This is a genomic window from Streptomyces sp. NPDC020845, from assembly GCF_044334165.1.
GTDB lineage: Bacteria > Actinomycetota > Actinomycetes > Streptomycetales > Streptomycetaceae > Streptomyces.
In genome coordinates this window covers 1-57,671 of sequence record NZ_JBIRSJ010000035.1, presented here as the reverse complement: position 1 = coordinate 57,671, position 57,671 = coordinate 1, and the positions used below count along the sequence as shown (strand labels likewise).

The following is a 57,671-nucleotide window of genomic DNA, read 5'->3' as shown; positions in this document are numbered from 1 at the left end:
GCCATGGGTCCCACGCTACTCGTAGCACGCCTCACGGTGCTCCCTCGGGGCAGCGACCGGGACGGCGGTCATGGGACCCGGCACTGCCTGCTCGGGGGTTCAGACAGTGCCGGATCCGTTTGTTCAGCCTAGATGAACTTCACGAAACGCCGCAATACGGACACCGCTCGCGCATGGCCCGTCCGGGGAGTGTCCAGGGAGTGTCCGAGGACCGCCATGCGCCGCGGTGCGGGCGGCGCTACGGGGCGACGCGCCCGTTGGCGTTGAAGGCGGCGTGGGTGAGCGGCATCAGCTCGGCCCAGATCGCCTCCATCTTCTCGCCGACCATCTCGATCTCCCGCTGCGGGAAGGACGGCACGGCGGCCTGCTCGTGCTGGGTGCGCAGACCGAGGAAGTGCATCAGCGACCGCGCGTTGCACGTCGCGTACATGGAGGAGAACAGGCCGACGGGCAGGACGGAGCGGGCCACCTCCCGGGCGACGCCTGCGGCCAGCATCTCCTGGTACGCCTCGTACGCATGGCGGTAGGCGTCTTCCATCACGCGGCCGGTCAGCTCGTGCTGCGCCGCTGTGCCCTCCACGAACTCGTACTTGCCCGGGCGACCCTGCTGGATCAGCTTGCGGGACTCTCCGGGGACGTAGAAGACCGGCTGGAGCTCGCGGTAGCGGCCGGACTCCTCGTTGTACGACCAGCCCACGCGGTGCCGCATGAACTCCCGGAAGACGAAGATCGGGGCGTTGATGAAGAAGGTCATCGAGTTGTGCTCGAAGGGGCTGCCGTGCCGGTCCCGCATCAGGAAGTTGATCAGCCCTTTGGAGCGCTCGGGGTCCTTGGTGAGCTCCTCGAGGGACTGCTCGCCGGCGGTGGACACCCGGGCGGCCCACAGCACATCGGAGTCGGCCGCGCTGTGCTTGACCAGCTCGACGGTCACATCGCTGCGGAAGCCGGCCTTCTCGCTCTCGGCGGGGATATCGGTCACCAGCGGGTCCTTCCATGGTTCATCGCTCAGGGCGCGCCCAGCTTACGGGGCGGCTCCGACATCCCCTCCGACCGGTCGTAACGCTGAAAATGCCGAAGGAAGTCGTTGAAAAAGGGCACCTCGTCACTCGTTCACGCGTCCTACCTACTGAAGTACCCACGTTCGAGGTTCCAAGGAGAGCCCCCGTATGTCCCGCCGGCGCGAGCCCGTCCCCTTTGCCTTCATCGCCGAAGCCGACCGGTTCCGCAGTAATGTCACCCCGCCGCCCCGGCCCCGGGCCACCCCGTCGCAGATAGCGGGCCGCACACTCATCACCCTGACGATCATCGCCGGATTCGTGGGCTCGCTGATGTTCGGGTTGCCCGCGCTCGAGAGCGGGCCGCGGACCACTCACCAGGTGCAGCAGTCGGAGGCGTCGGACGGCCGCTGAGCCCCTGGGATAGCCTCAGCCAGCACAGGCCCATCCGGACGTGTGTGTGAGTGAGGACCTTCCGTGCCCCTGCCCTTCCTGACAGCGGACCGCGCCCTTGACGAAGACGGACCGGCGGCCGGAGACGCCTCCTTGCCGTACGAGGACCCGAGCCGCCGGCGCCGCCCCTACCGGCCGGGGCCCTGGAGGATCGGCGGAGGCGCGCTTCTGCTGCTGCTCGCCTCGTATGTGCTCTTCTCCGCGATGATCATCGCTCTCGCAGGATCTGTGCCCGCCGCCGGCATCTGTGTCGGGGGCGCCGCGGTGGTGATCCTGTGCGCCGTCCGGCTGGTGCGTGCGGGGGTGTGGATCGACGAGAAGGGGCTGCGGCTGACGGGCCTGTTCTCCGCCACGACGGTGCGCTGGTCTCAGGTCGCGGCGATACGCACCGCCCAGCAGCCGGTGCGGTGGCTGGGGCTGCCGCGCAGTGTCCAGGGGCAGGCGGTGCTCATCGAGCTGACGGAGGGCGGGGCCCCGCGGGTGGCCTTCACCGACCACAGCGCCGACTTCCTCGGCCGCCCCGAGGCCTTCGTCATGGCGGCCGACGCGATCGAGGGCCGGGCGGCCCGATACCGCTGAGGCCGCCCCGAGCCGCCTGACGATCCCGCCGCCGTCTGACGATCCCGGCTTGATCCCGGGCTCCCTGAGCCCGGGATCAGTCTTGGGCCCGAGATCAGCTCTGGGCCCGTACCGGCCGGCCGTCGTGCAGGGCGATGGCGCGCTGCATCGCCTTGCGGGCGCGCACCGTGTCACGCGCGTCGTGGTAGGCGACGGCCAGCCGGAACCAGGAGCGCCAGTCGTCCGGCGACTCCTCCGTCTCGGCCCGCCGCTTGGCGAAGACCGCGTCCGCGGAGTCCCGGTCGATCCGCCCGCCGGGCGTCCGCACCAGTTCGTCGACCGGGAGGCCGCCCTCGGCCTCCAGCTCGCGGGCCAGCCGGTTCGCGCTGCTCGCGAATACGGTCGTCTTCCACAGGAACCACGCGCCGATGAACGGCAGCACCAGTACGGCCACGCCGAAGGCGACCGTCAGCGGCGTGCCCTGCTCGATGAGCAGCACGCCCCGGCTGCCGACCAGGACGAAGTACACGACCAGGACGGCCGCGAGGACGAAATACGTGATCTTTGCGCGCACCGCTGTGCCTCAGTCCAGATCGAGGAAGTGTTCCAGGCCGAGGGTCAGGCCGGGAGCGGACACCACACGCCGCACACCCAGCAGCACGCCGGGCATGAAGCTGCTGTGGTGGGTCGAGTCGTGCCGGATGGTCAGGGTCTCGCCCTCCCCGCCCAGCAGGACCTCCTGGTGGGCGAGGAGCCCGCGCAGCCGCACCGAGTGCACCCGCACCCCGTCCACATCGGCGCCGCGCGCCCCCTCCAACGCCGTACTCGTTGCGTCGGGCTGCGGTGCGCACCCCGCCTGCTCCCGGGCCGCCGCGATCAGCTGCGCGGTGCGGGCCGCGGTGCCCGAGGGGGCGTCCACCTTGTTCGGGTGGTGCAGCTCGATGACCTCGACCGACTCGAAGAAGCGGGCCGCCTGTCGGGCGAACTGCATGGTCAGCACGGCGCCGATGGAGAAGTTCGGCGCGATGAGCACACCGGTGCCCGGCGCGGCCTCGAGCCATCCCCGCAACTGCGCCAGGCGCTCGTCCGTCCAGCCGGTGGTGCCCACCACGCCGTGGATGCCGTGGCGGACGCAGAATTCGAGGTTGCCCATCACCGAGTCGGGGTCGGTCAGCTCGACCACGACCTCGGCGCCCGCCTCGACCATGGTCTCCAGCTTGTCGCCCCGGCCGAGCGCGGCGACCAGCTCCATGTCCTCGGCGGCTTCGACGGCCCGTACGGCCTCGGAACCGATCCTGCCCTTGGCACCGAGAACGGCCACGCGGAGCTTGCTCATCGTTCGAATCCCTTGTGTCGTCCGCCGGTGTACGGCGGTCTTGCGCGGTCTTGCCAGGCGCTAGGCGACGGCCTCGTGCAGGCGCGACGCCTGCTTGTCCTTCAGCGGGCCGATGACGGACAGCGAAGGACGCTGTCCCAGTACATCGCGGGCCACCTCGCGCACCTCGTCCGGGGTGACGGCCGCCATCCGCGCGAGCATGTCGTCCACCGACATCTGGTCGCCCCAGCACAGCTCACTCTTGCCGATGCGGTTCATCAGCGCTCCCGTGTCCTCCAGGCCCAGCACCGTGGAGCCCCGCAGCTGGCCCACCGCGCGCCGCAGCTCCTCATCGGTCAGCCCGTGCTGCGCGACATGGTCGAGCTCGTCACGGCAGATCTTGAGGACGTCCGCCGCCTGGCTCGGGCGGCAGCCCGCATAGACGCCGAACAGGCCGCAGTCGGCGAAGCCCGAGGTGTACGAGTAGACGCTGTAGGCGAGCCCGCGCTTCTCCCGCACCTCCTGGAACAGCCGGGAGCTCATACCGCCGCCGAGCGCCGTGTTGAGCACGCCGAGCGCCCAGCGCCGGTCGTCGGTGCGCGCGATGCCCGGCATGCCGAGGACGACATGCGCCTGCTCGGTCTTGCGGCCCTGCACCTCGACTCGCCCGGCCGCCCGGATGGTGCGGGTGCCGTCGCGCGGGGCGACGGGGACCGCGTCCGTACGGGACAGGGCGCCCGCCTTGTCGAACGCCTTGCGCACCTGCCGGACGACCGCGGCGTGGTCCACATTGCCCGCGGCGGCGACCACCAGATGGGTGGGGTCGTAGTGCTTCTTGTAGAAGCGGGCGATCTGGTCGCGGCCGAGGCCGTTGACCGTGTCGACGGTGCCGAGGACGGGGCGGCCGAGGGGGGTGTCACCGAGCATGGTGTGCGCGAACAGGTCGTGCACACAGTCGCCCGGGTCGTCCTCGGTCATCGCGATCTCTTCCAGGACGACGCCGCGCTCGGCCTCCACGTCCGCGGCGTCGATCAGCGAGCCGGTCAGCATGTCGCAGACGACGTCGATGGCCAGCGGCAGATCGGCGTCGAGCACCCGCGCGTAGTAGCACGTGTACTCCTTCGCCGTGAAGGCGTTCATCTCGCCGCCGACCGCGTCGATGGCGGAGGAGATGTCGAGCGCGCTGCGCCGCTGGGTGCCCTTGAAGAGCAGATGCTCCAGGTAGTGGGTGGCGCCGTTCAGCACGGGCGTCTCGTCCCGGGAGCCGACGTGCGCCCAGATCCCGAAGGTGGCCGAACGCACGGACGGCAGGGTCTCGGTGACGATGCGCAGCCCCCCGGGCAGGGTGGTCCTGCGGACCGTCCCGATGCCGTTCTCACCCTTGAGAAGCGTTTGGGTACGGGCGACGGCCCGCCCCTCCGAGGAGGGGCGGGCCGTCGCCGCATGGGCGCGGGACGTCACTTGGCGTCCGCGGCGGAGCCGCTGTCGGCGGCGTCCTTCGCTTCGTCCTTCGACGCGTCCGAGCCCTCTTCGTCCTCGATGACGGGGATCAGCGAGAGCTTGCCGCGCTGGTCGATCTCGGCGATCTCGACCTGGACCTTGGCGCCGACCTTCAGCACGTCCTCGACGTTCTCCACGCGCTTGCCGCCGGCGAGCTTGCGGATCTGCGAGATGTGCAGCAGGCCGTCCTTGCCCGGGAGCAGGGAGACGAAGGCACCGAAGGTGGTGGTCTTCACGACCGTGCCCAGGTAGCGCTCGCCGACCTCGGGCATCGTCGGGTTGGCGATGCCGTTGATGGTGGCGCGGGCGGCCTCGGCGGCCGGACCGTCGGCGGCACCGATGTAGATGGTGCCGTCGTCCTCGATGGTGATGTCGGCGCCGGTGTCCTCCTGGATCTGGTTGATCATCTTGCCCTTGGGGCCGATGACCTCACCGATCTTGTCCACCGGGATCTTGACGGTGATGATCCGCGGCGCGTTCGGCGACATCTCGTCCGGGACGTCGATGGCCTCGTTCATCACGTCGAGGATGTGCAGCCGGGCGTCGCGGGCCTGCTTGAGGGCCGCGGCCAGCACGGACGCCGGGATGCCGTCCAGCTTGGTGTCCAGCTGCAGGGCGGTCACGAACGTCTTGGTGCCGGCGACCTTGAAGTCCATGTCGCCGAAGGCGTCCTCCGCACCGAGGATGTCGGTGAGGGTGACGTAGTGGGTCTCGCCGTCGATCTCCTGGGAGATCAGGCCCATGGCGATACCGGCGACCGGGGCCTTCAGCGGCACACCGGCGTTCAGCAGCGACATGGTCGAGGCGCAGACCGACCCCATCGAGGTCGAGCCGTTGGAACCGAGCGCCTCGGAGACCTGGCGAATGGCGTACGGGAACTCCTCGCGGGACGGCAGCACCGGGAGCAGCGCCCGCTCGGCCAGCGCGCCGTGGCCGATCTCGCGGCGCTTCGGGGAGCCGACGCGGCCGGTCTCGCCGGTGGAGTACGGCGGGAAGTTGTAGTTGTGCATGTAGCGCTTGCGGGTCTCGGGCGACAGCGTGTCCAGCTGCTGCTCCATGCGGAGCATGTTCAGCGTGGTGACGCCCAGGATCTGGGTCTCGCCGCGCTCGAACAGCGCCGAGCCGTGGACCCGCGGGATCGCCTCGACCTCGGCGGCCAGCGTACGGATGTCCGTGACGCCGCGGCCGTCGATGCGCTTCTTCTCCTTGATCACGCGCTCGCGGACCAGGGTCTTGGTCAGCGACCGGTACGCGGCGGAGATCTCCTTCTCGCGCCCCTCGAACTGCGGCAGCAGCTTCTCGGCGGCCAGGCCCTTGACGCGGTCCAGCTCGGTCTCGCGCTCCTGCTTGCCCGCGATGGTCAGCGCCTGGGCGAGCTCGTCGCGGACGGCGGCGGTGAGCGCCTCCAGGACGTCGTCCTGGTAGTCGAGGAAGATCGGGAACTCGCCGGTGGGCTTGGCGGCCTTGGCGGCGAGGTCCGACTGGGCCTTGCAGAGCACCTTGATGAAGGGCTTCGCGGCCTCGAGGCCCGCTGCCACGACCTCCTCGGTCGGCGCCTCGGCGCCGTCCTTGACCAGCTGGATGGTCTTCTCGGTGGCCTCGGCCTCGACCATCATGATCGCGACGTCGCCGTCCTCCAGGACGCGGCCGGCCACGACCATGTCGAAGACGGCGTCCTCGAGCTCGGAGTGGGTCGGGAAGGCCACCCACTGGCCCTTGATCAGGGCGACCCGGGTGCCGCCGATCGGCCCGGAGAAGGGCAGGCCGGCCAGCTGCGTGGAGCAGGAGGCGGCGTTGATCGCGACCACGTCGTAGAGGTGGTCGGGGTTGAGCGCCATGATCGTCTCGACGATCTGGATCTCGTTGCGCAGGCCCTTCTTGAAGGACGGGCGCAGCGGGCGGTCGATCAGGCGGCAGGTGAGGATCGCGTCCTCGGACGGGCGGCCCTCACGACGGAAGAACGAACCGGGGATGCGCCCGGCGGCGTACATCCGCTCCTCGACGTCGACCGTCAGCGGGAAGAAGTCCAGCTGGTCCTTGGGGTTCTTGGATGCGGTGGTGGCCGACAGCACCATGGTGTCGTCGTCCAGGTAGGCCACGGCGGAGCCGGCGGCCTGACGGGCCAGGCGGCCCGTCTCGAAACGGATGGTGCGGGTGCCGAAGGCGCCATTGTCGATGACGGCCTCGGCGTAGTGGGTCTCGTTCTCCACCAGGAAAATCTCCTCTTCTGCGTCCCTCGTCCGTGTGACGGAGGAACGGTGGTGGAGCAGCGCCCCTGGCCTTGGTCCGGCGGCCGGGCCGGTCTTCGATCGAAGCCACCGGAATTGCCAGTTCCGGGAGCCACTACCGAGGACCGGCTCCTGTGGCGCCGGTGCCGCGGGGAATGAGGCGCTCCTCCTCGTTCGTTATGGCGTTGTTGGGACCAGACTACAAAGCTTCGCCCGTCCTCACGACGGCTGTGGATATCGACGAGGACGGTGCGTGCGCTGCGCGGGCGTCGGCAGGTCCCGGGGTACGGCGCCCCGCGCGGGTGTTACGGCTCGTACGGCAGCCGATCCTCGGCAAGTACGGCAAGCCGATCCGCGGCACGTACGGCAAAGGGAGCGGCCCCCTGTTCCGGGAACCGCTCCCTACCACGGCGTCTTACTTGGCGCCCGCCGCACCGCGGCGGATGCCCAGGCGCTCGACCAGCGCACGGAAGCGCGTGATGTCCTTCTTCGCCAGGTACTGCAGCAGACGGCGGCGCTGGCCGACCAGGAGCAGCAGACCACGGCGGGAGTGGTGGTCGTGCTTGTGGGTCTTGAGGTGCTCGGTCAGGTCGGAGATGCGGCGCGACAGCAGCGCGACCTGGACCTCGGGGGAACCGGTGTCGCCCTCCTTGGTGGCGAAGTCGGCCATGATCTGCTTCTTCGTAGCGGCGTCGAGCGACACGCGGTACTCCTTCAGGGTTCTTCTGTTCAGCCGCCGAGTGCCCCTGGTCTTGGTCTCAGGGGAGCTTCCGTGACTCGGGAGGCGGGGTCCGCTGGGCGCTGTCTCCAGAGTGCTCTTACGAGAGCTCCGGGGGCGCGTACACAAACGGCCGTCACACAGCGTACCAGCCGACGGCCATCCGTTTACCCGTCGGCCTCATCTGAAGGATTCACCCACGGCCCCGCTCCTGCCCCACCCCTGCTTCAGCTGGTCAGGCCCCTGCTTTAGCTGGTCAGGCCCCTGCCTTAGCTGGTCAGGCTGCGCGCGGAGGAGTAGACGTCCAGCACGGCCAGTGCGAGAGGCACCAGGGACAGCAGCAGGGCGCTCTCGGCCAGGTCGGAGAAGCGGCCCCAGAACGGGGAGAGCCCCTTCTTGGGAATGATCAGCGCGATACCGGTGATCAGCGCGGCCCCCGCCACGACGGAGGCGGCGAGCCAGATCGTACGGACGTCCAGCGGCCCGCTGTCATGCCGCACCAGCAGCTTGAACATGGCGTCGGCCGGCGGGTTCAGGGACAGCCCGAGCACGAGCAGCCCCAGGCCGATCAGGCCCGCGGCGAGGACGGAGGCGACCTGCGCGGTGTAGCGGAAGAGGCGGGCGCGCAGCAGCATCGCGAGGCCGGAGACGAGGGCCAGGACCTGGCCCCAGACGTTGTCGGAGAAGCCGAGCACGGCCGAGGCGCCGACGACGACGGCGGAGCAGCCGCCGACCAGGCCGAGCAGCATCTCGTGGCCGCGGCGGGCCTGGGCGGCGATCCGTTCGGCGTCCACGGGCTCGGGGGCGGGCCCGGACACCGGGTCGAGGTCGTCGTCCTCGGCCGCCGAGCGCGGCGCGGCGTATCCGATGGGTAGCCGGGCGACGCGCGCCGACAGGCCCGGCAGGAACGCGACGGCGCCGATCGCGACGGCGGCGCACACCGCGGCGGTCTCGGTGGGGCTGACCTCGGTGAGGATCGCGCAGAAGGTGGCGAGGGTGCCCACGGTCGAGGCGAAGACCGCGGCGACGAACGGCGCGTCACCGGTCGGCATGGCGACCACCAGGGCGACCGAGACGACGAGGACGGCGACACACCCGAGCAGGAACTGCAGCCGGCCGATGCCCTCGCCCTTGTCCAGGGCGAGCAGCCCCGAGCCCGCGATCATGGCGTGCGGCAGAGCGGCCAGACCGAGCGCGATCGCGGAGGCGCGGTCCTCATAGACCCGCGCCCGTACCCCCGCGAGGGCCGTGAGCAGCACCGCGACGGCGGCGGCGATGATGCCCGGCAGGCCGTGCATATCGTGTTTGAGGGGATCGGCGAACCAAAGCACGAATCCCATGAGGACCAGCAATAGGGAGCCGCCGAACAGCCCGAAGGCACGCAGGAACCGATCGCTCCACAGCGTGCTGTCGCGGGTGACGGCGGAGGCGATCGCGTCGGAGACGTCGTCGTAGACGGCGGGCGGCAGCGACTCCGCGAAGGGGCGCAGCGACAGCAGTTCGCCGTCGAGCACCTGCTGGGCGCCCAGCGACAGCGCGCCGTCCAGGACCGTGCCGTCGCGGCGCACCAGGTGGTAGCCGGTGGGGGCGCCCACGGGCTGGGTCTGGCCGGTCAGGCGGAGGATCTCGGGGTAGACGTCGGCGACGGCGATGTCCTCCGGAAGAGCCACATCGATCCGACTGTCAGGTGCGACCACGGTCACCCTGCAGAAGCCGGTCGTGGCGGACGTACTCACCTTAAAGGCCCCCTGTTCGCTGTGGCGCGGCACCGGTACCACCGCGTGCGGCGGCCACCCTACCGGGGCCTGGCAGCTCGTACGTCGGTAGGATCGCCGTCTCGCAGAGGGAGTCCGTCGCCACGGGGGTGCCGGAGAGGAACTGTTCATCTGCGTTGAGGGGTTGAGAGATCCGGTGAGCCAGGTCGTCGTCAAGCGCCAACCGCGGGCTCTCCCGCCCGAGGTGCCGAGCGAGGAACTCCGCCTCGAATCGCCCCCTGAGCTGCCGCGCGGCCAGCAAGAGGGCGTCCTGATGCAGCTGCTGCCCACCCTGGGCATGGCTTCGTCGATGGTCTACTTCTTCATGCCCGGCGCCGCGCCGATGATGAAGATCATGGGCGTGATGATGATGTTCTCCACGCTCGGTATGACCGTGGCGATGTTCATCAGGCACCGGCAGGGCTCGCAGGGGCAGCTGGCGGACATGCGCCGCGACTACCTCAAGTACCTCGCGCAGACCCGCCGTACGGTACGGCGCACCGCGCGGGCACAGCGCGACGCCCAGTTCTATCTGCACCCCTCCCCCGATCAGCTGTGGTCGGTCGTGGCCGAGGGCAGCCGGGTGTGGGAACGCCGCGCGAGCGACAACGACTTCGGACAGATCCGGATCGGGCTCGGCTCGCAGCAGTTGTCCACCCCGCTGGTCGCCCCCGACACGGCCGCGGTCGACGATCTGGAGCCGCTGACGGCGGGCGCCATGCAGAAGTTCCTGGCGACCCAGGGGTCGCTGGAACACATGCCGATGGCGGTGTCGCTGCGCGCCTTCTACCACGTGACGGTGTCCGGCGAGCCGGACTCGGTACGGGGCACGGCGCGGGCCCTCGTCGGCGAGCTGGCCACCTTCCACTCGCCCGAGGACCTCGTCATCGCGGTCGTCGCGCCGCGCAGCTCGGCGGCCTACTGGGACTGGACGAAGTGGCTGCCCCATCTGCAGCTGCCGGGCGCGCTCGACGGGGCGGGCTCGCGGCGGCTGTTCAGCGACTCCCTCGCGGAGATCGAGGAACTGCTCAAGGGGCGCCTGGAAGGACGGTCCCGGTTCAGCAAGGACGCCCAGCCGCTGCTCGACCAGCCGCATCTGGTGATCGTGCTGGACGGCGGAATGGTGCCGCCGGAGTCGGCGTTCGCGGCGCAGGAGGGCCTGCAGGGCGTCACGGTCATCGAGGTGGTGGCGGGCGACCTCGACGAGCTGCGCGGCGGGCTCTCGGTGATCGTACGGCCAGGCAAGCTGGAGCTGCTGTCGCAGGTCGCGGCGTACGACGGGGCCCCGGACTCGCTGTCCCTCGAGGCCGCGGACGCGCTCGCGCGGCAGCTGGCGCCGCTGCGCATGGGCGGGGGCGACGACGACGAACCGCTGCTGGCCAACCTCGACTTCACCGATCTGCTGGGGCTCGGCGACGCGGGCTCGGTGGACGTCTCCCGGACCTGGCGGCCGCGGTCGCTGGCCGAGCGGCTGCGGGTGCCGATCGGGGTCGGCGAGGACGGCTCGCCGGTCATGCTGGACCTCAAGGAGGCGGCGCAGGACGGTATGGGCCCGCATGGCCTGTGCGTCGGCGCCACCGGCTCCGGCAAGTCCGAGCTGCTGCGCACCCTGGTGCTGGGGCTCGCGGTCACCCACTCGTCCGAGACGCTGAACTTCGTTCTCGCGGACTTCAAGGGTGGTGCGACCTTCGCGGGCATGTCGCAGCTGCCGCATGTGGCGGCGGTCATCACCAACCTCGCCGACGACCTGACGCTCGTCGACCGTATGCGCGACTCGATCACCGGTGAGCTGCAGCGCCGCCAGGAGCTGCTGCGCGCGGCCGGCAACTACGCCAACATCCACGACTACGAGAAGGCGCGAGCGGCCGGCGCCCCGCTGGAGCCCGTGGCCTCACTCGTCCTGGTGATCGACGAGTTCAGCGAGCTGCTGACGGCCAAGCCCGACTTCATCGACATGTTCATCCAGATCGGCCGTATCGGCCGCTCCCTGGGCGTACATCTGCTGCTGGCCTCGCAGCGGCTGGAGGAGGGCCGGCTGCGCGGCCTGGAGACCTACCTGTCGTACCGCATCGGTCTGCGGACCTTCTCCGCCGCCGAGTCCCGTACGGCGCTGGGCGTGCCCGACGCGTACCACCTGCCGTCCGTCCCCGGCTCCGGCTATCTGAAGTTCGGCACGGACGAGATGACGCGCTTCAAGGCCGCGTACGTCTCCGGCGTGTACCGCACCGGGGCGGCGCCCGCCGACTTCGACGGCACCTCGCTGCCCATCGAGCGCCGGCCGGTCATCTTCACGGCCACCCCGGTCCCGGTCACCTACACCACCCCGGACCCGGCGGCGCTCACCACCCCGTCCCGCCAGGAGGACGACGCGCTGGCCGATACGGTCCTCGACGTCATCGTCCGCCGCCTGGAGGGCCAGGGCGCCCCCGCCCACCAGGTCTGGCTCCCGCCGCTGGACGAAGCCCCCTCGCTGGACCAGCTGCTGCCCGCGCTGTCCCCGGTCGAGGGCCGCGGCCTGACCGCGCCCGAATACCCGCGCCTGGGCAACCTCGTCGTTCCGCTCGGCCTCATCGACAAGCCCTTCGAGCAGCGGCGCGACGTGCTCTACCGAGACTTCTCCGGCGCCGCGGGCCACATGCTGGTCGTCGGCGGCCCGCAGTCCGGCAAGTCCACCCTGATGCGCACCCTGATCTCGGCCTTCGCGCTCACCCACACCCCGGCCGAGGTGCAGTTCTACGGTCTGGACTTCGGTGGCGGCGGTATGAGCGCCGTGGCCGACCTGCCGCATGTGGGCGGCGTCGCCTCCCGACTGGACCCGGAGCGGGTACGGCGCACCATCGCCGAGGTGGCCGGCATCCTGGCCCGGCGCGAGGAGTACTTCCGCGCCAAGAACATCGACTCGATCGGCACCTACCGCCGCCAGCGGTCCCGCGGCGAGCATGCGGAACAGGGCTGGGGCGACGTCTTCCTCATCATCGACGGCTGGGCCAACTTCCGGCAGGAGTACGACATGCTGGAAGGGGTCGTGGCCGATATCGCGGGCCGCGGCCTCGGCTACGGCATCCACATCGTGGTGACCGCTTCCCGCAACATGGAAGTCCGCGCTTCCTTGAAGGACCAGCTCCTCAACCGCCTCGAGATGCGCCTCGGCGACACGATGGACTCCGAATTCGACCGCAAGGTCGCAGCGAACGTCCCCGTGGGCGTCCCCGGCCGCGGCCAGCTCCCCGAGAAGCTGCACTTCATGGGCGCCCAGCCGCGTATCGACTCGGGCAGCGACCCCGAGGAGATCACAGACGCCGCCGGCGAGCTGGTCCGCGCGGTGACCACCAACTGGAACGGCCCGCACGCCCCCCGCGTACGCCTCCTCCCCCGCCGGCTCCGCGCCGAGGACCTGCCCAAGGGCTTCGAGTACCCCCAGCACGGCATCGCGATCGGCATCGACGAGACCAACCTCGAACCGGTCTTCGTCGACTTCGAATCCGACCCCTTCTTCCTCATCTTCGGCGAGAGCGAATCCGGCAAGACGGCCCTGCTCCGGCTCATCGCCAAGCAGATCACCGAGCGGTACGGCCCGGACGAGGCGAAGATCGTGGTCGGCGACTACCGCCGCTCCCTGCTCGACGTCATCCCCGACACCCACCTCCTGGAGTACGCCCCGATCGCCTCGGCCCTCCAGGTCCACACCACGGCCCTCAACGGCCTCATGGAACGCCGCGCCCCCAAGCCGGACATCACCCCTCAGCAGCTGCGCGACCGCAGCTGGTGGAGCGGACCGCAGTTCTTCATCATCATCGACGACTACGAACTCGTCTCCACCAGCAGCGGCAACCCGATGGCCGTCCTCACCGACAACCTGCCCTTCGCACGCGACGTCGGCATGCGCTTCATCATCGCCCGCAACTCCGCGGGCGCCTCGCGCTCGATGTTCGAGTCCTTCATGCAGCGCATCAAGGAACTCGGCGCCCAGGGCGTCATGCTCTCCGGCGACCCCACCGAAGGCGACCTCCTCGGCGGCGTCCGCCCCCGCCCCATGCCCCCGGGCCGCGGCTTCTTCGTCTCCCGCAAGCGGGGGACGCCGCTTGTGCAGCTGGGGTGGCTGCCGGACCAGTAAGCCCGCACCCTGGATCGCCCACAGACCTCTGCCTCAGGCCGCGCGGCCCGGGGCAGAGGTCTTTTTGCACGGCGACACGCCCCGTCAACTACCCGTACGTACGGTCAACTCCCCTAAGCTAAGCGTGACTTATGATTTTGACTTTCGAACACGCACACCAGGGGAGAGAAGCGTGTCGTTCGAAGAAGAGTGGAACGGGCTCCGGGCCGAGGCGACGACGCGCATGCGTCTCAACGAAGCCGGCAAGGGCTCGTCCGGGGGTGGCGGCGGTTCCGGCGACCTGATCGTGCACCAAGACGATCTGGGACGGGTCGGCCACGAGGCCTTCTTACTCCACGACCGCCTCAAGAAGGCGGGAGACATGACCCGGGGAGCGAAGGACGACGGCTCGACGGCCAGGGCCGCCAGCGCGCTTACCACCCACCACTTCACCTTGGGCGGCGCTGTCACCACCATGGCCACGACGTGGAACGACCAGCTCAAGACTCTGTTACAGGCCTGCGCCCATATCTCCAACCACCTCGACTACTCGAAGAAGTCGCAGGCCCATACGGACGCGAAGATCGCCACCGACATGGCACGCCGGGACGGGACCGCCATGCCGGTCTCCGAGATTTCTAAGTACTACAAGTAGGGACGGGACGGGGACCGCATATGGCACACCTGACTTTCGACGACCTGTATCACGTCTCCTTAGCGAGCCTCGGCTCGGCAGCCGACGACTGGAAGGAGATGGTGGACCAACTCGAGACCCTGGCCACGGACGCCAGGGACGGCATGGTGAAACAATCCGAAGCCGCCCGCTGGGCCGGCGTCAACGCCGATGTCACCAGGCCCTTCGTACGCAAGACCGGCAAAGAGTTCGGCGACGCCCATGCCGAGGCCAAAGCCATCTGGGCCATGCTCCGCGACGCCCATAAGGAGCTCGCGGCACTCCAGTCGGCACTGAAGCAGGCCGTGGACGTCGACGCCAAGCACAAGTTCATTCAGGTCACCGGCCTATCGGACGGCACGGTGTCGTGCGTCTACCTACACCGGCGCGACACCAATGACGTGCAGACGCAGGCGCAACTCGACTACAAGGACCGCCTGGAGAGCCGGATCAACAAACTCATCGCTCAGGCCGATGACATCGACAAGTCCACGGCACACGCGCTGAAGACGATTCATGGTGGCAACAGTCACGACTTCGGCCACGCAAAATACGACTCCCTGGATGACGCCCAGTCCGCGCGAGCAGTTCAGCTTGCCAGGAAGAGCCTCGCGAAGTACCGGGACGGTGGTGAGCTCAGCATCACGGAACTCGCCGAACTCAAGCGGATTTTCGCGCAAAACTCCAAGGACCGCGAGTTCGCTGTAGATTTCTACAAGGCTCTGGGCCCGAAAAATGCCCTGCGCTTTCAGGCCCAGATCGCGCTCGACGCTTCGGCAGAGGGCGACAAAACGCAGTTCAAGCTCGCCCACAGCATTCAGACAAGCATGGGCGAGGCACTGGCCACGGCGACCCGGCCGCCCACTGGGAAGGACGACCCCAATACCGCCTTCCGCGAGGACAGGGACTACCTCGGGAAGGCTTGGCAGACCGAACTCAAGCGGGTAGGCCGCGAGCGACTTCCACTCTCCATGAATGACGCCAGAATTGAACCACGCGGCTATCAAGTGCTCTCGACCCTGCTGCGCCACGGAAGCTACGACAAAGAGTTCCTCACCTCCGTCGCAGAGGACATGGTCACCTTCGAGCGTAAGCACCCGAGATCGTGGGGATGGGCGGACAACGCATACACGGGTGATGGGATGGATAAGTTCGGCCTCAATCTCGACAAGGAGGGCGGCCCCGGCTGGGACCCCATGACCGGCCTCCTGGAAGGTCTCGCGCACAACCCTGACGCGTCTACGGAATTCTTCAGCGGATCCACCGGCGAGGGCGAGCACGACGGCCTCAAGAAGCTCAGCAATCTTGACTACTTTCTGGGCGACAAGCATGGAGAGAATGCGCGTCAGTGGCTCCCCGACGCCACGGGCGGCACGGGCTCCCCGGATGCTGAGGACAAGATCTTCGGCAAGGAGGCACTCGGCCACGCGCTTGAGTCCGCCACGTCCGGAAACCCGTACGGCAGCGACGCTCCTTCAAAACACCACACGCAGGCCGAGGCAGATGTCTTCCACTCGATCGTGAAAAAGGTGGCCGCAAACCCAGAGCTCTTCAAGGGTGACGGCGAATTCGCTCCGATCGTCGGCAGCCTTGGAAATATGTCGGCTGAATACATGCACGATATTCAGAGAGTTTACGCGGGGGGAGATGATAGTGGCTTCATCAGGCACACAGGAGCTGAGCCAGATTTCAGGAAAGAAAGGGGCAAGCTGGATCTATTCCTGGAAACAACTGCAGAGGATCCTAAGGCATACTCAACCATCACACATGCCCAGCAGGCCGTGACGACTGAAATGTTCCGCGAAGTAGTAGCACAGAGCGGAGACAGCAAGGACCTCAAGGGCGTTGCCGCGATTGCCGCTGAGGCGGGAGCGCGACTCGAGGGCGTCACCGCCGAAGGTCGAGCCAATGCGATAGCAGCAGCCGACAACAGCCTAGAGAAGATCGATGAATACAACGAGTCACTGGAAAAAGGAGACGCATGGCTCGGTCGATTCGTGGACCTAGGGATGAGCACCCTGGATAACATCCCCGTGGCCGGCGAAGTCGCAGGATGGGTAATCGAAGACTTTCGGGAGGCCATCCTGAACCATAAGGTAGAGAGTTCAGACGATGCAGTCGAGCAAATCGAAAGGCACCGGAAGGAATTTCTGGACAACGAGCACGACCGCATAGGCCAGGCATCGAAAAAGGCGTTCCTCCTTGCCGCGAAAGACGCAGGCCTTAGCATGAAAAGCGACAACATAAAGAATGCCGCCGACAGTGTTTACAACGGGGCATACGACGCGAATTCGGGCGAGAATTCCTGAAGGAAGCAGGCGCTTTACAGATGCGGCTCAAATCATGGAACTCAAGTCGAGGCAGAAGCATTACAGCCACCCTGATCTTGTTGACCGCCGGAACCGGGGCATGGTGGGCTATCTACTCAGACAGCGACGCCACTAGTTTCCCTGAAACGCTCTGCAATCACCGCATATCTGGAGATAGGGCAGAGCCTCTACTGCCCCACAAGGGGGCGAAGCCACAGGAGGACACCTACAACTTCGATTCATGGACATCTCTGGGGCACTGCATCATCAAGAGCGGCGGGGATACGGTTTACGTAACATATGAGGATGCCCTAGGAGAGAAACCCGCCCAGAACAAGGATATCCCGGTCTCCCTCGGTGACGCCTACGGATATTTGTCACCCAGAGGCGGCATTGAAATGTATTTATCCTGTAGGTCGATCCCTAGATCGGTTTCAAATAAAATTTTGATAGGCGCAACCGCCTCCGTTGTGGAGGACAAGCTGGAGGCAGGAAGTAAGCTCGACGAGTCGACCAGCGGCCTGTCTGCCTTCACCGCGTTTACCGCTCAGGTGCTCCGTGACCTGACCCAGAATTGGTTCAAGTGCCCCGGTGCCGACAAACTTCCGGACGGCCCCGTAACCATCCACTGGGACAAGCCAGTCGTTCGCTAACCTCGATCTTGAGAGCGGACAGCGCAAGATCCCTGTAGGCGGACAGATCAGCTCCCTCTCTGCGGACAGCTGATCTCCCTGTCCGTGGACCCATTCGTGTCGGTTCCGAACAAACGATCCCTCCGGCGGTTGGCTCAGTGCTGCCTGGCATCTGACCCGACCGACCGGAGGGACGTTGAAGAAGTCTGACAGGGAAATCATTGAAATCTTCGAGGCCCTGGACGCCACCGAATGTGCTCATTCGGCGGCTGCACTGGCGGGGGTCGATCCCAAGACCGTGCGGAGGTATGCACGGATGAGGGACACCGGTCGCCCGGTCACCGGCACTGTCCGGCGGCCGAAGATGATCGACCCGTTCATGCCGAAGAACCCGGTTGCACCCGCTGCCGGTTGAACCTCACACACTCGCGCTGGGCGAGTCGCGGCAGGTGCTGCGGGACCAGACCGTCCGCTTCGGCTCGGTGCGGTATTCCACCCCGCCCGGCCTGGTCGGACGGGAAGCGTTCGTCCGCGTCGACAGCGACGAGCTCGTCATCGTCGTTGACCTCGCCCGCCTGGTCCGCCGCCCGGAGTGGCTGCAGGGACCCGCGGGGCTGACCGAGGTGGCCCATCATCAACTGGCCCTGCCCGGACGTCCGGTGATCGACCCGGCTCACTATCCCGACCATCCGCAGGAGATGGACGGATCGCCCAGGCCGCCGCGGCCGAAGTCGGCCGACGACGCGGAGGCCGCGTTCCTGGCCCTGCGGCCGGGGACGAAGTCGTGGCTGATCGAGGCCGCCGCCGCAGGGACGACGCGGATGCGGGTGAAGATGGCCGCCGCCGTCGAGCTGGCCGCTCTGATCGGCGTCGCCGAGGTCGACATCTCCCTCGGCCTGGCGGGGATCCACTGCTCCGGGTCAGATGGTGCTGTCGCCGGGACGTGGAAAGTGTCGGTCAGCCGGGATCCGGAGTTGAGCGAGCCGATCGAGGGCGGCCGCGATGTCGCGAGTCCAAGGTCAGCGACCGACAAGGCGGAGGATCCAGCGGCGGCCCATGGTGACGAGTTGTCCGGCCACGGTGAACAGGCGGAGCCGCAGACAACGGGGCTCCCAGAGCCAGACTTTGCGGGTCAGGACCAGCGCCACCTGATCACCAGCCCTGCGAACCGCTCGGCCTGCCCGTGCGCACATCAGCGTAGGCCCTCGCTTTAGGCAGCGGGCATGCCCCAGGACTCGACATCCTGTGCCTGATCGGGTCGGGTGCGCGGGCGGGCCTATACCCCTGCACCCGTGGATGGTCGAGGTGTGTGCGGTCCTTGACAGGCAAAAATATTTGACCTGCAAGGTAGCCTGAGAGCCTATAGGCATGGGCACGCGCATAGTGTCGTGTGGAATGGAGGGGGAGTTTTCTTTGAGTGATTCAGCGGACAACGGCGAGCTTCATGAGCCTTCAGGTATATATCTGCCACTTCTTCCCGGGGAAGAAGGGTTTACGGCCCCACCGCCACTGAAGGCCCGGTCGCCCAATCAGCCGAAATATCTATGACCCTGATGCTCCGCCGCCCAAGCGCTCGCTTATGCCCGGAACGTATGGACCGGTCCCGCAGAACCTCAGGATCGCGGACAAGGTACTGGAAGGGGCCGCGGATAAGGCGGATGAGGTGCATGACGCCTTCTCTGTCCCGGCCGCCTCATTGGAGGGGCTGACGAAATCGGCCGTCACGACCCTTGAGGGATTCCAGACATCCAATGCGTTGACGAGATCGCACGAGAAGTGGGAGGAGCAAGCGGGATTGGTGGCCGGTTGGCTCACCAATATCGCTCAGAGCCTGCGAATGGCGGCCCGCGCGTACGACGGTACCGATCACGGTGTAAAAGACGCCCTCGGGCTGTCTGTGCAGCAGAATGCGGCACCTGCGTCATCGGATGTGGAGTACCCGCCCTCGTACTTGCCGTACCTGACGCACGATGGGGATGACTGATGCCTGCCCTTTACCGGAAGTTGATGTCTGCCGACTTCTCCACGTTGGACGCCCTTGCCACGCAATGGGGAGAGGTGCACAGGAAGCTGGAGAAGCTCCCGGGGCGAGTACGCGATGAAGTGCTCAAACCTCTTAAGGACAAGGGATACTGGGAGGGGGCCGCGGCTCCCTATGCATGGACGCAGATCGACGACATTCAGCGTCAGGTCGCGGCCGCCGTCAAGGTGGCAAGTGCCGTCAAGAAGGCCCTGATGGACGGGGCCGGGGAACTCAGGGCGGCGCGGAGGGAGATGAAGGACGCGGTCAGCAGGGCAGAGAAAAAGGGATTACAGGTCAGCTCTGATGGTCTCGTATCCCTGAAAGGTGGTCGCGGTGAGTCGGCGGATTCGGCCGGTGTCGCCACCCAGAAAGATGTGGATGGAGCCCAGGATGAAATAATAGAAATTCTTCGCAGGGTATACATCGTCGACGAGAATCTGTCGATCACCCTCATGCAAGATATTGGGGTCGATCAGTGGTTCAATGCCAAACCACAGCTGACCGACATCAACCACACGTCTTCGCTCAGCATTGCTCAGTGCAATGCTCTGAACTTGGCTTTGGATGGCAAGGACGCCCATCCTGAGCGAAATAACACCACCCCGTACGAGCTCGGCTTCGATTGGCTCGGCAATGCCGGGCCGGATCATCAGGAATTCACACTCGGGGACAAATTTACCGAGCTCATACAGCGCAGCAAGAGTACGGAAGATATTCGAAGGCAGACGATGGATGGGTGGAGGGCCGGCGAGGGAGCAGGGAAGGCGGATTACTCCATCTCGGAGGACGGCAAGGTTGGTGCGGCAAGAAAGTTGCTTAGTGAGGATCTGCCAGCCATCCTCACTAATGATGAGAACGGGCTGGGGCAGGCGTATATCGGTTCCTATAACGTTCGATACCAGATCAACGGCGTCGATCCCGATGGGTCGGTCGTTGTGAAATACACGCTGGACAACGAAACGAGCGTTTCATCGTTCCTGCATTACATCGGCTACTACGATTGGCTGGAATCTCTCGACCCAGGGTCAGGGCCCACAGGCACCATCACCCAGACTGTCACGTGGACCGAACGGATTCATCCCGATGCCTACTGAGACGGGAGGCAGGATCGTTCGTCGCATGATGCGGTGGATGTACGGCTCGATGACGCGCGGCGTCATTTTCTCGTGCATCTTCATGCTGGTGCTGGCGGTGAGCTATCTGCGTCTGATGCATGCGATCAACGGGGAGCCTTCGCACGGCTGCCCGCGGGCAGCCTCCGACCTGCGCAAGTCAGCACTGCTCGGGCAGTACGCGGGAACGGGCGGGATGGAGATCGACCTTGCATACAACCGTCCCAGCGCCCCCGAGGGGCAGGCTGCCTTCCGGGTGAGGAACTGGCGGTACAGCGACTACGAGCATGGGGACGAGAGCTCGGGAACTTTCGACGGCTCCGGATCCTGGGAGTACGAGCCCCGCAGCGGGGTCAAGGGCATGCAAATCAGATTGGACTTCGACGAAGGACCGCAGCCGGGCAAGCCAGCCCCGATCAGCTTCCTGGTCGTGGGCGGCGACAGCGGGCGCCCTGCGCTGTTCGACGATGTGGACCCAGACGTGTGTCCAGACATCGTGATGAAAAAGAGCGACTGAAGGCGCTCGCGAGACGGCTCGCCCAGACTCGTCCACAGCCAACGAGACCTTCAGTGCCAGGCCAACCTCGAAGAGCACCGAGGCCGTACAGCGGGCGGCGTTATCGCTCGTGTCATGCAGCACATCCTTGCGCTGACCGCCTCGATCTTGCACAACAACCACACCGGCCAGCCCGTCCTCCGCTCACTGACCGCCTACGACGACCACTACTGAGCTTCAAAGCGTGGTGCCAGCAGGGGCTGACGGCCGGTGCCAGGAACCGTGGACCATGCTCTGCGTCTGCCGGGACCAGCGTCACCTGATCACCGGCCCTGCGAACCGCTTGGACTGCCCGTGCGCACATCAGCTAGGCCCTCGCTTCGGCAGCGGTGCCGGATTCAAAGAGGGACTCTGCCTAACCCTGAGCCGGAGGCAAAGGAACAACAGAGCATGTCGGCGGGCATATTTCAGGGCCCCTGATACCCCAGAGCGTTACTCTCGGCAGATGGCCATTGTCGTGCTCACAACGAGGACGTCATGAGCGAGAAAGAATTGCCGGAGCCGAAAGACACCCAACTTCCGCTGCTACCCGGTAAATCGACTGACCTCGGCCTCTTTGCCCCTCCGCCCTTGATGGCCCAGCAGGGGACGCCCAACATCTACGACCCCAACTCGCCCAAACCCGGGCGCGGTCTCGCACCGGGCGTCCAGGGCCCAGCTGCGCAGCATCTCGCGATCGCACCTAGTGTGCTGCGGGGAGCCGCGGGGAAGGCAGACGAATTTTCTACGACACCCTCTATAAACACGCGGCGTCGTTAGAAGAACCGACAGCCACGGCGGCCAAGGCCGGCACAATCGTTCCCCGCCAAGAGAAGTACGGGATTATCGACCTGAACTTCTCCGAGGGCAGCTCCGACAACAACATGCCCCTCAAAAACCAAGAATTGTTGGTCGGCGGCACCCCGGTGAACCCCATCCTGTTCCATCAGACCGACCCCGACAGTTGTCCCGATCCAGTGTTCCGGCAGTAGCCGGAGCACACTCGCGCGTCAGGTCCCGTCGAGCGGGGATCTCAACAACCTGGCGGACGCTCATGGAGGATGGGGCTCAGCGCGTCGAGCGGCAGGATGATCTTGCACCACACCTGTTTCACGTCCGTGCCGATGCGGTGCCACCCCCAGCCGGCCGTCAGCGCCGTGACCATATGCAGTCCACGTCCGTGTTCGCCGAGCTCGGCGTTGGGATCATCGGTGATCCGCGGATGCGCATGGGGCCGGTAATCGCCGACCAGAATGCGCAAGCTGGGCGGGCAGTAGGCCGTCGCCTCGCAGAGGATCAAGTCCAGCGAGGCGAGACCGCCACCGTGACGCAGAGCGTTGGCGCATAGCTCGCCCACGACGGATTCGATCTGGAAGGCCGCCTCAGGCAGGCGCCACTCCTCGCGAACCCATGACGCAGCTCTGTGTCGCGCGTGCACCACGACACGGTCGCGGCCCAGCACCGGGCCTTCCCAGCCGACTCGTGTCGGTGGGCAGCCAGACAAGGTTGGGGATGAGGGCACGCCCATGTGATCACCTCGCACAAGGAGTTGGCGGCAGCAGAACGGCAAGCCGTGACGCGCTTGCCACGATCCGTAACCATGCCAGCGCAATCTGCTACTCGGCAAGCCGATGGGAAATATTCCTCGCGTTCGATTGCTCCTCCCTGCACGTCCCACCACACTGTGATCCATGGCTTGGAAGAAGAGCACGGTGTCGAAGTCCGTGTACCGCCGCCAACTTGCAGCGCGGCTCCGAGAGTTGCGCGAGGACGCGGAGCTGACCCTGGCCGACGTCGCCCGCCAGGTGGAGGTCAGTCAAGGATCACTGAGCCGCATTGAGACCGGTGATCGCGGCACCACGCCGCTCCTCGTCAAGGCGCTTCTCGACTGCTACGAGGTCACCGACACGGCACTTCGCGAAGACCTCCTTGATCTGGTCCGGGCCGACCAGGCCCAGAAGCGGCCGTGGTGGAAGAAGTACGCCACCGTGGTCAACACCACGCAGTACGGCGGATATTTGACGCTGGAGTCCAGCGCCACTTCGCTACGTACGTACCAACCCCTGCTCGTGCCCGGACTCCTGCAGACCGAGGCGTACGCACGGGAGATCATCACCGAGATGCGCCCCGACCTGTCGGCCCGGCAGGTTCAGGCATTGGTTGATGTACGCATGCGGCGCCAGGAGATGCTGGACACGGACAATGCGCCCACTCTGTGGGCTGTCATCGACGAAGCCGCAATCCGACGCCACATCCGCTCGACAGAGACTGCGAGACAGCAGTTGGAGAAGCTGGTGCATGCATCTGAGCACCCTCGCATCACTATCCAGTTCCTGCCGTTCACAGCGGGTGCACACGCCGGCCTCTACGGTTCGTTCATGCTCATGGATTTCCCTGCGCCCACTCCCGAAGTAGTGTGGGTCGAGAATCTGACCAACTCTGTCTGCTTTGAGGATCCCGGGGATGTGGATCGATACATCGAGGTTTTCGACCACCTGAGGTCCCGAGGGTTGGAGCCATCAGAGACCTGCAGACGTTTCCGGACAATCGCGAGGGAGTTGCAGCATGAAGAACCTTAACGCCACCCTCTCAGTGCTCCATTCCGAAGGCGCTCATTGGCGAAAGAGTACGTACAGCGGGGGCAATGATGACTGCGTTGAGCTCGCAATCACCCAAGGTCACATAGGCGTCAGGGACTCCAAGCGCCCCGACCTCACCTACGCCTCTTTCACCGCCCCCGCTTGGCGTGAGTTCGTCTCCGCCATCGCGGCAGGCGCCCTCACCTGAGAGCGCCGAACGAGAAGCATCCTCAACTTAACACCCCGCTAACCCAAGGCGCCGGCGCGATGACTTAAAGTGTCGGGCTACCACGGCTTGGGCCACAGTCACTTCATAGCCCGCGAATGACGTCCGCCATGGAACCCAAAGAGACGCGCACGCGTCTCACCCCGTAAGTTTCCCTTCCGGACACCACTGGTTCGAGCTTCCGGTACGCGGCGTAGTCGTTACGTCATTCTCCGCAAGGAGAAGCAGTGCACTCAAGGGCCGAAACACACAAACCGACCGATCGTTCGACCAGTGTGCCCGGAAAGGGGTGAATAACAAGGCACCAGCGTGCTAACTTCGGAAGGCTAATCGCCGTATGCGACGCGCCACTTGATGCCTAGCCATGGGGGAATCATGACCTTTGAGGACGAGTGGTCCAAGCTCCGCACCGACGCCGCGGCGGGGCGGAAGTCCACCCACATGCAGCTCAACCAGACCGACCCCCCTGGTCCGAGCCTTCCTGGAACGCTCACCCTGAAGTCGAGCGCGTCCAAGAAGAAGAGCGCCGTCAATGCTTTGACAACCGACGTCGAGCCGGACACCAAGAAGGCCGGCGAGTGCGTCGATGAATCGACCGAGAAGGCCGAGAAGGAGTTCAAGGACTGGGCCACCGGGAGTGGGCTCACCGAGGCCCTCAAGGGCTGGCACACCTCGGTCAAGGCGCTTCAGGCGCGGCTCTCGCAAGAGAAGGCTGCGCTGAGCGGTACCAACAAGTATTTCCTGGGCAATGACTTCCACGTCGGGTCGGAGCTCGCCACGGCCGTTCCGTCCGCCCAGTACTCGGACAACACTCCGTTCTCGTCTCGTATCTCGGACTACTACCGCTAGGGGGGCTCGTGCTCACGTACCACCAGGTCATGACCATCGACCTGTCCCTCCTCGAGATGGCCGCCACCAAGTGGGATGAGGCCGCCAAACAGTTCGAGGCGGTCCGGAAGATTTACGACAGCAAGGTCAAGTCGGTCGGACTCGACGGGACTTGGAATGGTGTGTCGCTGCTGGTCGCGCGCCCCAACATGCAGGTGACCGACGAGCAGTTCACCGCGGCACCAAAGGAAGCCCGTGCCGTCGCGTCGATCCTGCGGGACGCGCACAGCCAGTTCGTCGATTTGCGCGGGAAGGTGAAGTCGGCGGTCGCGGACGCGGTGAAGGCCGGTATGAAGGTCTCGGAGGCCGGCATCGCGAGCTATGACTATTCGAAGGCCAGTGCATCCGAGGCCAATGCCGCTCGTCATGACCCGGATCTGTACAGCACCGAGCAGTCATGGACCCGGTATATCGAAGCGGCGGTCAGGGCGGTCGACGACGCCGACCAGGGCGTGAAGCTCGCACTCAAAGCGGCGGTGCAGGACCCCAACGTCCTCGACCCCGCGGGCAGCGGGTTCAACGGCAAGGCGGAAGGTGACATCGAGAAGGTCGAGGCCAAGGAAGCCGAAGACCTCGCGACCCGGATCAACTCCGGCGACAAGCTCAGCGACAAGGAGATGGCCGAGTTCCAGCGGCTGTTCCGGGACAACGAGCACAACAAGGTGTTCAGCCAGACGTTCCTGGCCGGGCTCGGCCCCAAAGGCACCATCGATCTGAACCTCAAGTTCAACGACCTGGCCAAGGGCGACGACAAGAAGGACTTCCGCGCCCTCCAGGAAGGCGTAGCCACCTCCCTGGCCACCGCCACCAAGTCCCCCTCCGACTCCTTCTACAAGAAGTGGCGCGAGGACCTGCGCAAAGCGGGTGCGAAGGACTTCGACGGGGGAACGGTCCCGCTCTACGGGTATCAGTCGTTCGTCGAGCTGATGACACACGGAAAGAACTACGGAAAGCAGTTCTTGACCGACGTCGGCAACGACATCATCGCCCTGGAGAAGAGCGATGATGTAGGGACCGGCAGATGGGACTCATGGGTGGGCAACGGATTGGGCCCCCACAAGGACATAGCGACCGACCCGCTCGACACCCTGCTCGGCATCATGAGCCAGCAGCCCGACGTCGCGACCTCGTTCCTCGACCCCGGTGCGGACGGCAAGAACGATCACCTGCAGTATCTGCTCAAGGATCGTCATTGGCCGACGACGGCCTCGCCCAACTACATAGGCGTCAGCCACACGGACCTCCCCGGCACCCGTATGGGCTTTGGTGCGGCGCTGGAGGCGGCCGCCACCGGGAATGTCCCAGGCTCTGACCACACCCTCGGCTACCACACCGAGGCCGAGTCCCGGGTGATGCACGACACCATCAAGATCCTCGACGACGGCCGGAAGGGCACCGACGTACCCTACAGTCTGCGGTCGAACTTGGGCCGCATGCTTGTCGACTACACGCCCGAAACCCATGAAATCCTGAGCGGCACTGGTCCATACATGGACAAGGACGGCGTGTGGCACGACGGCACGGGTGGCAAGGACGCCCATATGTCCGTTCCCAAAGAGAGCCTCACCCGCATCATGCGTGGTGTGGCAGAGGACGGTAAGGCATTCGGCGAGATGTTCGAAGCTGAGAAGTTCTACTCTGCGGGGACCCTTTCCCAAACGAACTTCAGCGATCCGAGCGAACGTGCCGCAGCCATCGAAGGGGCGTCGCACGTCTTCGGCTTCTACGACGGCATCAACTCCGACATTGTTCGCGACGACAAGGACCACGCCGTCGCGCGAGCGAATCACATTCAGACAGCCGAATTCGTCGTCACAGGCGGCATGCAGGCTGCTGCCAGCGCCCTCAAAGGCCAACCCACCGGCTTCATCACGGATGCCGCCTACCGCGTTCTCTACGCGGCCGCCTACGACTGGAAAGAGGACCAGATCGCCCAGGCGAACGCCGCGGCGGCCCAGAAGACCGAATATCACTTCACCACCGGCCAGAAGCAGGTGAACCATATGGTCGCGGGGTGGGCCCAGGAGAACGGCTACGGTAAGGAAACCGGGCTGTCACGGCACCTCGTCGGCTCCGGGCAGGAGCGTTACGACAGCGCGCGGTCGGAAGCGCTCATTTATCTGGACTGATGAGCCGACGAGCCGATCGTCCGGGCAACCGTTCGGCTTGCTGGCTCACCTGCCTGTGTCTGCCTGTCAGCCGCCGGTGGAGGCTTCTGCCTCCCCGGCGGCTTTTGCATATGGCGCAAGAGCCGGTCACTGTTCAGCCGTTCGGCGCCTGTGCGGGACTCCGTAGAACGCCGATGGGGTGGGCGGCGGTGTAACCGCTGCCCACCCCATCGCGGAGGCAAATCGCTCAGCTCAGTAGCTCACGCTGAACAGCTTCGACGCCTTCACGTCCGTGGCGTGGTACGCGTCCTTACCCGACTCGACCAGAGTCGCGACCCTGGTCACGAGACCCTGGATGTGGTCGGCCCGGGCCTGGAACTGCTTCTCAGCCGCGAGCATGGCCTGGTGAGCCTCACCCTCCCAGCCCGCGGTGACCTTCTTCACAGCCCCTTGGATGTCCTGCATCTCCTTGCGGACGTTGCTGGCCGCCGTGCGGAGCTGCGTGGCGAGCTGCTGTACCGACTCGTAGTCGACGAGCATTCCGTCTGGTGTGGACACTTGTCCCCCAACTCGATAGTTCTGTATGCGTTGTTGTTGGCCGCTGAAGGGGTGCCACGAGGCAGAAAGGCACCCCTTATTGCATGGCTTAGAAGCCGTCGACCTTCGAGTACGAAGCGATCGGGGCGTCGGTGCCAGCACCGAGGCCGCCCACGCTGCTGCCCGGGGTGATGTGTCCGCCAGCGGCAGCGCCGTTGACGTCGATGCCCTTCAGCTGACTGGCGATGTCGTCGTCGTTCGCGCCACTGGCACGGTGGGTCAGGGCCACGGCTTCGCGGATGCCGTCGACCAGGCGGCGGACGGCGTCGTGGTCCTGCTCCAGGTCCATCTGAGCCTTCTTGAAGGCGCCGGCGCCCTGCCCCTGCCAGCCCGAGTCCACCGTGGCGAGGATGTCCGCCATGAGCTTCATGTTGCTGGCGAATCCCTGGATGGACTGGTCGAGCTCATTCGTGAATATCCGGAACGCGTCATCGCTAACCCGCTGCTTGCTCATTTTCCACCTTCCCCCATGAAGTGTTGGTGAGTTGACATGGGGTTTCGCTCTTCAACTCACCGCTGTGCGCGAATCCCGTGGGATTCATCGTACTGCTTACAGGTGTCCTACACATTGTAGTAAGCGTCCGCAACACCTCGCTCAACGTTCACGGTTATTTCATTTGTTGAACGAGAGCTCAGTGCTCGGCAGCACCCCAGCTCCCTGGGGGTGTCTTGGCGGAGTCCCCAGTCCGGCACCCCGCAGTGGCAGTTGGTCATAGGCCGACCGATGCGCTGCCGCGGCGACGGACGAGCACGATGGCGACGGCGGCCGCGAGGAGGACGGCGGCACCTACGCCAATGGCGATCCAGAGGGTACTGCTGTTGTCGTCGTTCTTCTTCGGCTCCGCGACGTTTTTCTTGTCGCCCTTTTTGTCGTCGGTGGCCGTGGGTGTCGACTGTGGGTCAGTGCTTGGGGACTTGGAGGCGGAGGCCGATGCGGAGGGGTCTGGCTTCGTCGCGCCCTCGCGGGCCAGGAGAGGGTTGACGTTGGCTGGGCCGGGGTCTCCCTCTCCGTCCAGGAGGACCTTGCGGGGGCGGATGGAGCCGTAGCCGACGTAGGAGCTTGGGATTTCTCCGCTTTCGGGTTTCGCGGCGGTCTGCATCATGACGCGGAGGACTTGGTTGTTGGTCCACTTGGGGTGCTTGGACCAGATGAGGGCGGCGGAAGCGGAGGCGATGGCAGTGGCTTGACTAGTACCTCGGGACATGCACATGCTTCCGGTTTTCGTCAGACAATGCCCGACGATCTCGCTGCCCACCGCGACCAAGGCAACCTGATCCCCAGTGGTTGAAAATTTGGCTGCCTTGCCCTCGCGGTCAATCGCGCCAACTCCAACCACACCACGCAGAGAGGCAGGGAACTCTGCCGAGTTAGCCGCATCTCCTGTGTTCCCGACAGCAGCGAATACCAACGCCCCTTTTTGGAGCGCATAATCCACGGCATGCTGCGTTTCGTTGAACTGGGAGGGAACTCCAGCTGATCCAAGCGAGATGTTCAGGACTCGCGCACCGTGATCAACAGCATACCGAATAGCTTTGGCCATGAGCGGCCCGGCGACGTCCGAACCACTCACCATCGCCTTTATTGGCAGTACCTTTGCCCCGGGTGCCAGCCCTTGAATCCCATCACCAGCTCCCGTACCCGCGATCAGCGCAGCCATGTTGGTCCCGTGGCCGTTTTTGTCCTCACGGACATCTGTCGGCGTACGGGATACATCCACCCCTTTCAAGACCTGACCGCGCAGCTCGGGAACCTCTGCATTCACGCCCGTGTCAATCACGGCAACCGTGATGCCTTTCCCTTTACTCACGCCCCACATGCCTTCGGCCTGCATCGCATTCAGATACCACTGCTGAGAGCTGACGTCCTGTGCTGCCGCCGAGGATGCAGAGCCAATCAGCGGAATGAGCCCGACACCGAACAACGCCAGAGCCGACAAGGCCCGCTGACGCAGCTTGGAGTTCGCCCGTGGCATGTGGAGTGGTCTCCTCAAAAGTTTCGGAGGGTGCGAGTTGAACTACTCGATGACAGGCGGAACCGTGTTGCGCCGCCCACCGGACCACGTCTCTTCATCCTCTTCAAGGTAGCCAGGCCTGGTCCCGTGAGTGCGCTGACCACCGTTGGTCGGCAGGCTTCCGGAGTGCGGTGCCACCCCGGGGCTTTGAATCCCGCGCACGAGCCCCGAACCTCCCTGAGTGAACTCGGAGCGCCCCTCACGCGGAACCCGCGGCCCTCCCGTGATACCGCCAGGCTCCGACGTCAACCGTCGGGCCGAGCTTGTGCCGCCGGGAGCGTGCGCACCGCCGTCGACCGGGTGAACTCCCGCGCTCAGAGGCCCACGAGGCAGAACACCACGCTCCTCTCCCACGACCATGCTGCGGGGCAAACTCCGCCCAGGCGGGTTCGTTCCCTTCGGGCGGTCAACCATGCCTCCCGGCTCCGTCACAAGTCGTCGTCCGGAACCGCTGGCCGTAGTGGGGGTGGGGCCGTGAAGGAAATGACCGCCCGGTCCGACGGGGCCACGGGCCATCGGGGCGTGCGGTTCCTCACCGACCACCATTCCACGCGGAATCCGGGGAGCGTTGGTCGGCCCGACGGTGCGCTTTCCTCCGACAATTCCATCGTTCGTCGGAATACGCGGGGGCAGACTCGACGTCCGCGGTGTGCTTGGGGCGGTCGGGGGGAGCTTGCCCAACTGCCCGGGTCCAGGGATCGGTGCAGTTCGACCAACAGACGGAGCAGTGGGGATGACCGGCCTCGGCCCAGGGAGGCCGGGGACCGGGGGCATCGAGGGACCCTGCGACGGTACGTTGGGAACGTCGGGCATCGGATGAAGAGTGCTGGGCCTGTTGATCGTGTCCGGCGCTGGCGGGACCTTGACGGAGTCAATAGCAGTGTTAGTCGGATCCGGGACACCCACTCCCGGGATCACGCTGCCGCCGTTCGGGGTCACAGGTGTGTGGGGGCTCACCTCAGCCGGGTGTACTGGCGCGGCCTTCGGGCCTACCAGAGTGTGGTCAGAGGCGGACAGCGACGTAGCATGAGGAACACCTCCTCCGCCGCCCGCTGCGTATGACGCCGTTCCCGTCCCAGGGATGGCGCGTTCGCCGCCAGCGTCGCTCGGAACGAAATCAGGTGGCAGGACCGGGAAGTTCGGCTCTTCAAGCCCTGAAATGTCCGTCTGCGCCGTCGTGTAGTAGGAGTCCAGTTTCTCGATCTGCTTGATGGCCTCTTGGCGGTTGGGCTCGGCATTCTTCAGCCGAGCCTTCTCCTTCTCCTCGTCCGCGTAGCACATCGTATCCGGCTTCGGCATAGCCGACTTGACGTCTGACAGCCCTTGACCGGCGATGCTCATGTTCGTGCCGACGAGCAGCGTGTAGTCAGCCATCTTGCGGGTCTGCTTGGACATCTCCTCGACCCACGTACGGAAAGACTCGCTTCCCGTGCCCTTCCACTTGACGTTGTCGGCATGTGCGAGCATCTCGTCCGCAATGCCGTCCAAGTCGGTATACGCGGTCATCAGCGCAAGTCCCGCGTCGCTCAACTGAGTCGGATTGGAGGACCGCACCATCTCGTAGAGCTCATAGTGGCTGGCGCTTTCGAACTTCCCGGACTTCCCCTCACCCATCTGCTTCTACCCCCTCAAAGTGCATCCGGGCCGACAGACTTGGCGCCGTGTGGCGTGTTGTCCCCTACCACCGGCTTGCCGGTCTTGGGATCACGATAGTTCTTCATCGACTCGGCTTGGATCTGCTGCAAGCGGCGCCTCTGCTCAGCGTCAACGCCGTCGATTCCCTTTTCGGCAATCAGTGCCGCAATACCCATCGCCTCAAGTTGATCACCAAAGATCTTGGACCAGCTCTTGAGCTTCTCGTGAACCTGATCGTAAAGCTTAGACAAATCGTCAGCAGAGCTGATCTTGCCCCCGTACGAAGCCCTGGTGATTGTTTGCTCGTCAATCTTCTTCTTGGACGCCGGCGACTTCTCAAGTTCGGACAAAACCTTGTCAATCCGGCCCTTGAACTTGGCCAAGGTCTCGGCTTCCTTGGCCATGCTCTTGCCGAACGGCGACTGTGGAGCCGGACCGCCTGGTTCGACTGGTTTCGCCATCGCATCCTCCCCGTATGACACCCACGATGCCCTAAGCCACTCTAGTGGTCTCACCAGTGCGGCCCAACTAGCATATGGTCAAACTAACTCGACGACTCTGTAACAGACGTTATCCCTTGGTGTCCATAAGTCGTCAGGGACGTCCCGCAGTTGCGGAGCGGCGTCGCTTGTGTTCGTGGAGTACGGCTGCGGCGCCGGTGATCATCGCGACGAGGAGGGCGCCGCCGCCCAGGGCGTAGGTGGCTAGGCGTTCGCGGCGTTCCTGGGGGGTTTCGCCGAGGGTGAGGGTGGCGGGTTGGGGGGCGTCGACGTTGTGGGCGGCGCCTTTGTCGAGGGTGACGTGGTCGATGGGGTGGTCGTCTTCGGTGAGGGCGCGGACGGGGTCCACGACGCCCCAGCCGACGTAGGGGTCGTGGCCGTTGACCGCGCGTTCGGCGGTCTGTTCGATTTGGGCGACGACCTGGTTCTGCTTCCAGTCGGGGTGCTTGGCGCGGATGAGGGCGGCGACGCCGGCGACGTAGGGGGCGGAGAAGCTGGTCCCGTTGTCGACGCACTGGCCGCCGCCGGGGACGGTGGAGACCATGTCGACGCCGGGGGCGGCGACGCCGACGAAGTCGCCGGCCTGGGAGAAGGGGGCGCGCTCGTTGTTGCGGTCGGAGGAGCCGACGGCGAGGACGCCCTTGTAGGCGGCGGGGTAGGTCTTCTTGACCTTGCCGTCGATGCCGTCGTTGCCGGCGGAGGCGATGACGACGACGTCTTTCTGAAGGGCGTTGTTGATCGCGCGTTCGAGGTTGTTGTTGGCTAGCAGCGGTTTGACGGTGTCCTGGGAGATGTTGATCACTCGGGCGTGCCTGTCGACCGCCCTGTCGATGGCGTCCGCCATCGTGTCGGTGGTGCCCGAGCCCTTTTCGTCGTTCTGGCGGATCGGGAGGATCTTGGCGGCCGGGGCGAGGCCGACGAAGCCCGTGCCGTCGTGGGGGCGGGCGGCGATGATGCCGGCGACCTTGGTGCCGTGGCCGACCAGGTCGTCCGTGCCGTCGCCCTTCTTGCCCTTTTCCAGGCTGTTCTTGCCGGGTTTGCGGACCTCGAAGCCTAGCTTGGCGTCGACCGCGTCGGTGAGCTGTGGGTTCTTGTTGTCGACGCCCGTGTCGATGACGGCGACGAGGACGGGGCGGCCGGTCTTCTTGTCGATGCCCTTGGTGTCCTGCCACAGCTGGTCGAGCAGGACGCGCTGCAGCGACCAGGGGGTGCCCTTGATCTGCTTGGCGGGGTACGTGCACTCGCCTGTGCCGGCCAGGGAGAGGGGCCCCGCCGGTATCACCGGTCCCTGGGACGCGGAGAGGGCTGTGAGGGCGGCCGCTGTTGACAGGAAGAGTGCCTTCTTCGTGTTCCTCATGCGCTACGACCCCTGCGGCTGCTTGGCGCTGTTGGTGTCCAGGCGCGGTCCCCTCGGCAGGAACTCCGACCAGTTGGCGGGTACGGGCACCGGAATGAGTTCCTTGTAACCGAGCCTTATCTGAGCCTGATTGACGTCCTGCTGCGCGGAATTGGTTCCCGACTGATCGGAACTGCCATCGCTGATCTTCGACTTGTCCGTATCGCTGTCGTTATTGGACTGGACCACATAGCGAAGCCCGGTGTCCGTGACGAGAAAGATCGCGCCGCTCGTGGTCTGGCGGCCGGTGACCTGGCGATAGAGGAGGCCGGAGCCCGGGGTCACATACGCGCTGGTGGCGCCGTCCGGGATGGTGGCGGGGAAGTCGGTGCCCGCCCAGGTGGCCAGTTCGGGCGTGTGCTTGGACGTCATTCCGCTCATGATGCTGCAGACGGTGTCCCGCTCGGCGCTGCCCTGGGTCTCCTGCTGCTCGATGGAGTTGGCCTGCTCCGGGATCTTCGTCGGCCACTCGTACTTGTCGTAGAAGTCCCCCTCCGGGGTGAAGGTCGCGCCGCTCACCCGCTCCGCCCGGCCGGCCTGGCCGAGGTCCTTGAGCTGTTCGCTGTTGAGGAGGAGCTTTTCGATGAACTCCGAGATGCGCTGCACCTTGCCCTGCAGGACGACGTAGTACTGGGTACCGGTGCCGGTGTTCGCTTCGAGGACCATGCCGACCTTGTTGGCCTCGTCCGGGAGGGTGCCGACTCCGGCGTCGGCGCCGATCCGGCCCGGGACCTCGGGGAAGGAGATGGGAGCGCCGTCCCGGAAGGTCGCCAGCCAGTCCTTGGTGACGCGCTGCGGTTTGGCGCCGTCCCGGAAGATGGAGCGGAGCAGGAGGTCGTACTTCTCCGACGGCAGTTGCTTCCACTTGGCGCCGCCGATCAGATACTTGGTGCCCTGTGGATCGACCAGATAGCGGGCGCCGTCCTGGCCCTGCACATAGAGGGCCTGGGCGCCGCTCAGCCGCTGCGAGCTCCGCAGCTTCTTGCCCTTCGGGTCGCGGTCGGAGAAAAGGAAAACCGCCTTTTGGGTGGTTTTCCCATTGCCTCCGGGCTGCTCGCAGACGGCCCACTCCTTCTGCTTGCCCGCCTCGTCGGCGCTGGGCAGGCGGTCGGGAGCGTACGGGATGCCGATCGTCGGGCCGCGCGGGATGTGGCCGTTGTCGAGCTCGGACTCCTTCACCTTGACGACGCTGGACTTGTCGCCGGTGAGCAGGAGCTTGGCGGATGCGAAGTTGAGAACGGGGTGCAGCTGCACCTTGCCGTCGGTCTTGAGGATGACATAGCGGGTGGTGGAGTTGGAGCCGACGATGACGTGCGCGCCCACCTCGTCCCAGCCCTTGGGGGCGACCGGCTTGAACATGCCCCAGGCCCCGAATCCGGCGAGGATCAGGGCGCCTATGACGACGCCGGGGAGGACCGTACGCAGCGGGCGCGGGGCGCCCTCCTCCGTACCGCTCGGTGAGGGTTGCAAGAACGCGGCGACTGTCCGCTTCTTCGCGAATGTATAGGCGTTGAGCTCATCCCGCCGTGATGCCATCTTTAGCCGTATCTCCCCGCTTTTCGGCCTCGGCCTTCGGGCACTGCCCTCGGTCCGGGTGTCGTACCGACCCTCTACTATGCCGGGAAGGAATTGGCTCGTGTCGCTCGGGGACGATCCGGCCACGGACGTCCGCCGGGCCTTTCGGGTGTGTTTCGGACTTTAAGGGGCTGACGGGGATGGCTGCCGCCACGCGCGCACGCACCGCGGGGAGCGGATCCGGTCGGAGGGGGTCGGGCGAATCCCGCTCGCGGGCGTCCTCCGGGTCTTCGCCCGCCCCCGCGCCCGCCTCGGCGGCGCCGCCCGCCTCGGGGGCGGTCACTCCGCGGCCGGCCTCCCGGTCGGGCAGTTTCGGGCCGGTGCGGCTGCAGCAGCTGGTGCTGATCGAGGTGGCCGCGGCGATCGTGCTGGTCGCGTGGGTCGTCGACGAGCTGTTGCTGGTGCCCGCCGCGGCCGTGGGCCTGGTGCTGGTGCTGCTCGCCGTCGTACGCCGCCGTCAGCAGCCCATATCGGAGTGGCTGAGCACCGCCGGCTCGCTGCGGCGGCGCAAGCGGCTGGCGGCGAAGCCGCTCGACGCGGGCACGGACCCCGGCTTCGCGATCGCCGTGGAGTGCGAACCGGCGCTGCGCACCCTGACGTTCATCGACCGCGACCGGCGCGCGGTGGGCATGGTCGGCGACGGCACCTTCCTGACCGCGGTGATTCAGGTGGAGGCGGTGGACGCGCCGCTGCGGCCGCAGCGCGCGCAGCAGCCGCTCCCGCTGGCCCTGCTGCGGGACGCCATGGAGGTGGACGGGATCCTGCTGGAGTCGGTGCAGGTCGTCCAGCACACGCTGCCCGCGCCCGCGTACCATCTGCCGGCCCAGTCGCTGGCCTTGCGCAACTACGCGCCGCTGCAGGCGCAGACCGGCGCGCCCGCGGTCCGTATGACGTGGGTGGCGCTGAAGTTCGACCCGGAGCTGTGCCCGGAGGCCGTGGCCGCGCGCGGCGGCGGTCTGGGCGGCGCGCAGCGGTGTCTGCTGCGCGCGGCGGACCAGTTGGCGAGCAGGCTGCAGGGGGCCGGCTTCGGGGTGACGGTGCTGACGGAGGAGTCGCTGACCGCCGCGGTCGCGACCGCGGCGAGCGCCAACCAGCGGGCCACGGCGCAGGCCGGGCGGCGGGACACGCTCAACCGCCGCACCCTGGAGAGCGCGCGGGCCTGGCGGTGCGACGACCGCTGGCACACCGCCTACTGGATCGGCCGCTGGCCGCAGTTGGATGCGGCGTCGGCGCCGCTGCCCCAGCTGGCCGCGCTGCTGACCTCGCTGCCCGCGCTGTCGACGACCCTCAGCCTCACGCTGCGCCGCGGTGGCAAGCTGGGCGGTCGGCACGCGCCGACCATCAGCGGCCATGTGCGGATCACCGGCCGTAGCGCCGATGAGCTGGTCAGCATCCGCAAGGAGCTGGAGCGTACGGCGCGCGGGGTGCGGATCGGGCTGGTGCGGCTGGATCGCGAGCAGGTGCCCGGTGTCCTCGCCACTCTGCCCCTGGGAGGGACCCGCTGATGGCCACGCCCGCAACCGCCCCGAACGGGGCCGCTTTCCCCGGCCCCGGCGTTCCCGGGCCCGGATTCCCCGGCCCCGGCTCCAGTCCCGGCTTTCCCGGCCCCGGCTCCGGCTCCGGCTTTCCCGCGGCCACCGGCCCCGGGCAGGCGCCCGAGCCGGAGCCCGCGCCCGCGCCGCCGCGCAAGCAGTGGTCGGGTTTCGGGCTGCTCGGGCCGCGCCGGCAGCGGCATGAGGTGCCGCCCGAGCAGTTCGAGTCGCTTGCGCTGCCCGTCGGCGACGACGGCATCGTGATCGGCGCGGACGGGCAGGGCCAGCCCGCGGTGCTGGGGCTGCACCGCCCCTCTCCGTTCAACGTCCTGCTGGTCGGCGGCCTGTGGACGGCGCAGGTGATCGGCCTGCGCGCGGTCGCCACGGGCGCCCGGGTCACCGTGGAGACCGGTCGGCAGCAGATGTGGACGTCGCTGGCCCAGGCCGCGAACAACAACCAGCAGTGCATCACCCTGCATGACGTGGGGCGGGTGCCGCCGCAGGGCGCCTCGGTCAGCAGCCCGGTGCTGGTCGTCCGGGACGCCGGGATGCGGCCGCCGCGGGGTCGGGTGACCGCCGCGCCCTGGCAGTCCGTACTGACGCTGCTGCCGTATCTCAGCCCGGTCGCCCCCCGGTTGATGGAGAACGCGGGCCTGGTCGGCATCCAGCGGGTGTCCCCCGACGAGGCGACGCAGATCGGCCGCATCATGGGGCTGCCCGCCGTCGACGTGTCCGCGCTGTCCACGCTGGCGGACGGGGTCACCCTCTGGTGCACCCGCCATGCGCGGCTGTACGTGGCGACGCAGCCGACCGACGCCGAGTCGGGTCTGCTGGGCGCGCCGCGCCGTATGGACTGACGCGCGGATGGACTGACGGACAGATGGGCTGAGTCAGGCGAGCGAGGGGCCGGTTCGCGCTTCAGGGCTCCGGGGCGGCTGTCAAGTTCGATTGCCTCGGCGCGCTCGGCGGACGACACTGGCCGCGACAGTGTCCACGCGGCTCCTTTCCGTGAGCACGTTGGTTTCCGCAGTTTCCGAAGGGACGTACGCACCAATGGCCGACGCCAACGAGAAGGCAGAGCTGTACGCGCTCGACATCTCCGATGTCGAGTGGCTCAGCGCGCCCGGCAGCGCCTCCGAAGACCGGGTGGAGATCGCCTATCTGCCGGGCGGCGCGGTCGCCATGCGGAACTCGGCCGATCCCGAGACGGTGCTGCGCTACACCGAAGCCGAATGGCGCGCCTTTGTACTCGGCGCGCGGGACGGTGAATTCGACCTGCAGTGAGCGGGCCGACGGCGGTCAGGGGACGGCGGTCAGCGGCAGAAAGCCATGATCATCTCTTCGGCCGCTCCCGAACCCGTCAACCGGTCGGACGCGATATAGAAAACGCCGTTCCGGTAGACCCGGGTCGCGGAGGCGAGGCCGGCCTCCGCGACCCTGGTCGCGCTCGGCAGCCGCAGCAGTGTCCTGGGCCTGCCGCCGCTCGTACCGATGCCGACGACGGAGCCCGCCGTACGGTCCGTCGGCTCCTCGTACGCGATCAGGGCCCCGCCCTCCACGCTCAGCGGAAACAGCGTCCGGCCGGGCACCTTGGCCGCCCACTTCCGCTGCCCCGTCCTCAGGTCGAAGGCGTGGATCTCGCTGCTCGGGCGCCCATCGCGGGCCAGCGTCAGCTCGGTCGGGAGGTACAGCGTGTCCGAGGAGACCGCGACGCCGCGGCAGCCGCCCAGCTTGGTGCCGAAGAGGTCCAGGCCGCACTCCGGTTGATAGGACCGCTTGCCCAGATCGAGGGTCGGGCGCCGCTTGCCGCGATCCGATAGCGCGAGAACGCCACCCGACTTGTGGTGTTCATCGGCGAGGGCGATGACGACGGGGGCGGTCGAGAAGATCGTGCTGACCTTGTAGCCCTTGCGTACGCGGTAGGTCCAGGAGACCTCGTCCGTGGATGTGTTGATCCGCTGCAGCCCCGCGGTGCCGTCGTCGCAGGAATAGGCGCGCAGCAACGCCCGGCCGCCCGCGAAGCCGTCCACATCGCAGCCCGGGCCCGGTGCGCCGGGCGAGACCTGGCGCCCGTCGTCGACCTTGAGGACGGCCGAACCGCCGTACCAGGAGAGGCCGACGAGATCACCGCTCTGTGCCAGGCCCATGCCGAGGTGGTCGCCGCCGGAGGCGGTGGGGGCATGGGGAGTGGAGGCGCCCTGAGTGGCGGCTCCTGGGGTGGGGGCGCCCGGTGCGGAGGGGGCCGTATACGGGGCGCGCCGGTCCCAGAGCTTGACGCCCTTGCCGAGGTCGATGAGCGCCAGCCGACCGCACTCGTCCTTACCGCCGCCGCGGTAGGCGATGACCACCTTGCCGTCGGTGGGGGATTCGGGGACCGCGCACACCGCGTCGCGGAGCTTGACGGTCCACTTGGGCTCGCCGTGGTCGCCGTAGGCGATGACCCTGTTCTGGACGGGCTTGACGGCATAACCGTCCATCACCCAGAAGCCGGGGATGTCGGCGCCGGTCCTGGGGGCCTGGGGCGCGGGTTTCCGGAACAGCACCCTCGCCTCGCCCGGCCGGCGCGCATCGTCGGGGCCGCTCTCACCGCCGTGCCGACCGCTGGTGGTGCCGGTCCCGCCGCTGGGCCCGGTCGGGACCGCGTCCGTATGCCGTCCGGCCCGGTCGGTGTCCCGCGTCCTCGGCCCGGCGTCGGGCCGCCCGCCGCCGTACCCCACCGCGGCCCACACCCCGGCTCCCACCGCGAACAGGGCGGCCACGGCCGCGCCGACGACGAGGGACTTACGCTGTCTGTCGCGCTCTCGTCGGCTGCCTGTCGGAGGCGACGGCGGCCGGTCGGGGGGCTGGGGCGGCTGCGGCATCGCGCTTACCTCTTACCCGGGTCCACGGACCGGTCGGCCTCCTCCCGCGATCCAGAAGGCCGTTCCTCCCGGAAAGGAGCGATTCGGTCGGGATCCCGCTGTACGAAGGGCATTCGAGCGGGGAATCTTTGTATCACCCGGGGCAGGCGCACACCGATGGTCGTGCGGCGACCAGTTGGGTGCCGGCCGGTCCGTACGCGCGCCGGGCCATGGGCGTATTGACGGGCACAGCGCTCGAAGAGGTACAAGGAGAAAGTGTGCGCGCGGCATACGGGATGTTGCCATGACACGTGCGTCCGGTACCGGACAGGTTTGAGGGCGGGGACGGGCCTGCCCTCACGGCGCCCATGGTGATTAGTCTTGGTGTGCACGATGGAGAACCTGAACTCGGGTTCCCGGCGTCGCAACGGGGAAAGCCGAGCGGTCGGACGACAGCAACGATCGGCAATGATCGGCCTCGCCAAGAATTTCAAAGGTGCTCGACCACACCAGGAGGCATTGTGAGTAGCGATCGGGACGAGATCCGCGCGGGCGGAACCACACCCGGCGATGATCGGTCCGACGCGGAGACCGAGCACACGGGCGAATTCACCATTGATTACACCCCGCCTGCCTGGTACACGCAGAACGCCTCCTCGTCGTCGGCGACGCCGGGCGGTCCGGGTGCCGGGATCGGCGGGAGCGCATCGGCACCGCCTCCGCCCCCGGCGGGCGGCCCGGTGACTACGCCCGGGGTTCCCGAGCCGAACGGCTTCACACCCGCGTGGCCGGCGGCGGGTGCGCCCGCCCCCGGTACTCCCCCCGCCGGAACCCCGGTGGGACAGGCCGCGGGCGAGTTTGCTGCCGAGCGCCCCCAAGCGTCGGGCGCGCCGTCGGATTTGCCGGATTCATCCGACTACACGCTCCAGCCCAGCGCCCCCGCCCCTTCCACGGCTCCCGCCCATCCCACGGCTGACGCCCCGGCAGCTGACACCGCGTCGCCGTCCGGGGCCGGTGGGGAGGGACCGGCCGGGGACGGCCTCGCGGCGGGCCAGGCCCCGGGCGCGGGCGACGCACCCGAGGGGCGGGAGCCCGCGGCTCCCCAGGTCGCCGATGTCGCCGAGGCTCCCGGGGCGGGGGACGTCGGCACGGCCGCCGCCGGTTCCGGCGACGTCCGGGACGACGCGGCGCCGCAGTCCGGCGGTTCCGGTTCCAGTTCCAGTACCGGTTCCGGTTCCGGTTCCGGCGACGTGGGTGGCCACGCCACCATGCGGTTCTCCCCCGCCGCCCTGCACCGTGAGATCGCGGAGCGGGCGGGCGACGGGGCCGGCGGCGCTGATGGCCCCGGTGGCGTCGGTGGCGTCGGTGGCGTCGGCGCGGCTGGTGGAGCCGCAACTGGTGGGGCCGGGCCGTCCGATGCTGTTCCCGCCGACGTGCCCCCCACCCCTCCCGCGCCCGCCGACGCCGCCCCGCCCGCCGACGCGGCGCAGAGCGGCGACGTACGCAGCGAGGGCACCCTGCGGTTCTCCACCGCCTCCCTGCGCCGCGACATCGCCGAGCGCAGAGCCAAAAGCACCGAAGGGGCGGGCCCTGTGGCGGCTGAAGGCCAGGGCTCCGAGCCCGTGCCTCAGGACGCGCCGCCCGCCGGGCAGCCGCCGCAGTCCGGCCAGCAACCCGCCGCGTGGGCCCCGCCGGGTGCTCCGCAGGCCGGTCTGCCCCCGCTGCCCCCGGACTTCCAGCCCGCCGCGCCGCAGAGCGCGGGCGGTGCTACGGGCGCGCCGGGCGCGGCCGAAACGCCGGGTGGCGGCGCACAGCCCGCCCCGGGCGCGGCGTGGCCGGCCCAGGGCGCCGCTGCCGCGGGTCCGGGCGCACCGCTTCCGCAGCAGCGTACGGTCGCCCCGCAGCAGGCGCCCGGCGCGACCGGCGGGCCCGGTGCGGACGGCTCGTTCGCACAGCAGGCCGCCGCGTGGCCGCCGCCGGCCCCGGGCACCGAGGGGCAGCCCGCCCCCGGCACCCCGACCGGCCCTCAGGCCTCCCCGGCGGCCCCCGGCCAGGCCCCGGCGGGCCCGCAGCAGGGCGGCTACGGCTTCCCCGGCCCGGCCGCCGGACCCGGAAACCCGCAACAGCAGCCCCAAGGCCCGGGCGCACAGGGACCCGCCGCACCCGGACAGCAGGGCCAGCCGGGCGGCTACGGCTTCCCGCGCCCCGTTGACAGCACTCCTGTCGACGGCACCCCGATCCCCGGCACTCCGATCCCCGGCACTCCGATCGCCGGGCAGGCCGTCCCGCCCCAGGCCATGAACGCGCCTGGTCCGCACGGCGCCGTGCCACAGGGCGGTCCGGCGCAGCCCGGCCCTGACAACCGTGGTTACGGATATCCGCAGCCCGGAGCCCCGGTTCCGAATCCCGCACAGCCCACGCCCCCGGCCGTCGGCCAGGCCCCCGCGTCCCCGCAGCAGGGCGGCTACGGCTTCCCCGGCCCGGCCGCCGGACCCGGGAACCCACAGCAGCAGCCCCAGGGCCCCGGCCCGCAGGGCCAGCCGGGCGGCTACGGCTTCCCGCGCCCCGCCGACGCCACCCCCACCGGTGGCACTCCCACCGGTGGCACCCCCGCCGCCGCGCAGACCGGGCAGCCCGGCCCCGCCGCGCCAGGCCCCCAGGCCGTTTACGGCTACCCGCAGCAGAATCCGCAGGACGGCTACGGCTACCCGCGTCCCGGCGAGGCCGCGAACACGCCCAGCAGTGACAACAACGACTCCCCCCTCGACCCGCGCACCGGCGGCTGGCCCGTCATCAACCCTGAGCAGCGGCAGCGCCCGGCGGGCGGCGCGGGGGCCCCGCTCGGCTACACCGCCGCGGTCGAGCTGTCCTCGGACCGGCTGATCCGCGGCAAGCAGAAGCCCAAGAAGAACAACAACAGCGGGCCCTCGCGGTTCAAGATCGGTGGCCGGAAGGAGGAAGCCGAGCGGCAGCGCAAGCTCGAGCTGATCCGTACGCCCGTCCTGTCCTGCTACCGCATCGCGGTGATCAGCCTCAAGGGCGGCGTCGGCAAGACCACCACGACCACCGCTCTGGGCTCCACCCTCGCCAGCGAGCGGCAGGACAAGGTCATCGCGATCGACGCCAACCCGGACGCGGGCACGCTCGGCCGCCGGGTGCGCCGCGAGACGGGGGCGACGATCCGCGACCTGGTGACCGCGATCCCGTATCTCAACAGCTACATGGACATCCGGCGGTTCACCTCGCAGGCGGCCTCCGGTCTGGAGATCCTGGCCAACGACGTGGACCCGGCGGTCTCGACGACCTTCAACGACGAGGACTACCGCCGCGTCATCGACGTACTGGGCAAGCAGTACCCGATCATCCTCACCGACTCGGGCACCGGCCTGCTCTACAGCGCCATGCGCGGGGTCCTCGACCTCGCCGACCAGCTGATCATCATCTCCACCCCCTCCGTGGACGGCGCCAGCAGCGCCAGCACCACCCTCGACTGGCTCTCCGCCCACGGCTACGCCGATCTGGTCTCGCGCAGCATCACGGTCATCTCCGGGGTGCGGGAGACCGGCAAGATGATCAAGGTCGAGGACATCGTGTCGCACTTCGAGACCCGGTGCCGGGGCGTGATCGTCGTGCCGTTCGACGAGCATCTGTCGGCGGGCGCGGAGGTGGACCTGGACATGATGCGGCCCAAGACCCGGGAGGCGTACTTCAACCTCTCCGCCATGGTCGCCGAGGACTTCGCCCGCGCGCAGCAGGCACAGGGGCTGTGGACGGCGGACGGCAGCCAGCAGCCGCCGCAGATGGCTCCGCCACTGCCGGGGCAGCAGCACGGCGATGCGTACGGGCAGCAGCCTCAGCAGCCGTACCCGCAGCAGCACCAGCCCCAGTACCCGGGACAGCCGGGGTACCCACAGCCCGGGCAACCCGGGCAGCCGGGACAGCCTGGACAGCCACAGCCCGGATATCCGCAGCCCGGTCAGCCCGGTCAGCCGGCCCAACCCGGTTACCCGGGCGCACCGCAGCAGGGCTGGCAGCAGCAGCCTCAGCAGCCCTATCCGGGCGCGGCGCAGCCGGGACAGCAGGCCCAGCAACCGGGCCAGCCGGGACAGCCCGGCCAGCCCGCTCAGCACGGCCAGCAGCCGGGCCAGCCCGGGCAGCCGTGGCAGGGCTGGCCGCAGCAGCCGGGCGGGCCCCAGGGCTGAGCGCGGCGTCGGCGAGGCAGGTACGAAGACGCCGGACGGGCTGGATGGATCCAGCTCGTCCGGCGTCTTCGTCTTCGTCGTCCGGTTGCCGCCTGGGCCGCCGCCGGGCAGGCAGCGTCAGCGGCTGTCGCCGACCCGGAAGGCGGCCTCGGGAGAGTCGGCGGCCTCGACCAGCTCACGGGCCCGCTTCACATCGACCGCCATGCGCTCGAGCAGGGCTTCGATGGACGAGAACGTCTCCTGGCCGCGCAGATAGGCGAGGAAGTCCACCTCGACGTGCAGGCCGTACAGGTCCAGGCCCACGCGGTCGATCGCGTACGCCTCGACCGTGCGCTCCGTACCGTCGAACTGCGGGTTCGTGCCGACCGAGATCGCCGCCGGCATGGCCTCGCCCTGGGCGGTCAGCCAGCCCGCGTACACCCCGTCGGCCGGGATCGCGGTGTGCGGCAGGGTCTCCAGGTTGGCCGTCGGAAAGCCGAGCTCGCGCCCGCGCTGGGCGCCGCGCACCACCACGCCCTCGACGCGGTGCGGCCGCCCCAGGACCTCCATGGCGCCCGCGACGTCCCCCTCGGCGACCAGCCGGCGCACCAGGGTGGAGGAGAACGGCTCGCCGCCGCCCGCCGCCCCGCGCTGGTACAGGTCGACGAGCTCGACCTCGTAGTCGTACGTCGTGCCGAGCTCCTGCAGAAACGCGACGTTCCCGGCGGCCTTGTGGCCGAAGCGGAAGTTCGGGCCCTCCACCACGGCCCGCGCGTGCAACTTGTCGACCAGCACCTTCACCACGAAGTCGCCGGGCGACAGCCGGGAGAACTCCGCTGTGAACGGCAGGATCAGCACCGCGTCCACGCCAAGACCGGCCATCAGCTCGGCCCGCCGGTGGTGCGGGGCGAGCAGCGGCGGATGGCTGCCCGGCCGCACAACCTCGCTGGGGTGCGGGTCGAAGGTCACCACGACCGCCGGTACGCCCAGCTCACGAGCGCGCGCCACCGTACGGCTGATGATCACCTGGTGTCCCCGGTGCACCCCGTCATAGGAGCCGATGGTGACGACGCTGCGTCCCCAGTCCTCGGGGATGTCCTCCAAGCCACGCCAGCGCTGCACTGTGCCCGCTCCTCGCCCGAACTCATGTCTGTCCACTTCGCAGGTCTAAGACTGCCATGTCGTCGGCGTACGCTTCGCATCGGTCGGCACGACGAGCCGCCCGACCGGCGTCCGTGCAGGTGACAGCGGTGCCCACACACCGGAACGCGCCCCCGTCCGCTCCCGCCAGTCCTCCTGAGCGCCTGCTCGATGGGGTGAATTCGGGCGTTGGGGTGGACAGAGACCCCAGGGGGGTAAAGGGGGGCGCGACGCACCGCGGAACGGCGAAGGCCGCCCCGCGGTGCGGAGCGGCCCAACAGGCAGCCTCAGGCGAACACGGCCAGGCTCTTCGCCTTGCCCTCGTGCTCCTCCACCAGGGCCAGAAAGCGCCCCTCCGGACCGAAGACCGCCACCGGCCCGGTCTCCTCCCGCGCCGGCATGCCGATCCGTACGCCGTTGCCCAGCAGCCGGGCCCGGTCCTCATCGACGTCCCAGCGCGGGAAGGCGGCGGCCGCGGCCTCGGCGATGGGCATGATCTGAAGGGACTCCTCCAGCTGCGGCAGCGTCCTGGCGGCGGCCAGCCCGTACGGACCGACCCTGGTGCGCCGCAGCGCGGTCAGATGGCCGCCGACGCCAAGACCGGCGCCCAGGTCGCGGGCCAGTGCCCGGATGTAGGTGCCCGAGGAGCACACCACGGTGACGTCCAGGTCGAGGACGGGGGTGCTGTCCTCCGCCTTGGCCTCGCGGTGCGCGTGGAGGGTGAAGGACGACACGGTCACCGGCCGCGCCGGGATCTCGAAGTCCTCGCCCTCCCGCGCCCGTGCGTAGGAGCGCTTGCCGTCGATCTTGATCGCGCTGACCTTGGAGGGCACCTGCATGATGTCCCCGGTCAGCGCGGCGATCCCGGCCTCGACGGCGGTCAGGGCCGTCCCGGTGACGCCGGCGGAGGAGGTGATCTCCCCCTCCGCGTCATCCGTGACGGTCGTCTGGCCGAGCCGGATCGTCGCCGAGTAACCCTTCTCGGTCAGCGCCAGATGCCCGAGCAGCCGGGTGGCCTTCTCCACGCCGATCACGAGCACGCCCGTGGCCATGGGGTCCAGCGTCCCGGCGTGGCCGACCCGCCGGGTCCCGGCGAAGCGGCGCATCTTGGCCACGACGTCGTGTGAGGTGAAGCCGGCCGGCTTGTCGACGATCACCAGGCCGTCCGGGGCCGTGGAGCCGGCCCGTCCCTTGCGCGTCATGCGTCCGAGGAGCCCTTGCCATCGGTGCGGGCGCCGTCGGCGGCGCCAGGACCCTCGGCGGCCTCCTCGGCCTCCTCGGCCTCCTCGGCCTCCACAGCCTCCGCAGCCTCTTCGGAGTCTTCCCCGGGCTTACGGTACGGGTCGGCGTCACCGGCGTACGTGGCGCCCGAGGACGCCTCGCGCACCTGGGCGTCCGCCGCCTTGGCCTTGGCGAGCAGGTCGTCGATCGTCCGGGCGTTGTCCGGCAGCGCGTCCGGGACGAACGTCAGGGACGGGGTGAAGCGCACCCCGGTCTGCCGGCCGACCTCGGACCGCAGCACGCCCTTGGCGCTCTCCAGAGCCGCCGCGGAGGCCGCCCGCTCCTCGTCGTCGCCGAAGACCGTGTAGAAGACGGTCGCCTCCCGCAGGTCACCGGTGACCCGGGTGTCGGTGATCGTGACGTAGCCGAGCCGCGGGTCCTTGATCCGCCGCTGCAGGGTCTCCGCGACCACGACCCGGATGCGGTCAGCCAGCTTGCGTGCCCGCGCGGTGTCGGTCATGCGTCTTCTTCTCTCTTCTTCGGTTCGACAATCGATGGTCGGGGACGCTCAGCGTTCATGCAGTCACACGGCTATTCATCGTGGCTGCCGTGGAACCGGCGCCGCACCGACAGCAGTTCCACCTCGGGCCGTGCGGCGACCCAGCGCTCGCAGCGGTCGAGTACGTCCGTCAGATGGCTCGCGTCCCCCGAGACCACCGCGAGGCCGATCTCGACCCTGCGGTAGAGGTCCTGGTCTCCGACCTCCGCCACGCTCACCGCGTAGCGGCGGTGCAGTTCGGCGACGATCGGGCGGACGACGGAGCGTTTCTCCTTGAGCGACCGTACGTCGCCGAGGAGCAGGTCGAAGGACAGCGTCCCTACATACATGCAGTCCGGGTCAAGCCACCCGTGGGGCCTTAGGTGTGCAGGCTCTTCGAAACCGTACACGCAATGGCCGGGGCCGATCGACGGAAATACCCGCCGACCGGCCCCGGATGAGCAGCAGCGCGTCAGCCGCGCGGCTTCTCGCGCATCTCGTAGGTGGCGATGACGTCGTCGACCTTGATGTCGTTGTAGCTGCCGAGGTTGATACCGCCCTCGAAGCCTTCGCGAATCTCGGTGACGTCGTCCTTGAAGCGGCGCAGACCCTCGATGTTGAGGTTCTCCGCGATGACCTTGCCGTCGCGGAGGAGGCGCGCCTTGGTGTTCCGCTTGACCTCGCCGGAGCGGATGAGAACACCCGCGATGTTGCCCAGCTTGGACGAGCGGAAGACCTCGCGGATCTCCGCCGTACCGAGCTCGACCTCTTCGAACTCCGGCTTCAGCATGCCCTTCAGGGCCGCCTCGATCTCCTCGATCACCTGGTAGATGATCGAGTAGTAGCGGACGTCCACGCCCTCGCGCTCGGCCATCTGCGTGGCACGCCCCTCGGCGCGCACGTTGAAGCCGATGACGATGGCGTCGGAGCCGGTCGCCAGGTCGATGTCGGTCTCGGTGACCGCACCCACACCGCGGTGCAGCACGCGCAGGTCGACCTCGTCGCCGACGTCGAGCTGGAGCAGCGAGGACTCCAGGGCCTCGACCGAACCGGACGCGTCGCCCTTGATGATGAGGTTGAGCTGCTGCACCTCGCCGGCCTTGAGCACCTTGTCCAGGTCCTCCAGCGAGACCCGGCGGGTCCGCTTGGCGAAGGCCGCGTTGCGCTCGCGCGCCGCGCGCTTCTCGGCGATCTGGCGGGCGGTGCGGTCCTCGTCGACGACGAGGAAGTTGTCGCCCGCGCCGGGGACGTTGGTGAGACCGAGCACCAGGACCGGGGTCGAGGGGCCTGCCTCCTCCAGCGCGTTGCCGTTGTCGTCGAGCATCGCCCGGACGCGGCCGTACGCGTCGCCGGCCACCATCGTGTCGCCGACCCGCAGGGTGCCGCGCTGGACCAGCACGGTGGCCACGGCGCCGCGGCCACGGTCGAGGTGCGCCTCGATCGCGATGCCCTGCGCGTCCTGGACGGGGTTGGCCCGCAGGTCGAGCGAGGCGTCGGCGGTGAGGATGACGGCCTCCAGGAGGTCGTCGATGTGCAGACCCTGCTTGGCGGAGATGTCGACGAACATGGTGTCGCCGCCGTACTCCTCGGCCACCAGGCCGTACTCGGTCAGCTGACCGCGCACCTTGGTCGGGTCCGCGCCCTCGACATCGATCTTGTTGACCGCGACCACGATCGGCACATCGGCCGCCTTGGCGTGGTTCAGCGCCTCGACCGTCTGGGGCATCACACCGTCGTTGGCCGCCACCACGAGGATCGCGATGTCGGTCGACTTGGCACCGCGGGCACGCATGGCGGTGAACGCCTCGTGACCCGGGGTGTCAATGAAGGTGATCCTCCGGTCCTCGCCGTTGACCTCGGTGGCGACCTGGTAGGCACCGATGTGCTGGGTGATACCGCCGGCCTCGCCCGCGATGACGTTCGTCTTGCGGATCGCGTCCAGCAGTCGGGTCTTACCGTGGTCGACGTGACCCATGACGGTCACGACCGGCGGACGGGAGACGAGCTCTTCCTCGCCGCCCTCGTTCTCGCCGAACTCGATGTCGAAGGACTCGAGAAGCTCGCGGTCCTCCTCCTCCGGGCTGACGATCTCGATGTTGTAGTTCATCTCATCGGCGAGGAGCTGAAGCGTCTCGTCGGACACGGACTGCGTCGCGGTGACCATCTCGCCCAGGTTGAACATCACCTGGACCAGGGACGCCGGGTTGGCGTTGATCTTCTCCGCGAAGTCGGTGAGCGAGGCACCCCGCGACAGCCGGACCGTCTGGCCGTTGCCGCGCGGCAGCATCACGCCGCCGATGGACGGGGCCTGCATGGCCTCGTACTCCTGGCGACGCTGCCGCTTCGACTTACGGCCACGACGCGCCGGACCGCCGGGACGGCCGAAGGCGCCCTGCGTGCCACCACGGCCACCGGGACCACCCGGACGGCCGCCGAAGCCGGGACGGCCACCGCCGCCACCGAAGCCGCCGCCACCACCGCCGCCGCCGGGACCACCCGGACGGCCTGCGAAACCGGGACGGCCACCGCCGCCACCGCCGCCGCCGGGACGGCCGGCGAAGCCGCCGCCGCCCGGACGACCGCCGCCGCCACCGGGACGACCGGCGCCGCCGGGACCGCGACCGCCGCCACCGGGGCCCGGACGCGGGCCCGCGGCGGGACGCTGCGGCATCATGCCCGGGTTCGGGCGCGGGCCGCCGCCGGGACGGGGACCGCCACCCTGCGCGCCCTGGGGACGCGGCATCCCGCCCGGGGTGGGACGAGGACCGCCGTGTCCGCCACCAGGGCCTCCGGCAGGACGCTGCCCGCCACCCTGGCCGCCCTGCGGACGCGGACCGGCGCCGCCCTGGCCGCCGGGGCGCGGGGCGCCGCCGGGACGGGGCGCCTGCGGGCGCGCCATACCGGTGGAGCCGCCGGAGGTGAAGGGGTTGTTGCCCGGACGCGGACCGGCCGGACGGGGACCGCCCGGACGCGGGGCGCGCTCGCCGCCGGGGCGCGGAGCGCCGCCGGGACGGCCGCCCTGGCCCTGGTCACGACCCTGTCCCGGGCCACCCGGACGGGCGCCGGGGCGCGGGCCGGGGGCACCGCCGGGCTTGCCCGGACCACCCGGCTTGGCGCCGGTGGGCCGCGGGGCCGCCGGGGCCGGCGACGGCGGGGCGGTGAACTCGGGCTGAGCCGGAGCCGCGGGCTGGGCCGGAGCCGGCTTGGGGCCGGGGGTCGGCCGTGCACCAGGGGCACCAGGGGCGCCGGGGGTGGGCCGCGGGCCCGGAGTGGGCGCCGACGGCATGCTCTTGGGGCCCTCCGCCACGACCGGCTTGGGGCCGGGGGTCGGGGGCTTGGGGGCAGCAGGACGTGCCGCCGACGCCGGAGTGGGCGCGGACGGCTTGGCGGGCGCCGCCTTGCGCGGCGCCGAGGGCTTACCAGCAGCCCGGCCGGAGCCGCCCTGCTGGAAAGCGTCAGTCAACTTGCGAACAACCGGCGCTTCGATCGTCGAAGACGCCGAACGGACGAATTCGCCAAGTTCTTGGAGCTTGGCCATGACGACCTTGCTCTCAACTCCGAACTCCTTGGCGAGCTCGTATACCCGGACCTTAGCCACTTCGCTCCTTCTGGTCCGGGGTGGTCGTCCGCCGGACCGTCGCTACTTCATGGGCGTACTCATCGCGTACTCATCGAGTGCTCATCGCAATCTCGACCTACTTCCGACTCGCGAGGTACCTGACCGCACGGTGACCCGTGCCGTTCTTCTTACTTCTTACGGCTTCTTACTGCGCCGCTGCCTGCTCGGCGTGCTCGACATAGCGGCGCAGCGCCGTGGTGTCGAGCGGCCCCGGCCCCCTGAAGGCCCGGGGAAAAGCCCGGCGGCGGACCGCCAGGTCGAGGCAGACCCGTGTGGGATGCACATAAGCACCCCGACCGGGCAGCGTACCGCGCCGGTCGGGGACGCACGCGCCCTCGGCCGTCACGATCCGCAGCAGATCGTCCTTGGCCGCCCGCTCCCGGCATCCCACACAGGTTCTCTCAGGGCATGCGCAAGCACGCGTGCGGCCAGACACTGGTTAAGTCTACCTCCCTGAGCCGACCGCACCCCTTGGGGGATGTGATCGAACAGCCAGATGTTTTCGGCTGAATCCCGGACGGCCGTCCGGTGAATCAGCCTTGCTCGGCGGGCTGTTCCGTATCGGGCCGGATATCGATCCGCCAGCCCGTCAGCCGGGCAGCCAGCCGAGCGTTCTGCCCTTCCTTCCCGATCGCGAGGGAGAGCTGGTAGTCGGGCACGGTGACGCGCGCGGAGCGCGCCGCCATGTCCACCACCTCGACCTTGCTCACCCGGGCCGGTGACAGCGCGTTCGCCACCAGCTCCGCCGGGTCGTCGGACCAGTCCACGATGTCGATCTTCTCGCCGTGCAGCTCGGCCATCACGCTGCGGACCCGGCCGCCCATCGGGCCGATGCACGCGCCCTTGGCATTCAGGCCCGAACGGGTGGAACGAACGGCGATCTTGGTGCGGTGGCCCGCCTCGCGCGCGATCGCCGCGATCTCCACGGAGCCGTCCGCGATCTCCGGCACCTCGAGCGCGAAGAGCTTCTTCACCAGGTTCGGGTGGGTGCGCGACAGGGTGACGGACGGGCCGCGCACGCCCTTGACGACGCGCACGACATACGAGCGCAGCCGGGTGCCGTGCGCGTAGTCCTCGCCCGGGACCTGCTCCTGCACCGGCAGGATCGCCTCGAGCCTGCCGATGTCCACCAGGACGTTCTTCGGGTCCTTGCCCTGCTGGACGACGCCCGTGACGACATCGCCCTCCCGCCCCGCGTACTCGCCGAAGGTGATCTCCTCCTCGGCGTCCCGCAGCCGCTGCAGGATGACCTGCTTGGCGGTCATCGCGGCGATCCGGCCGAAACCGGAGGGGGTGTCGTCGAACTCCCTGGGCTCCTCGCCCTCCGCCAGGTCCTCGGCGTCCTCCCTGGCCCACACCGTCACATGGCCGGTCGCCCGGTCCAGCTCCACACGGGCCCGGCGGCGGCTGCCCTCCGTGCGGTGGTAGGCGATGAGGAGGGCCGACTCGATCGCCTCGACCAGCAGGTCGAACGAGATCTCCTTCTCCCGAACCAGACCCCGCAGGGCACTCATGTCGATGTCCACGGCTACGCCTCCTCCTTGCTCTCGTCGCTCGCGCCCGCGGCCTTCTCGGCGGTCTCGGCGGGCTCAGCGGGCTTACGGTTGAATTCGATCTCCACGCGTGCCTTGGAGATCTCCTTGAAGGCCAGCCGTCGGGCGGTGGGCCTGCGCCCCTTCACGCCCGGCACCTCCACGTCGAGCCCGTCGTCGTCCACCGCGGTGATCCGCGCGACCAGCTCGCCGCCCTCCGCCAGCCGCGCCTTGATCAGACGGCCGGCGGCCCGGCGGTAGTGGCGCGGCTCGGTCAGGGGCCGGTCGGCGCCGGGAGAGGTGACTTCCAGAACGTACGGGTGCTGGCCCATCGCGTCGGTGTCGTCGAGCGTCTGCGAGATCGCCCGGCTCAGCTCCGCACACGCGTCCAGCTGCACGCCGTCGTCGGAGTCCACCACGATACGGAGCACGCGCCGCTTCCCGGCCGGCGTCACCTCGACCTCTTCCAGATCCAGGTCCCGCGCGCTGACGAGCGGTTCCAGCAGTCCGCGCAGCCTCTCGCTCTGGGTGGTGCTCATCCGGGTGACTCCTCGGCCGCGTGTGCTGTTGTGGGAAGGTCGCGTGTCAGGTCAAAGCCTATCCGTTCCGGCGGCCGACTGACGATTCGGTGGCTGGTGCCCGGCGGTCGCCCCGCGCGAGGGTACGCTCGCCTGCTGTGATCACCAATGGCGGCCGTGAGTGGCCGCAGCCGGGAAAGAGGAACGTGCCGATCACGACTCCCCCACCGCCCCCGCGCCCTGCCCGCGCGCCCCTGTCCTTTGGCGCGCCGCCGCGCCCCTCGTCCTCGTCCGTGTCCCGGTCCCCGTCTCCGTCCCCGGGCCGGCGGAATCTCCTGCTGGCCGGCGGTGCGATCGGGGCCACGGCGCTGCTGGCCGGCTGCTCCGACGACTCCGGATCCCGGCCCGACGCGGCCGGCGCCCGGGCGGGCGAGGAGCGGCTGCGCACCCGGGGCGCGCGCGACTCCGCCGCGCTTCTGGCGCGCTACGACGCGACCGCCGACGCGCATCCGAAGCTGGCGGACCGGCTGCGGCCACTGCGCGAGGAGACGGCCCGCCACCTGGAGGCCTTCCGCTCGCCCGCATCCGCGTCCGCCTCGCCCTCCTCCGCCTCGCCCTCCTCCGCTTCGCCTTCCGCTTCCGCTTCCCCGTCCGCTTCCGCGAGCGCGACGCGTGTCCCGGATGTCCCGAAGGACGAGAAGAAGGCCCTGGCCGCGCTCGCCCGCGCCGAACGCCACACCGCCGACACCCGCACCGCCGCGCTCCGCGACGCCCCACCCGAGCTCGCCCGCCTCCTGGCCTCGATCGCCGCCTGCGGCGCCGCCCACGCGTACCTGCTCACATCGGGCAACTCATGACCCCGCCGCCCGACAACTACCGAACGGCGGCGCCGGGCGCCGCGGAAGGGGACTGAGATGACCGCCTCGACGGCTCGCGTGCGTCGCGAGGAGCGCGCCATGGCGCTCAAGGCCACGCAGGCGGCGCTGGCCGCCGAGCATGCCGCGGTCTACGGGTACGGCGTGGTCGGCGGGCGGATCGGTGACGACCGGCTGCAGGAGGCCCGGGACGGGTACGCCGCGCATCGGGCGCGGCGGGACGCGCTCGCGCGTACGGTGCGCGATCTGGGTGGGACGCCGGAGGGCGCGGCGCCCGCTTACGCGCTGCCGTTCGCGGTGCCGGACGCCGCGGCCGCGGTGCGGCTCGCCGCGGAGCTGGAGAACCGGGTGGCCGCCGTCTACGCCGATCTGGTGCGGGCCGCCGACGGCGCCCTGCGCCGCGAGGCGGCCGGGGCGCTGCGCGAGGCGGCGGTCCGCGCGGTGCGCTGGCGGGGCAGCGGCGTAGCCTTCCCTGGGCTCACCGAACGCGCCGCCGTGCCAGGCCCGACGCTGGGGGTGCCCTCGGCGAGCGCGTCCGCGGGCGAGTTGTGACGGTCGGCCGCGGCTGTTGGATCATGGTCTGTCGGCAGTCTCGACCGAGCCCGTACGGAAGCCGGTGAGCTGCGGACGTAACCGCGCACAATGCAGATGAAAAGGGGACAGCTCGGCGATGGCATCGGCACCGCAGCCCGGAGGCCCTGAGGCGGCCCCCATCACCCTGCCGCAGCGGCTGCTGGACTCGCTGAGCGACGACCCCGAGAGCCCGGCCCGCGTCTGGCTGGCCAAGCTGCCCGAGCTGGTCGCGCACCAGCTGCGGGCCTGGGAGTTGACGCTCGAGCGGGTGCCGAGCCCGGGCGGCCGGAGCAGCCTCATCGTGCTCGTACGGCAGGCCGACGGCACGCCCGCGACGCTCAAGTTCCCGGCGCCGGGCCCGTACGCGGGGCATGAGCGGGCGGCGCTCGCGCACTGGAACGGCTGGGGCGCGGTGCACCTGCTGCGCGACGACCCCGAGAGCGGGGCGCTGCTGCTGGAGCGGCTGCGGAGCGCGGTGTCGCTGCGCTCGCTCCCCGAGGCCAAGGCGCTGCTGGAGGCGGCGGGCACGGTGCGCCGGCTGTGGGTGCCGCCTGCCGAGGGGCACCCCTTCGACTCGGTCGCGGCCCGGACCGGCAAGGGGGTCGAAACGCTGCTGCTGATCGCCGCCGGGACCTGGGCGGTGGACGCGCGGCCACTCGTCGACGAGGCGCTGGTGCTGCGCGAGGAGCTGTCCGGGCAGGCGCCGGAACACCTCCTGCTGCACGGCGACTTCCGCCAGGGCAAGGTGCTGGCCGGGGAGCGCGCCCCGTGGCTGGCCGTGGGGCCCGCGCCGCTCGTCGGCGAGCGGGCGTACGACCTGGCGCAGCTGGTGCTCGACCGCTTCGAGGACCTGGCGGCCGGTTCGGGGCCCGCCGCGGCCGCGCGGCGCCGCGTCGCGAAGCTGGCGGACTCACTGGACGTCGACCGGGACCGGCTGCGGGGCTGGACGCTGTTCCGCGCGGTCGAGGCCGGGCTGCGGCACGCCGCGGTCGGCGACCGGCGGCGGGGCGAGCTGCTGCTGGAGTTCGCGGGCTGGTTGTAGGCCCGCCCGGCGCCCCTCCCGCGTCCCTCCCCGTGCCCTGGCCGCTCCGCGGAGCGGCCAGGGCACGGAAGGAGCGCCGGGCCTCTGAAGCCTGTCAGACGGTGAGGCGGGACAGCGCCTCGTCGACCGGCAGCTCCTCGCGCTCGCCCGTGCGGCGGTCCTTGAGTTCCACCACGCCGTCCTTCGCGCCACGGCCGACGACCAGGATCGTGGGCACGCCGATCAGCTCGGCGTCGGTGAACTTCACGCCCGGGGAGATGCCGGCCCGGTCGTCGACCATGACGCGGACGCCCGCCGTCCCCAGCTTGTCCGCGAGCTCCAGGGCCAGCTCGGTCTGGAGCGCCTTGCCCGCCGCGACGATGTGGACGTCGGCCGGGGCGACCTCGCGAGGCCAGCACAGCCCGGACTCGTCGTGGGTCTGCTCGGCGAGCGCGGCCACGGCGCGCGAGACGCCGATCCCGTAGGAGCCCATGGTGACCCGGACCGGCTTGCCGTTCTGGCCGAGCACATCGAGCTGGAAGGTGTCGGCGTACTTCCGGCCGAGCTGGAAGATGTGGCCGATCTCGATGGCCCGGTCGAGCTCGATACCGGCGCCGCAGCGGGGGCAGGGGTCGCCGGGCCTGACCACGACGACGTCGAGGTACTGGTCGACCTCGAAGTCCCGGCCGCAGACGACGTTGCGCGCGTGCTTGCCGGGCTTGTTGGCGCCGGTCACCCAGGCGGTGCCGGGCGCGACGCGCGGGTCGGCGAGGTAGCGGAAGGACTTCCCGGCCAGGCCCTGCGGGCCGATGTAGCCGCGGACCAGGTCGGGGCGGTCGGCGAAGTCCTCGGCGGTGACGACCTCGACCTCGGCGGGGGCGAGGTGTTCGGCGAGCTTGCCGAGGTCCACCTCGCGGTCGCCGGGGACGCCCACCGCGGTGATCTCGCCGTCGACCTTGACGAGGAGGTTCTTCAGGGTGGCGGAGGCCGGGATGTTCAGGTGCTCGGCGAGGGTGTCGATGGTGGGGGTGTCGGGGGTGTCCAGTTCCTCGACCGGGCCGTGCTCGGCGCCCTCGACGGGGGTGAGGGCGAGGGTGACGGCCTCGGTGTTGGCCGCGTAGTCGCAGTTCGGGCAGTCCACGAAGGTGTCCTCGCCGGCCGCGGCCGGGGCCAGGAACTCCTCGGAGGCGGAGCCGCCCATGGCGCCGGAGATCGCGGAGACGATGCGGTAGTCGAGGCCGAGGCGTTCGAAGATCCGCTGGTAGGCCTCGCGGTGCAGCCGGTAGGACTCGGCCAGGCCCTCGTCGGTGGTGTCGAAGGAGTACGAGTCCTTCATCTGGAACTCGCGGCCGCGCAGCACGCCGGAGCGCGGGCGGGCCTCGTCCCGGTACTTGGTCTGGATCTGGTAGAGGATCACGGGCAGGTCCTTGTAGGACGTGCACTGGTCCTTGACCGTCTGGGTGAAGATCTCCTCGTGGGTCGGGCCGAGGAGGTAGTCGGCGCCCTTGCGGTCCTTGATCCGGAACAGCAGGTCGCCGTACTCGTCCCAGCGGCCGCTGGCCTCGTACGGCTCACGGGGCAGCAGGGCGGGCAGCAGGACCTCCTGGGCACCGATGGCGTCCATCTCCTCGCGGACGATCCGCGCCACGTTCTCCAGGACCTTCTTGCCGATGGGCAGCCAGGTCCAGATGCCCGCGGAGGTGCGGCGTACATAGCCGGCGCGGACGAGCAGCTTGTGGCTGGCGGTCTCGGCATCGGCCGGGTCCTCGCGCAGCGTCTTCAACATCAACCTGGACATGCGCTGGACGTGGGCCTGGGCCATGGTTCTTCTCCTGCGTACGAGATGGGATGTCCAGGAGATTAACCGCTGCCGCCACCCACCGGGAAATGAACCAGGGGAAGGCGTACCGGGGGAAGGCTACGGGGAATCAGCGGCGCAGCGGGAGCGGGGCGCCCATGACCGCGTACGGGGTCGGCGCGCTCGGGAAGAGCACGGGGCGGGCGAGGTCGTGGTAGCCGAGGGCGCGGTAGAGGTGGCGGGCGGGGCTGTCGGCGTCGATCGCGGAGAGGATGGAGCGCGGCTGGTCCGCTCCGTCGGTGATGGTGGTGATCAGTGACCGGCCGATGCCGTGCTGCTGGTAGTCGGGGTGGACATGCAGTTCGGTGATGACGAAGGAGTCGTCCAGCCAGTCCTCGTGGCCGGTGTCGCGCAGATACGGCTCGACGACGGTGGACCACCAGTGCGTGCGGTCGTTGGGCATGCCGTAGACGAAGCCGACGAGCCGTCCGGCGGGGGTGGTGGCGCCCAGCGCGCGGGCGCCCGGGCTGGTGAGGTGGCGCAGCACGATGTGGCGCCGTACTCCGGCCTCCTCGTCGGTGAGCCCGAAGGCGATCGCCTGCACGGCAAGGGCCTCGTCCACGCGCGCGGCGAGGTCGAGCGGCCCCACGACGACGCCCTGCGGGTCCGGTGGCCCCTCGCCTGGTTGATGCAGCATGGGCGGCACCCTACTGGGCCGTCGATCAGAACAGCACACTCATGAAGGCGCCGACCTCCCGGAAGCCGACGCGGCGGTAGGCGGCGCGGGCGGCGGTGTTGAAGTCGTTGACGTAGAGGCTGACGACGGGCGCGACCTCGTTCAGCGCGTAGTGCAGGACGGCGGCCATACCGGTCTCGGACAGCCCGCGGCCGCGGTATTCGGGGGCGACCCAGACGCCCTGGATCTGGCAGGCGTGGCGGGTGGCGGCGCCGATCTCGGCCTTGAAGACGACCCGGCCGTTCTCGATGCGGGCGAAGGATCGCCCGTGGCTGACGAGTTCGGCGACCCGGGCCTGGTAGAGCAGCCCGCCGTCGCCGGCGAGCGGCGAGACACCGACCTCTTCGGTGAACATGGCCACGCAGGCGGGCATGATCACGTCCATTTCGTCCTTGCGGACGCGGCGGACGAGCGGGTCGGGCGCGATACCGGCGGGCATGGTGGTGGTGGCCATGAGCGGCTGGTGGGCGCGGACCTCGCGGGCCGGGCCCCAGCTGGGCTCGAGCAGCGACCAGAGTTCGGTGGTGGTGTCGGCGGGGCCGACGATGGAGGAGCAGCGGCGGCCGGCCCGGCGGGCGCGCTCGGCGAAGCCGCGTACGGCCTCGCGGGTGGCGCAGATGGGGACGAGGTTGGCTCCGGCGTAGCAGAGCGATTCCAGCCGGCCACCGGTGTACCAGCCCCACATCTCGCCGCCGAGCCGCCAGGGGTCCAGGCCGGCGACCTGGACGCGGGCGGCGACGAAGGCGTTGGAGACCGGGTCGCGGTCGAGGACCGCAAGGGCCTCGTCGAGCTCGTGGGGCTCGAGCACCCTGGTGATGGACGTCGTCAGCACGTGTCGGTATGCCTCACCGGTTGCGGCCGAGGGCCAGAAGATTCGATTCTCCGCACTGTACCTCGGGGGTCGCCCAGGCCACCGCCCGCGTTCACCGACCGGGCCGTGGTCCGGTCGGGTGCGGGCGGCGCAGCCGCGGGCGCGGGGTGGCGTCAGCCGGTGACGGAGACCTCGGGCTCTCCGGAGGCGATGCCGTCCTTCTCCATCTGCTCGGCGATCTTCATGGCCTCGTCGATCAGGGTCTCCACGATCTTCGACTCGGGCACGGTCTTGATCACCTCGCCCTTGACGAAGATCTGGC

The 57,671-nt window shown here is 68.7% G+C and carries 48 protein-coding genes and 2 pseudogenes (1 of these 50 running past the window's edge); 22 read left to right on the top strand and 28 right to left on the bottom strand.

Going from position 1 to position 57,671, the window contains the following annotated elements:
• A protein-coding gene (dapA, locus tag ACH4U7_RS51040) for a 4-hydroxy-tetrahydrodipicolinate synthase (protein ID WP_398534599.1) crosses the window boundary here: on the bottom strand, positions 1-5 show its start. 895 nt of this gene lie to the left of the window's left edge; only the first 5 of its 900 coding nucleotides appear in the window; it begins with the start codon at positions 3-5; its stop codon lies beyond the left edge, outside the window.
• A 233-nt stretch (positions 6-238) separates the two neighbouring features.
• Entirely contained in the window at positions 239-979 is a 741-nt protein-coding gene (gene thyX, locus ACH4U7_RS51035) for an FAD-dependent thymidylate synthase (RefSeq protein ID WP_398534598.1), read from the bottom strand.
• A 187-nt stretch (positions 980-1,166) separates the two neighbouring features.
• Between thyX and ACH4U7_RS51030 the strand changes: the two genes are divergently transcribed.
• Complete coding sequence (locus ACH4U7_RS51030) at positions 1,167-1,409, top strand: hypothetical protein (RefSeq protein ID WP_398534597.1); 243 nt, start codon at positions 1,167-1,169, stop codon at positions 1,407-1,409.
• A gap of 63 nt (positions 1,410-1,472) precedes the next feature.
• A complete protein-coding gene (locus ACH4U7_RS51025) occupies positions 1,473-2,027 on the top strand; it encodes a PH domain-containing protein (RefSeq protein ID WP_398534596.1) in 555 nt (184 codons plus the stop codon).
• 94 nt (positions 2,028-2,121) lie between these two features.
• Here the strand turns inward: ACH4U7_RS51025 and ACH4U7_RS51020 are convergent, their stop codons facing one another.
• The 6 genes from ACH4U7_RS51020 to eccD all read right to left on the bottom strand — a co-directional run bounded on the left by ACH4U7_RS51020 (position 2,122) and on the right by eccD (position 9,503).
• Complete coding sequence (locus ACH4U7_RS51020; protein WP_089510679.1) at positions 2,122-2,580, bottom strand: hypothetical protein; 459 nt, start codon at positions 2,578-2,580, stop codon at positions 2,122-2,124.
• Between the two features lie 9 nt (positions 2,581-2,589).
• Positions 2,590-3,342: a 4-hydroxy-tetrahydrodipicolinate reductase gene (gene dapB / locus ACH4U7_RS51015; protein WP_398534595.1), complete on the bottom strand. Its 753-nt coding sequence runs from the start codon at positions 3,340-3,342 to the stop codon at positions 2,590-2,592.
• A 60-nt stretch (positions 3,343-3,402) separates the two neighbouring features.
• On the bottom strand, positions 3,403-4,782 hold the full coding sequence (locus ACH4U7_RS51010) for a M16 family metallopeptidase (RefSeq protein ID WP_398534594.1): 1,380 nt from the start codon (positions 4,780-4,782) through the stop codon (positions 3,403-3,405).
• Positions 4,779-7,031 carry a polyribonucleotide nucleotidyltransferase gene (locus ACH4U7_RS51005; RefSeq protein WP_385629085.1) on the bottom strand — a complete coding sequence of 751 codons (2,253 nt, stop codon included), beginning with the start codon at positions 7,029-7,031 and terminating at the stop codon, positions 4,779-4,781. The genes ACH4U7_RS51010 and ACH4U7_RS51005 overlap by 4 nt, the downstream gene beginning before the upstream one ends.
• A 433-nt stretch (positions 7,032-7,464) precedes the next feature.
• Positions 7,465-7,752, bottom strand: a complete 288-nt coding sequence (gene rpsO / locus ACH4U7_RS51000; protein ID WP_014175967.1) for a 30S ribosomal protein S15 — start codon at positions 7,750-7,752, stop codon at positions 7,465-7,467.
• 284 nt (positions 7,753-8,036) lie between these two features.
• Positions 8,037-9,503 carry a type VII secretion integral membrane protein EccD gene (eccD, locus tag ACH4U7_RS50995; protein WP_398534593.1) on the bottom strand — a complete coding sequence of 489 codons (1,467 nt, stop codon included), beginning with the start codon at positions 9,501-9,503 and terminating at the stop codon, positions 8,037-8,039.
• Positions 9,504-9,678: 175 nt separating this feature from the next.
• On the opposite strand from eccD, the gene eccCa reads away from it, so the two are divergent.
• From eccCa to ACH4U7_RS50950, 9 genes and pseudogenes are all read left to right on the top strand, one after another.
• Entirely contained in the window at positions 9,679-13,635 is a 3,957-nt protein-coding gene (gene eccCa, locus ACH4U7_RS50990) for a type VII secretion protein EccCa (protein ID WP_398534592.1), read from the top strand.
• A gap of 172 nt (positions 13,636-13,807) precedes the next feature.
• The gene (locus ACH4U7_RS50985; RefSeq protein WP_398534591.1) at positions 13,808-14,269 is read left to right on the top strand and encodes a hypothetical protein; all 462 of its coding nucleotides are present in this window, start codon (positions 13,808-13,810) and stop codon (positions 14,267-14,269) included.
• 20 nt (positions 14,270-14,289) lie between these two features.
• On the top strand, positions 14,290-16,596 hold the full coding sequence (locus tag ACH4U7_RS50980; RefSeq protein WP_398534590.1) for a hypothetical protein: 2,307 nt from the start codon (positions 14,290-14,292) through the stop codon (positions 16,594-16,596).
• Positions 16,597-16,676: 80 nt separating this feature from the next.
• On the top strand, positions 16,677-17,249 hold the full coding sequence (locus ACH4U7_RS50975) for a hypothetical protein (RefSeq protein WP_398534589.1): 573 nt from the start codon (positions 16,677-16,679) through the stop codon (positions 17,247-17,249).
• A 175-nt stretch (positions 17,250-17,424) separates the two neighbouring features.
• Positions 17,425-17,643 (top strand): hypothetical protein, encoded by a 219-nt coding sequence (locus ACH4U7_RS50970; RefSeq protein WP_398534588.1) that lies wholly within the window; start codon positions 17,425-17,427, stop codon positions 17,641-17,643.
• Positions 17,644-17,677: 34 nt separating this feature from the next.
• Positions 17,678-17,749 (top strand): annotated as a pseudogene (locus tag ACH4U7_RS50965) (hypothetical protein); the annotation flags it as partial.
• A 1,058-nt stretch (positions 17,750-18,807) separates the two neighbouring features.
• The gene (locus ACH4U7_RS50960) at positions 18,808-19,212 is read left to right on the top strand and encodes a type VII secretion target (protein ID WP_398534587.1); all 405 of its coding nucleotides are present in this window, start codon (positions 18,808-18,810) and stop codon (positions 19,210-19,212) included.
• A 23-nt stretch (positions 19,213-19,235) separates the two neighbouring features.
• Positions 19,236-20,345 (top strand): hypothetical protein, encoded by a 1,110-nt coding sequence (locus tag ACH4U7_RS50955; RefSeq protein WP_398534586.1) that lies wholly within the window; start codon positions 19,236-19,238, stop codon positions 20,343-20,345.
• Positions 20,346-20,382: 37 nt separating this feature from the next.
• Positions 20,383-20,880, top strand: a complete 498-nt coding sequence (locus ACH4U7_RS50950; RefSeq protein ID WP_398534585.1) for a hypothetical protein — start codon at positions 20,383-20,385, stop codon at positions 20,878-20,880.
• A 1,051-nt stretch (positions 20,881-21,931) separates the two neighbouring features.
• Here the strand turns inward: ACH4U7_RS50950 and ACH4U7_RS50945 are convergent.
• Positions 21,932-22,360, bottom strand: a complete 429-nt coding sequence (locus ACH4U7_RS50945) for an ATP-binding protein (protein WP_398534584.1) — start codon at positions 22,358-22,360, stop codon at positions 21,932-21,934.
• A gap of 229 nt (positions 22,361-22,589) precedes the next feature.
• Between ACH4U7_RS50945 and ACH4U7_RS50940 the strand changes: the two genes are divergently transcribed.
• The 4 genes from ACH4U7_RS50940 (at position 22,590) to ACH4U7_RS50925 (ending at position 26,720) form a co-directional block, all read left to right on the top strand.
• On the top strand, positions 22,590-23,477 hold the full coding sequence (locus ACH4U7_RS50940; protein ID WP_398534583.1) for a helix-turn-helix domain-containing protein: 888 nt from the start codon (positions 22,590-22,592) through the stop codon (positions 23,475-23,477).
• Positions 23,464-23,685 (top strand): DUF397 domain-containing protein, encoded by a 222-nt coding sequence (locus ACH4U7_RS50935; RefSeq protein ID WP_398534582.1) that lies wholly within the window; start codon positions 23,464-23,466, stop codon positions 23,683-23,685. Before ACH4U7_RS50940 ends, ACH4U7_RS50935 begins: the two co-directional genes overlap by 14 nt.
• Positions 23,686-24,078: 393 nt before the next feature.
• A complete protein-coding gene (locus ACH4U7_RS50930; RefSeq protein ID WP_398534581.1) occupies positions 24,079-24,552 on the top strand; it encodes a hypothetical protein in 474 nt (157 codons plus the stop codon).
• 29 nt (positions 24,553-24,581) lie between these two features.
• The gene (locus ACH4U7_RS50925) at positions 24,582-26,720 is read left to right on the top strand and encodes a hypothetical protein (RefSeq protein ID WP_398534580.1); all 2,139 of its coding nucleotides are present in this window, start codon (positions 24,582-24,584) and stop codon (positions 26,718-26,720) included.
• A 231-nt stretch (positions 26,721-26,951) separates the two neighbouring features.
• Here the strand turns inward: ACH4U7_RS50925 and ACH4U7_RS50920 are convergent, their stop codons facing one another.
• From ACH4U7_RS50920 to eccB, 6 genes are all read right to left on the bottom strand, one after another.
• Positions 26,952-27,257, bottom strand: a complete 306-nt coding sequence (locus ACH4U7_RS50920; protein WP_398534579.1) for a WXG100 family type VII secretion target — start codon at positions 27,255-27,257, stop codon at positions 26,952-26,954.
• Between the two features lie 88 nt (positions 27,258-27,345).
• Positions 27,346-27,750 carry a WXG100 family type VII secretion target gene (locus tag ACH4U7_RS50915; protein ID WP_014175981.1) on the bottom strand — a complete coding sequence of 135 codons (405 nt, stop codon included), beginning with the start codon at positions 27,748-27,750 and terminating at the stop codon, positions 27,346-27,348.
• 256 nt (positions 27,751-28,006) lie between these two features.
• The gene (gene mycP, locus ACH4U7_RS50910; protein ID WP_398534578.1) at positions 28,007-29,269 is read right to left on the bottom strand and encodes a type VII secretion-associated serine protease mycosin; all 1,263 of its coding nucleotides are present in this window, start codon (positions 29,267-29,269) and stop codon (positions 28,007-28,009) included.
• A gap of 1,667 nt (positions 29,270-30,936) precedes the next feature.
• Positions 30,937-31,404 (bottom strand): hypothetical protein, encoded by a 468-nt coding sequence (locus ACH4U7_RS50905; protein WP_398534577.1) that lies wholly within the window; start codon positions 31,402-31,404, stop codon positions 30,937-30,939.
• Positions 31,405-31,537: 133 nt separating this feature from the next.
• Positions 31,538-32,800, bottom strand: a complete 1,263-nt coding sequence (gene mycP, locus ACH4U7_RS50900) for a type VII secretion-associated serine protease mycosin (RefSeq protein ID WP_398534576.1) — start codon at positions 32,798-32,800, stop codon at positions 31,538-31,540.
• Positions 32,801-32,803: 3 nt separating this feature from the next.
• Positions 32,804-34,375, bottom strand: a complete 1,572-nt coding sequence (gene eccB / locus ACH4U7_RS50895; RefSeq protein ID WP_398534575.1) for a type VII secretion protein EccB — start codon at positions 34,373-34,375, stop codon at positions 32,804-32,806.
• A gap of 359 nt (positions 34,376-34,734) precedes the next feature.
• Here eccB and eccE point away from each other — a divergent pair, with 359 nt between their 5' ends.
• From eccE to ACH4U7_RS50880, 3 genes are all read left to right on the top strand, one after another.
• Positions 34,735-35,919 (top strand): type VII secretion protein EccE, encoded by a 1,185-nt coding sequence (gene eccE, locus ACH4U7_RS50890; protein ID WP_398534574.1) that lies wholly within the window; start codon positions 34,735-34,737, stop codon positions 35,917-35,919.
• Positions 35,919-36,803 carry a hypothetical protein gene (locus tag ACH4U7_RS50885; protein WP_398534573.1) on the top strand — a complete coding sequence of 295 codons (885 nt, stop codon included), beginning with the start codon at positions 35,919-35,921 and terminating at the stop codon, positions 36,801-36,803. The genes eccE and ACH4U7_RS50885 overlap by 1 nt, the downstream gene beginning before the upstream one ends.
• Positions 36,804-36,999: 196 nt before the next feature.
• A complete protein-coding gene (locus ACH4U7_RS50880; protein WP_014175992.1) occupies positions 37,000-37,230 on the top strand; it encodes a DUF397 domain-containing protein in 231 nt (76 codons plus the stop codon).
• A 29-nt stretch (positions 37,231-37,259) separates the two neighbouring features.
• Here ACH4U7_RS50880 and ACH4U7_RS50875 read toward each other — a convergent pair whose 3' ends face one another.
• Positions 37,260-38,807, bottom strand: a complete 1,548-nt coding sequence (locus ACH4U7_RS50875; RefSeq protein ID WP_398534572.1) for a hypothetical protein — start codon at positions 38,805-38,807, stop codon at positions 37,260-37,262.
• A 500-nt stretch (positions 38,808-39,307) separates the two neighbouring features.
• Here ACH4U7_RS50875 and ACH4U7_RS50870 point away from each other — a divergent pair, with 500 nt between their 5' ends.
• Positions 39,308-42,988 (top strand): SCO5717 family growth-regulating ATPase, encoded by a 3,681-nt coding sequence (locus ACH4U7_RS50870; RefSeq protein ID WP_398534571.1) that lies wholly within the window; start codon positions 39,308-39,310, stop codon positions 42,986-42,988.
• A 117-nt stretch (positions 42,989-43,105) separates the two neighbouring features.
• On the opposite strand, the gene ACH4U7_RS50865 is transcribed toward ACH4U7_RS50870, so the two are convergent.
• The 8 genes from ACH4U7_RS50865 to rimP all read right to left on the bottom strand — a co-directional run bounded on the left by ACH4U7_RS50865 (position 43,106) and on the right by rimP (position 51,556).
• On the bottom strand, positions 43,106-44,089 hold the full coding sequence (locus ACH4U7_RS50865) for a bifunctional riboflavin kinase/FAD synthetase (protein ID WP_385629122.1): 984 nt from the start codon (positions 44,087-44,089) through the stop codon (positions 43,106-43,108).
• 305 nt (positions 44,090-44,394) lie between these two features.
• Positions 44,395-45,309 (bottom strand): tRNA pseudouridine(55) synthase TruB, encoded by a 915-nt coding sequence (truB, locus tag ACH4U7_RS50860; RefSeq protein ID WP_398534570.1) that lies wholly within the window; start codon positions 45,307-45,309, stop codon positions 44,395-44,397.
• Complete coding sequence (rbfA, locus tag ACH4U7_RS50855) at positions 45,306-45,848, bottom strand: 30S ribosome-binding factor RbfA (RefSeq protein ID WP_398534569.1); 543 nt, start codon at positions 45,846-45,848, stop codon at positions 45,306-45,308. Before rbfA ends, truB begins: the two co-directional genes overlap by 4 nt.
• A 71-nt stretch (positions 45,849-45,919) precedes the next feature.
• A complete protein-coding gene (locus tag ACH4U7_RS50850) occupies positions 45,920-46,216 on the bottom strand; it encodes a DUF503 domain-containing protein (protein WP_089510703.1) in 297 nt (98 codons plus the stop codon).
• Between the two features lie 122 nt (positions 46,217-46,338).
• Positions 46,339-49,464, bottom strand: a complete 3,126-nt coding sequence (gene infB / locus ACH4U7_RS50845; RefSeq protein ID WP_398534568.1) for a translation initiation factor IF-2 — start codon at positions 49,462-49,464, stop codon at positions 46,339-46,341.
• A gap of 166 nt (positions 49,465-49,630) precedes the next feature.
• Positions 49,631-49,921: a YlxR family protein gene (locus tag ACH4U7_RS50840; protein WP_063647535.1), complete on the bottom strand. Its 291-nt coding sequence runs from the start codon at positions 49,919-49,921 to the stop codon at positions 49,631-49,633.
• Between the two features lie 97 nt (positions 49,922-50,018).
• Complete coding sequence (nusA, locus tag ACH4U7_RS50835) at positions 50,019-51,011, bottom strand: transcription termination factor NusA (protein ID WP_089510706.1); 993 nt, start codon at positions 51,009-51,011, stop codon at positions 50,019-50,021.
• Between the two features lie 2 nt (positions 51,012-51,013).
• A complete protein-coding gene (gene rimP, locus ACH4U7_RS50830) occupies positions 51,014-51,556 on the bottom strand; it encodes a ribosome maturation factor RimP (protein WP_398534567.1) in 543 nt (180 codons plus the stop codon).
• Positions 51,557-51,828: 272 nt separating this feature from the next.
• Here rimP and ACH4U7_RS50825 point away from each other — a divergent pair, with 272 nt between their 5' ends.
• The 3 genes from ACH4U7_RS50825 (at position 51,829) to ACH4U7_RS50815 (ending at position 54,025) form a co-directional block, all read left to right on the top strand.
• Entirely contained in the window at positions 51,829-52,392 is a 564-nt protein-coding gene (locus ACH4U7_RS50825) for a hypothetical protein (RefSeq protein ID WP_398534566.1), read from the top strand.
• Positions 52,393-52,449: 57 nt separating this feature from the next.
• A complete protein-coding gene (locus ACH4U7_RS50820) occupies positions 52,450-52,962 on the top strand; it encodes a ferritin-like domain-containing protein (protein ID WP_398534565.1) in 513 nt (170 codons plus the stop codon).
• 118 nt (positions 52,963-53,080) lie between these two features.
• Complete coding sequence (locus ACH4U7_RS50815) at positions 53,081-54,025, top strand: aminoglycoside phosphotransferase family protein (RefSeq protein ID WP_398534564.1); 945 nt, start codon at positions 53,081-53,083, stop codon at positions 54,023-54,025.
• Between the two features lie 94 nt (positions 54,026-54,119).
• On the opposite strand, the gene ACH4U7_RS50810 is transcribed toward ACH4U7_RS50815, so the two are convergent.
• From ACH4U7_RS50810 to ACH4U7_RS50795, 4 genes and pseudogenes are all read right to left on the bottom strand, one after another.
• The gene (locus ACH4U7_RS50810) at positions 54,120-55,826 is read right to left on the bottom strand and encodes a proline--tRNA ligase (RefSeq protein ID WP_398534563.1); all 1,707 of its coding nucleotides are present in this window, start codon (positions 55,824-55,826) and stop codon (positions 54,120-54,122) included.
• A gap of 106 nt (positions 55,827-55,932) precedes the next feature.
• Positions 55,933-56,499, bottom strand: a complete 567-nt coding sequence (locus tag ACH4U7_RS50805) for a GNAT family N-acetyltransferase (protein ID WP_398534562.1) — start codon at positions 56,497-56,499, stop codon at positions 55,933-55,935.
• Positions 56,500-56,524: 25 nt separating this feature from the next.
• Positions 56,525-57,370, bottom strand: a complete 846-nt coding sequence (locus tag ACH4U7_RS50800) for a GNAT family N-acetyltransferase (RefSeq protein ID WP_398534561.1) — start codon at positions 57,368-57,370, stop codon at positions 56,525-56,527.
• A 152-nt stretch (positions 57,371-57,522) separates the two neighbouring features.
• Positions 57,523-57,671 (bottom strand): annotated as a pseudogene (locus tag ACH4U7_RS50795) (4-hydroxy-3-methylbut-2-en-1-yl diphosphate synthase); the annotation flags it as partial.

Bases quoted from the DNA above. Each gene is read 5' to 3' on its own strand.
- ACH4U7_RS51030 (WP_398534597.1), top strand. From the start codon at position 1,167: ATGTCCCGCCGGCGCGAGCCCGTCCCCTTTGCCTTCATCGCCGAAGCC.
- dapB (WP_398534595.1), bottom strand. From the start codon at position 3,342: ATGAGCAAGCTCCGCGTGGCCGTTCTCGGTGCCAAGGGCAGGATCGGT.
- ACH4U7_RS50980 (WP_398534590.1), top strand. From the start codon at position 14,290: ATGGCACACCTGACTTTCGACGACCTGTATCACGTCTCCTTAGCGAGC.
- ACH4U7_RS50960 (WP_398534587.1), top strand. From the start codon at position 18,808: ATGCCCGGAACGTATGGACCGGTCCCGCAGAACCTCAGGATCGCGGAC.
- ACH4U7_RS50955 (WP_398534586.1), top strand. From the start codon at position 19,236: ATGTCTGCCGACTTCTCCACGTTGGACGCCCTTGCCACGCAATGGGGA.
- ACH4U7_RS50950 (WP_398534585.1), top strand. From the start codon at position 20,383: ATGTACGGCTCGATGACGCGCGGCGTCATTTTCTCGTGCATCTTCATG.
- ACH4U7_RS50940 (WP_398534583.1), top strand. From the start codon at position 22,590: ATGGCTTGGAAGAAGAGCACGGTGTCGAAGTCCGTGTACCGCCGCCAA.
- ACH4U7_RS50935 (WP_398534582.1), top strand. From the start codon at position 23,464: ATGAAGAACCTTAACGCCACCCTCTCAGTGCTCCATTCCGAAGGCGCT.
- ACH4U7_RS50930 (WP_398534581.1), top strand. From the start codon at position 24,079: ATGACCTTTGAGGACGAGTGGTCCAAGCTCCGCACCGACGCCGCGGCG.
- ACH4U7_RS50925 (WP_398534580.1), top strand. From the start codon at position 24,582: ATGACCATCGACCTGTCCCTCCTCGAGATGGCCGCCACCAAGTGGGAT.
- ACH4U7_RS50915 (WP_014175981.1), bottom strand. From the start codon at position 27,750: ATGAGCAAGCAGCGGGTTAGCGATGACGCGTTCCGGATATTCACGAAT.
- mycP (WP_398534578.1), bottom strand. From the start codon at position 29,269: ATGCCACGGGCGAACTCCAAGCTGCGTCAGCGGGCCTTGTCGGCTCTG.
- ACH4U7_RS50905 (WP_398534577.1), bottom strand. From the start codon at position 31,404: ATGGCGAAACCAGTCGAACCAGGCGGTCCGGCTCCACAGTCGCCGTTC.
- mycP (WP_398534576.1), bottom strand. From the start codon at position 32,800: ATGAGGAACACGAAGAAGGCACTCTTCCTGTCAACAGCGGCCGCCCTC.
- eccB (WP_398534575.1), bottom strand. From the start codon at position 34,375: ATGGCATCACGGCGGGATGAGCTCAACGCCTATACATTCGCGAAGAAG.
- ACH4U7_RS50885 (WP_398534573.1), top strand. From the start codon at position 35,919: ATGGCCACGCCCGCAACCGCCCCGAACGGGGCCGCTTTCCCCGGCCCC.
- ACH4U7_RS50880 (WP_014175992.1), top strand. From the start codon at position 37,000: ATGGCCGACGCCAACGAGAAGGCAGAGCTGTACGCGCTCGACATCTCC.
- ACH4U7_RS50875 (WP_398534572.1), bottom strand. From the start codon at position 38,807: ATGCCGCAGCCGCCCCAGCCCCCCGACCGGCCGCCGTCGCCTCCGACA.
- truB (WP_398534570.1), bottom strand. From the start codon at position 45,309: ATGACGCGCAAGGGACGGGCCGGCTCCACGGCCCCGGACGGCCTGGTG.
- rbfA (WP_398534569.1), bottom strand. From the start codon at position 45,848: ATGACCGACACCGCGCGGGCACGCAAGCTGGCTGACCGCATCCGGGTC.
- ACH4U7_RS50850 (WP_089510703.1), bottom strand. From the start codon at position 46,216: ATGTATGTAGGGACGCTGTCCTTCGACCTGCTCCTCGGCGACGTACGG.
- rimP (WP_398534567.1), bottom strand. From the start codon at position 51,556: ATGAGCACCACCCAGAGCGAGAGGCTGCGCGGACTGCTGGAACCGCTC.
- ACH4U7_RS50820 (WP_398534565.1), top strand. From the start codon at position 52,450: ATGACCGCCTCGACGGCTCGCGTGCGTCGCGAGGAGCGCGCCATGGCG.
- ACH4U7_RS50815 (WP_398534564.1), top strand. From the start codon at position 53,081: ATGGCATCGGCACCGCAGCCCGGAGGCCCTGAGGCGGCCCCCATCACC.
- ACH4U7_RS50810 (WP_398534563.1), bottom strand. From the start codon at position 55,826: ATGGCCCAGGCCCACGTCCAGCGCATGTCCAGGTTGATGTTGAAGACG.
- ACH4U7_RS50805 (WP_398534562.1), bottom strand. From the start codon at position 56,499: ATGCTGCATCAACCAGGCGAGGGGCCACCGGACCCGCAGGGCGTCGTC.